Source organism: Planococcus donghaensis (genome assembly GCF_001687665.2).
GTDB lineage: Bacteria > Bacillota > Bacilli > Bacillales_A > Planococcaceae > Planococcus > Planococcus donghaensis.
The window spans coordinates 2,594,688-2,652,358 of sequence record NZ_CP016543.2; the positions used below are offsets into that span (position 1 = coordinate 2,594,688).

Consider the following 57,671-nt stretch of genomic DNA (forward strand, 5'->3'; position numbering starts at 1 on the left):
GTGCAGTTTCTGGGTTTAGCTTCATCATACGTGAAATGATGGTTGCCGCTTCCCAACGTGTCAAATCAGTTTTCGGTGTGAATTTAGTATCGCTTGTGCCATTCATGATTCCTCTATGGTACACATCTGTAATATATGTGTATGACCATCTGTCTTTCATGATATCTGTTAACGGTGTTTTAGGGTTGATGCGGTTTTCTAGCATTGGTTTTACTTTCCCTAACGATTTTGCGTGATCGATGAACATTTGGAAATCGATGTTTCCTGGTTCACTTACGCGGCCGTCGTTATACGCTTTTGCAAATACTTCGTAACCGTCTCCGCCTTTAGCCGTAAATGTGTTTGTAGCTACTTTGTATGTTTTGCTCGGATCAAGCGCTGTGCGAACATCTCCATTTTTCACGAAGACTTCTGTTACGCGTGAGCCAGCTGGTTGTGTCGGATCAAATGATACTTCTAGTCCTGCTACGTGCAAGAACCCACCATTTTCTTCTGGGAACTGACGAACGCTGTGTTCAAGTGCTGTTTTTAGTTCTGCACCTGTCAAGCTCATAATTGCCAATGCATTACCAAACGGCATTGTCGTTAATACTTCACCTACTGTAATGTCGCCTACATTGATCGATGCACGGATTCCGCCACCATTTTGTAAAGCAATTACTGTATCCGCATCGATTTTTTTAGCTGCAGCTAACATTCCATCGGTAATCAAGTTTCCTAGGTTTGTTTCAGCTGTACGTACGCCACCTGCATTACGTCCTCCGTTAAGGAAAACTTCAGCTGTTGCGCCTGTCGATTGATTTTTTACTTCTTTGATTTTGTCTGAGTATTTTACAAGAGCTTCAGCTGCTTCTGGATCTGCAGTGACACCTTCTGCACCCACTTCATGCAATTTACCTGTTTGCGAAGTAATTACACCATCTTCATCAAACGTTAAATCTAATTGACCAAGGAATTTATTGTATTCATTGGCTTGAACGATAACGGTTGGCTCTGCGTTACCTGTGAAGAAGAAAGGTTCGCTTAGTTTTTTGTGTGTATGTCCGCCCACAATTACGTCGATTCCTTCAACCGCTGCTGCTAGCAATTGATCGTTGTCGTATTCAGTTGAATCATCAAACCCTAAATGCGTCACAGCGATAATTTTATTAATGCCTTCTGCTTCAAATGCTGCTACAGCTTCTTCTGCTGCTGCGATATAGTCTGAGAATGTAATGTCTCCTGGGCTTGAAATCGACGTCGTTTCTTCAGTTGTTAAACCGAAAATCCCAATTTCTTCTCCGTCAACTTCTTTAATAATCCCGCTATAAATTTCACCGTTATTGTAATCTGCTGTGTACGTTTCATTTTGAAGATCAGCCATATTTGCATCACCGGAAAAATCAGTGTTTGCGGCTACAAGCGGAAATTCTGCTCCTTCGACAAATGCCTTAAGTGCAGCGTGTCCGTCTTCGCTTCCTCCTAAATCAAATTCGTGGTTCCCGAATGTCATGGCGTCATATTTCATCATATTCATGAATTCTAAATCTGCTTGCCCTTTAAACTCATTAAAGTAAAGCGTTCCGGAAAATACGTCTCCTCCATCAAGCAAAAGATTGTTTGGTTTTTCAGCGCGAATTTGCTTCACGAGTGATACACGGTTTGCTACTTTGTCCAAGTTGCCATGCGTGTCATTCGTGTGCATAATCGTTAGCTCAAAATCCCCTGTTGCTGCTTCTGTCGTGGTGGGTGACTGAATACCTACTACACTTGTAGTCAAAGCAATTGCAACTGCTGATTTAAACATTTTCCCCTTCATTCGACACCATCCTCTGATTTTTTTGAACTATCCGCTCAAACCTTGCGTGGATATTGTGTCCTAGATAAATTCACATAACAAAAATAGGAAAAACATCCAATTCCCGAGCGAAATCATTCATTTTCAGTGTAGCATGATGAAATTTATTCAACAATAGCATTATTCTAACTTCTTTGATTTCCATATATTTTCTTTACGATCTTTACAAAACCTTAATGTGCCTTAACGCATATAGCATGCTTAAATAGGGTAATATAAAATTGACCTTTTAAAAATAAATTATTGCCAAGAAAGCGCGGTACCGATATGAAACCATTAGCAAGAAAGCACCTGGATGAAGTTCAATATGCACGGGTTATTGCACTGTTAGGAGTATTCGCCGTTCATTCGTCTTCTACTGGTGTAGTTAGCAGCGATCCGGAATCTTTTTCTTTTCTCATTTATAATTTTTTTAATATTGCTGGGAAATTTGGAACTCCTGTATTTTTCTTTTTGAGCAGCTTTGTTTTGTTTTATACGTATTATCCACGAAAATTAACGGTTGGCTTATTCGGTAAATTTTATAAGAAACGGTTATTGTATATTTTGGTTCCTTATGTGGTTTTTTCTGCTTTTTATTTTCTTTTTAAAGCTTACTTTTATCAAATTTACACAGATCCAGTTCAAATGTGGCATGAATTTCTGATTGATATAGCAACTGGTAAAGCGCATAGCCATTTGTATTTCGTCTTTGTCAGTGTTCAATTTTACTTGATGTTTCCAATAATCCTCTACTTGTTCCAACGTTTTTCTGTTATTCGAAAATATGCGATTTTGATTGGTTTTATCATTCAATGGGCATGGGTCCTGATAAATGCATTTTATCTTCAAGTACCTGCTAAGGGATCGGTTGCTTTGTCGTATTTTCTGTTTTACTTTTTCGGAGCATTTCTTGGAGTCTATTATGAAAAAGTGGCCGCTTGGATTGGCAATTGGCGTAAAGTGTGGCCTTTTATCGTGTTGATTGTAGCGGGTTATTTGTACATGATGTATTTTTATGTGAACATCTATTATGAAATTCGAACAAATCAATGGACTGGCAGTACCCGCACTGTGGAATTTGCTTGGAGTACACATGCTTTCTTTGCAGCTGCGTTAATTTTCATCGTTGCTCATTTTATGGAATTTTGGAAGTCATCTCGTCTGAAGAAAGTGGTTATAGAAATCGGTGCTGTTTCTTTTGGCATGTACTTGATTCACCCCTTCTTCTTAATGACTTTGGAAAGAGTTATAACGGGTGGTACGCCGCTTATTTTCCATTCTTGGCAGCTAATGATACTTTTCATCACGTTTTTCAGCAGTTGGTTGATCGTTCGCTTGTTTTATGACTTTGTCCCATCAAGCTGGATTTTCTTTGGACAAGGCAATCGCGTGTGGAATAAACCCAAACTATAAAAATAGGCTTTCCAAAAGGTTAAGTTCCTTTTGGAAAGCCTATTTTTACTAGTAGTTTAACTTTGTGATAAGGTTGCCGCAGCTGATAATTTAATCGAATCAATGACTGCATGTGCTGTGTCGTTTGCACGTATTTGAAGAGGCTTGACTTCTTTTCTTACTTTTTCAAGCTCATCCGGATAATTTGAAAGAATCTTTTCTATGGCTTGCACTAAGCCGGTCGCGTTCCAATCTTTTGACTCAACATGACCAAGAACCGGCTGATTGACAATACCCGCAAACGAATCGATTTTCGGATCGTAAGACAACGCGACAAATGGCGTATATCCAACAGCCGCAAAAATTAGTGCATGCAAACGCATGCCAAACAGCACGTCTGATTCTTTAATGATGGCCATTTTTTCTTGAATGGTGCTATCGTGTGGCGCGATATGTGCACTGTTTTCCATCATTTCAGCTACTTTTTGAGACGTTTTGAAATCTTGCTTTCCGTGCATGGGAACAAAGACGATTTCTCTTCCTTTCGCAGCGAGTTGATCGAGCCCTCGTGCAATTTCTTGAAAAGCAAATTCATCATTCTCCCAATCACGAACCGAGACCGTTATGATTTTCCCTTGAAAAGCTTGCTGAGAAAGCCAGCTACTCTGAAAACTTCTCGCATCAATTCCCATCACTGGATCTGGGACTAACTGAATCGGTCGGGTAATGCCTATCTTCTTCAACAATTGTTCAGATTGTTGATCCCGGACCGTCAATATCTCTACTGAATTCAAGACATGCTTGACGATCATTTGATTGATCTTACTGTCGATAGGACCCATTCCTTGTGCGTAAACGAATACAGGCTTTTTCAATTGCTGAGCAATTTTCATAACGCCGGCATAGTAAGGAATACTTTTGCGCCCGGTTTTATCTTGCAGAAGACTGCCGCCGCCACTGATCAATCCATCTGAAGACTTGATCGCCGCGCGAACTTCTTTCAAACTCCAACGGTTCACTGCAAGAACGCGATACGTTTCGGCTGTTTTTTCTGGCTTATTGGATAACACAACAATCTCGATATTAGGATGGTACTCTTTTAACGAATGGATAATGGCGTAGAGAATTGCTTCATCTCCCACGTTGTCAAAACCATAATATCCAGATAAAACAACTCTCACGCTTGCCACCTCACTCTTATAATTGTCACTATTTTTTTCCACACATTTTCATATAGCCAAACCAACACAAGTCCGATTATAAATCCGAACACTATACTATAACCACTTCTAAGTAATGAAATCAATAGTGGTATATGAAGATGAGTAAATGTATTCACTAACGATAAGAAGCCTATAACTCCTGGAATGAGCAAGAAGTAATACCCTTTTGGATATGATTTGGCTATGTGAAGCGCCAAGACAAAGAATGGGAATCCAATAAGAAACTCTTTTGTTCTCGGTCTGACGTATAAAATTTGTTCTAATAATGCACGAATTTGAAGTTCAATTTCTGGAGCCTGTCCCTCGTTACCGGTCCGACTAAAATAGTATAAAGCGATGATACTAACTATCGCAACAACTATAATATGCCAATAAATGACACTAGCTTTTAATATAGACTCAATTAGAGTACGCCAATAACCCACCTCGGTTTTTGATAGTAAGTTAATATTCATCCAAATTGCATAAGCTGCAACAAAAATAATTGGTACGATATAAATTAATGATACCCCTCTAAACAAATCTATTCCAAGTATATATTGATTGCCGCTTAACAAAACGACAATCAACCAAATACCAATCGCAGATATACCGACTGCTTTTGCATAAGATTTTACCAAATAGCCTTTTTTCTCTGGCTCTTTTTTCAATAATACCGCCCAGATAGGCGCTGCAAGAGCAACAGCTAATGCTAGTGCTTTTAAAATAATGCTTTGTTGAAGAACCAAATACAACAGAGCAAGCAAGGCAACTCCGCTTAACGCCAAGAGCGTTAGTTTTTTGTTTTGGAAGATTGATTGAGCTACTAATGTCAAAAACGCTATTACACCAAGCAATGCCATCGCGGTTTGCCATAATGGAACGCTATAAGCTTCAAATGTCCGTGAATCTCCACGCGCAAAGCTCGCTGGCAAATCTAGGTCTATTTCTGCTTGTAAGTTTTGCAATACCGGCAATGCTTGTTCGTATTTCTTCTGATCTAAGTTTAGAAAAAACGCACGCAAATTACGCTCTTTTGCAGCGCGCACAACTTTTTGTGCGCTTTCTGTAATATTGTCTTCTGTAACACCAAGACTGTGAAGGCGTACGAGATTTAAATCATTCAAATAGGCCAGTTGATTGAGTCCATCTAAAGGATTAAATTCAATGCTTATTAACTCATAGCCAGCTGAATTTATTTGTTCGCCAAATTTTTTCAACCCAACTGGATCCGAAGAAAACGGAACTTCTTTACCACTGAATAATACTTTGTCGACACCATCTTGCTTTATAGCGAGTAAATCGTCTTTTACTCGTTCAAGTTGAGCTTCCTCAGTATAATTGCCGATCCGCGGAATTACCATCATCTCAGTATCTAAAACAGCTTTAATCACTTCTCGATCATAAGAGATCGGAGTTGACAGGATTGTATCGGCACTCCCCGGAATAAACAAATATTCATCGTCATTTAAGGTAAAGGTATGTTGTTCTTCAAAATAGCCTTCTATAACTTTTTCAAAATCATACGAATCGTTTGAATGAATAAATAAACCAGGCTTGGTAAAAGGTTCTTCTAATCGATCTTGTTGCGTCAGCAGAAGATATTCCTGCATACGAGAAGAACTTACTGCTGTAATCAGTCTTTTTCGTTCAAGAGAACTGACCGTATCTGGTTCTAAGCTGATACTTTGAACACCTGCGTTTTTAAAGTCCGCTAAAATTTCATCAAATGTAAGCTCTGGATCTTCAATCATCCAATTTGATGTGGTTTTATATGGAACGATGGTTTCGATGCTTTTATTTGCTTCTTCTATTTGTAAACGTTGAACAACTGTTGGAATGGTCAATAGCAATGCGGCCAGGAGGATTCCGATTAATACTTTTTTCACGTAAGTACACACCCTTAACTTTTCTTGGATTGGCCTGGATTGCAGGCGCTATTTCTTGGTGATGAATTTGTTGATGACAGGAATGCGTTGCAATACGCTTTGGTCTATCGCTTTTGTTACTAGCAACAAACTAAAGTAAATCAGTCCGCCAATTGCGACTGCTGCTCCCACATACAATAAAGCTGCCATTCTGGACAACTCTTCAAAATCCAATAGGTAACTTGGCAGCCAAATAACTACCCCCATGACAAGTGAAGCAAAAACGATGGTACCGGTCTTTTTCGGAAAAAAGCTAAATCCAGTATATTTCCGGATCGCTACGGCATTAAGTACGAAAAGAATCAAGTAAATAGCTGCGGTCGAAATAGCAGCGCCAACTAATCCGTATAAATTGACTAAGGTCAAATTCAAAAACAATTTAATCCCTACACCCACAATAATAATCCACGCACCAAGACGCGCTTTGTTGATTCCTTGTAAAACGCCCGTCCCTAGTACAGTTAATGACGTAAACAACGAACTAAACGACACGATTGCGAGCACTGTACTGCCTTGTAAATCTGTGAACAAGCCTAAATTTATCGGCAACGTCAAAACGACAAGTCCTACTGCAGCCGGAACGGATAATAAATATGTGAGAAAAAATGTATTGTTGATCAGCTTGGCTGAGCCGATTTTGTCATTTTGTGTTAGTTTTGCAGAAATTGACGGAATAAGGGGCAAAATAACCGAACTCGCAAAAACCGTTACGATTTGAACAAGCGCCAAGCCTCTTCCGTATATTCCGTAAAGAGAATTGATATCTTCCGTCGCTTCACCGTGCATCTTTAATGCTGTCGGAATGGTTACGGAATCGATTAAATTCAACAAAGCCATGGTGATGGCACCAATTGCAATGGGAATCGAGATTTTTAAAATCGTTTTAAAGGTTGAACGAAAATGGACTAATTTAAAAGGCAAACTTTTCGCTACTTTAACCGATGAACGATTGTACAAAATGCGCAAGTAAACAAAAGAACCCAACGCACCGATAATTGAACCAATCATAATGCCACCTGCTACTTGTTCATCGCTGTACAGACGCTCTACCATAAAAATAGCGACAAGAAGGATCAAGCCAACACGGATAAATTGTTCAATTACTTGCGACACAGCAGTTGGTGTCATATTTTGATGTCCTTGGAAATATCCTCTATACACTGCCATATAAGGGGCAACGAGTAATGTACACGACACAACGATGAGCGAAAGACGGGTCGTTTGGCCACCTAACACTGCTGCGATTTGATGAGAAAATCCGTAAAGAATAGAAAAACTGGTTATGCCAAAGAGTAAAGCTAAAATACCCGAAGTGAAAAAGATGTTTTTGACTTGTTGCTCATCCTTTTTCGCACGTGCTTCTGAAATGAGTTTTGAAATGGCGATGGGAATTCCGGCAACCGACAACGTTAAAGCGACCATATAAACCGGGTAGACGAGTGTGAAAATACCGAGCACTTCATCTCCCGCTATATTTTGAAGCGGAATCCGGAACAAACTGCCAAGTATTTTTGATAGCAACGCTGCAATTGATAAGATTAACGTACTTTTAACTAACGTGTTTTTCATCCTTTACGTAGAGCCTTTCGTCCAATCACAGTCGCTGCGAATTTTGGTAATACGAGCATACGCTTCCACCGAGAAGGTTGTTTTACCAAACGGTAAAACCATTCAAGGTTCATTTTTTGCCACATTTCGGGTGCGCGTTTGACCGAACCGGAAAAGACATCAAAACTTCCACCAATGCCGATAAACACACCTTTATCAAATTGATCGATATTCGCACCAATCCACTGTTCTTGTCTTGGGAATCCAAGTGCTACAAAAACAAAGTCAGGTGCTGTGTTTTTAATTTGTTGCGGTAATTTGTAGTCGTTCCAATCAAAAAAACCATTGTGGCTACCCACAACTTTGATGTTGGGATAGTCTTGGTTTGCTTTTTGAACCGTAGCTTGCAACACTTCTTCAGCTGCACCTAGAAAAAAGACGCTCGAGTGGTTTTTGTTTGCTGTTTCCAGCAAATCCAGCATAATGTCATACCCACTTACACGTTCTGGCAGTGGTTCACCCACAATTGCAGCAGCTTTGACGATGCCAATCCCGTCTGCTGTAATGTATGTAGCTTTTGCTAATGTTTGCTTATATGCTTCGTCATTCAACGAATGCATGACGATTTCAGGGTTGGCTGTCACTACAAATGCTTTTTCTTGCTTTGCCACATGTGTTTCTAGTGTTGCGATAAAGTCTTTTTGGGTTGTGTGAATAAACGGCACTCCCAATATATCAACGAATTTTAAAGTCATTATTAATCTCCTCTTCAGGGCAAAATATCTTAGGCTAGTATAACATAAAGAAGAACCCCATGTTCAAGCTATAATGGCTTGAATACGGGGTTCTTCTATTAAAAATTTGTAAATTATATTACTGTGCGACAGGCATCATCTTGATGTAATTGCCATGAACATAAGCCTTTGTATACGCTTTGTCTTCTGAAGCGACTTCATACCATAACGAACCTGAAGCGGCTGTTGTTTCTGTGCGAATCACAACTGGTACTTCTGACGTATCCAATTTGTAAAGCGGTGAAAATGTTGTACTTGGATCTTTTCTGAAGTTCAACGGACTTGTTGTTGTGTAACCTAACTTGTGTTGGTTAACATCTTTACTTCCTAGATACTGATCTGTACGGAACATATGCCCCGCAATTTTCTCTCCCCAGAATGCATCTGATGCATAACGAACATTCATGCCAATTCCTTTGTTTCCAAGAATCGATCCGTTGTAGTAGCTGCCTGTTGGTGATTGGTAACTTGTGTTGATTCGTTTAGCCGCATCTTCAATCGATTCTCTAAATGTAGCGTAAGAATAGGCTCCGTTGTATGCATTGCCATCTGCTGCTCCGTACCCAAACAGGTTGTTTTTATCTTGTGCGATTTTACTTGTTCCCCACTGGCTTTCGTGAATCGCGTGAGACATTAAATAAAGTGCGTTAACTTTATGCGTTGCTTCCATTTCCTTAAAGAATTTCCCAGCGCCGACAAGCGGACTTTCTGTCCATTTCTTATCGTATTGGACTTTATTGTAATAAGGGAATTGATCTTTCAAGTATTTGTCCAAATCTTCTGCTGTATAGTTTGTTGCGGTATGAAGCGGCAACACATTGAAGTATTGATAGCTTTCCGTTACTTTCGCGCCGGACGCGTTTGTAAACTTTGCTCCGTCCCAGCTATAGTATTTCATGCCGCTGACGAATTCTTTTGGTGCTTTTCCAATAACGCCTGTCGAAGCATAGCTTCCAGTCGAGTGATTGAAAATCTTGTGGACCAAGCTGCTACCAGACACTTCATAATACGACTGCCCTTTTAGCATTTCTTGCGGGATCACACGAACCACTTTTGAACTTACATAACCGACTTTGCCAGCCAACTCTATTTTAACTGTTGTCGCTGTAGAATCTAAAAATTTCATTTCAGTGTTTGAAGGTACATACGGACGGAATGTGCTCGTGCTTGCTTTCAAGCTGTCCGTTGGATAAATTTCCGTAAATGCGTTTGTTGTAACAATTCCTTGTTTCATCCAAAGAATTTGGTTGCTGCGCTCAACTACTTGAGCTTTAGACGTTTTTTGTGCATATTCTTTTGCTGCTGCAAAATCATCAAATTGCTTTAATACAGTCGTTTTATCTTCTGTAATTGAAGACACTTGAAACTCTAAATTTTTGGGCGGGACAAGTTGCGCTTTTGCTCTTAACATAACGACAGCCACCATCCATCTAGTTGAACCATCTTTTGGTTTAAATGTTTTGTCGTGATTTCCTGTAATAATCCCTAAATGCGAAAGGATGCGAACATCGTCTTTGTGATCATCTCTAATCGTAGCACCATCAGTAAAATCCAATGCTTTTGTTTCAGTAATATCGATAACGACACCTTTTGCTTTTAATGCACGAGCAACCATTGTCGACATTTGCTCACGATTGATCAACTCATTAGGTCTGAACGTATTATCATCATACCCTTTAATAATTCCAGCGTTTACAGCCGCTGCAACTGAATCGTAATACCAAGCCTCTAATGATACATCTTTAAAGCTTACCGCAATTTCTGTTGAAGCTGCGACAAATCCTGCGTTTTCCATAGAAGCGCTTTTTGTTACTGGGCCAAGTTCAAATGAATTCACGACCATTTTCGCGAACTCTGCACGTGTTACTTGTTGATTGGGACGAATTGTTCCGTCTTTGTATCCGACAATAACCCCTAATTTTATTAACTCTCTCATCTCTGCTTCATATGCATGACCTGTTAGATCATCTGCTGCTTTTGCCGTTTCTTGTGTAAAAGCCGATAAAGCTAGCAGTATTGCCAAAAAGCCCAGTAATAGTTTCTTCATATCCTCTTTTTTCCTCCTTTTGTTATTAAAAACAATATTCACCAATTTATCGAGATTTTTTGTTTAAAATCTCATAAACGTATTAACAAGATAAACCATTCCCGAAGGTTTCACTACCCTTCTTATTATCTATATTTACCATTTTTACATGGTTAAATAATTACTAGACAATTTTGAGTGTACCATTAATGCTGGTGTATTAGTAAAGACATTTTTGTATTATTTTTAATTTATTTTGTTTGATTATTTGATTCATGAGATTTAGATACTACTTTAATAGTTATAAAGTACTGGGTCGAAACATACCGAACAAAAATAATCTTTTTAAACCATACTTTATTCTTATTTATTAAAAAAACCCATTAATTTGAATAAATATCTGCTATTATCACTATCAGATAGAAATTAATAGGAGGAAATGACAATTTTATGAAAAAAGTATTCTCGAAAATTGCCCTGTTTCTTGTTGCTGCTGTTTTTGTGATTTCAAGTTTTGGTGTACAACCGGTTTCTGCTGCAAGTAATCCATTTAAGGATGTTTCATCATCAGATGAAGAGATTTTGTATTTATGGAACAAAGGTTTGATAAATGGTGTTGATAAAAATTCGTTTGGACCATCTCAGTCAGTCACGCGCGAACAGGCTGCTACATTGATTGGTCGAGCATTAGGCCTAAACGGCACATTGCGTAAAACATCGTTCCCTGATGTTGATCCAAAACGTTATAGTTCAGGTTATATTCAATCAGCTTACGAAAAAGGCATTATTACAGGAAATTCTAATGGTACTTTCCGTCCTCAAGATACAATGACTCGTGGAGAAATGGCTTACTTACTAAGTCGTGCTTTTAAATATTCAAATACGGGCAACGTTTTCTTTACAGACATTCAAGTAGATACAAGCTCAACTAGTCTCTACACTGCAGTTAGTAAACTAGCTACTGCTGGTATTTCAAACGGTACTGGTACTGGAACGTACTCACCGAGCAACAAACTAATCCGTGAAGAGTTTGCTATTTTCTTAGCTCGCGCATTAAACTCAAGCTACCGAGTAACTTATAAAAACGTCACAATTGATAATTTACGTGTCACAGTAAACAGCTTAAACATTCGTACTGGCCCAAGCACAGGTTACTACGCGCTTGGCAAACTAAACTCAGGTGACGCATTCGCAGTTTATGGTTATAAAGGTGAATGGGCATATGGGAAAAGCGGCAGCTACACAGGCTATGTTCACTCTGATTATTTAGCAGAAGCTGTACCAGCTACTGCTAGCAGTCGTTATATCACACTTGATCCTGGCCACGGTGGTCACGACGGTGGTGCTACAGCAAACGGGTTATTAGAAAAAGATATTAACCTTGACGTTGCAAAACGTGTCGAAGCAAAATTAAAAGCAAAAGGCATTAAAGTTTATATGACAAGAACAACGGATGTATTCCATTCATTGGGTGCTCGTGTTGATAAAGGTGTGGCTAGTGGATCAGATACATTCCTTAGTATTCACACGAATTCAGCTGGAGCGCACGGCGCAAGCGGTTCTGAAACGTACTATTCTGCTTCAGTAGGAAGCGATAGCAAGGAATTAGCAACGTTTGTTCAAAACAGACTTTACAAAGCAATGGACCATCCGAATCGCGGCGTTAAAAACTACGGTTTCCAAGTGCTTCGCACGAATCCACTTCCAGCTGCGTTAGTAGAATTAGGATTTATTACGAACACTTATGATGCTTCGAAATTAGGTTCTAGCACGTACAAAGATCGTGCTGCTACAGCGATTGCTGCAGGAATCGAAGATTATTACAACTGGAAAGCAAAAAATTAATTTTAAAAACGGACTTTTAAGTCCGTTTTTTTGTTGTATACTACATGAAAGTGTAATCTTTCAGGAGGGATTCTATTGAAAAAATTATCAATTTTGGCACTCTCTGTGCTACTTATCAGTGGATGGGCCAGTAGCAATGCCTCCGCTGAAGCCAATGACGCTTCAGATCGCGTGATTATTTCATTTAAAGAAGACATTGACTATGACTTGCTCGAAGAAATGGGCGCAGAAATTCACGAGGAATTTGATGCTATTTCAGCCGTATCCGTTACCTTGCCAACCGAGCAATTGGTTCAAACCGCAAGCAACGATTCTTCTATTGAATACGTAGAAGAAAATTCAATTGTTACCGCAGCTGGTCAAACAACTACTTGGGGTTACCGGGCAGTTAAAGCGAATACCGCAACTAGTCTTGGCTACACAGGCAAAGGCGTAAAAATCGCCATCATCGATTCAGGTATTAATTCCAAGCATCCAGACTTGAAAGTCGCAGGTGGCGTTTCCAAAGTTGAAAATTCAAGTGCGTTTACAGACGGAAACGGACACGGCACTCATGTTGCTGGCGTAATTGGCGCACAAAACAATTCCATCGGTACAGTTGGTGTTGCACCGGATTCATTGATATACTCCGTTAAAGTTTTGTCAGCTAATGGTGTTGGCACTTTAGAGGGTGTTGTGGCCGGTATTCAATGGGCCATTGACCAAAAAGTCGACATTATCAATATGAGTTTGACGACAATAAACGAAGACCAAGCTTTACGAGATATTACCCAAAAAGCATATGACGCTGGCATTGTGGTCATTGCCGCTTCTGGAAACGAACGAGAAAAAGGATTGTATAAAGACGTTCTTTACCCAGCACGCTTTTCTTCTGTTATCGCTGTTGGATCTGTATCCAAGCTCAACAAACTGTCTTACTTCTCAAATTACGGTGCTTCACAAGAACTCGTGGCACCTGGCGAAGGCATTTTAAGCAGTTTTACAGACTCTAAAACAACTTCTAACGAAGATTACGCGGTTTCTGAAGGAACCTCTGTCGCTTCTCCTTTTGTTGCCGGTACGTTCGCGCAATATATGGAAGCTTATCCGCATCTCTCGAATAAACAATTACGCGAAACGGTGAAACGAGCAGCAGTCGATCTCGGCGTCAAAGGTCGTGACAATACGTACGGCAATGGCCTAGTACAATCACTCCAGACCAAAGCAGCATTGTTCCCAGATTTAAAAAATGACGTATGGTACACGTTACCGATTCAAAAGAACTTTGAACGCGGCATTATTACTGGACTCACTGACGGCACATACCGTCCTGATGCAACTATTACACGTGCCGAAGCCATTACGATGATTGGCCGTGCATTAAAGTTGAATAAAACCAATACCAATCACCATTTTAGTGACGTACCAAAAGACTCTTTTGCAGCTGGCTATATCAATAGCGCATATGAGTTAGGCTATATTAAAGGAGTTAACGCCAGCGAATTCCGACCAAACGATCCTATTAAACGTGGCGACATGGCAATGATTATGCAATCTGCGTTTAAACTTGCCGGTACTCAACAAGCTGCCTTTAAAGATGTTCCAAAAACTATGTATTATTACGATGCGATTCAAGCCGCTTATTCAACGAAAGTTGTGAAAGGTTACTCGGACAACACATTCCGTCCGAAAAACCCAATCACCCGTGCAGAAAGCGCTGAAATCATTAACAATGTGTTGAAATAGTGATGTAGGCCCAACCGGTTATGCCGGTTGGGTTTTTTTGTGGGGTAGGCGTGGTGAATGTGCTGAGGTGTGAGGGTGGGTGTTTGCTCCGCATTCACGTGCATTTTTTATGTGGATTTACAAGCTTACGTTCTTCTTACGTGAAGTTTCCGGTTTTTTACATGAATTTTTGGTTCTTACATGAACTTTTCACTCTCTTACATGAACTTTTAATCTCTTTACATGAATCCACAAGCTCACGAGTTTCTTACACGAACTTTTTACTTCTTTATATGAACTTTTGGTGCTCTTACCTTAACTTTTCGCGTTCTTATATGAATTCACCCGATTTTGATTTCTTTACATGAATTGTTCGCTTCTTTACATGAACTTTTTATCTCTTTACACGAACTTTTCAATCTCTTACATTAACTTTTGATGCTCTTATGTGAATCCACTCTATTTTGACCTCTTTACATGAACTTTTCGCTTCTTTACCTGAACTTTTTATCTCTTTACATGAACTTTTGATGCTCTTACATGAATCCACAAGCTCATGAGTTTCTTACACGAACTTTTTGCTTCTTTACATGAACTTTTTGTTCTCTTACATGAACTTTTGATGCTTTTACCTTAACTTTTCGCGTTCTTATATGAATTCACCCGATTTTGATTTCTTTACATGAACTTTTCGCTCTCTTACATGAACTTTTTATCTCTTTACATGAACTTTTCAATCTCTTACATGAATTCACCCATTTTGATCTCCTTACCTGAAATTTTCACACGCTCGCCCCGCTCCACCCGCCTCTCAAACCCCACTCTTCTAAACTCCTTCACAGCCTTCTACCCTTTCACAATAACGTGACCAATAAAACAACACTTCGTCTCTCCTAGACACGTTCATGAGCGTTTTAACTACACCCTAACAATAACTACCTAAAAATATTATATATTTACAATATTTCACACATTTTTCCCCATAAAAAAACTGCAAGTCTGCTCGATTAGCTCGAGGAGACTTGCAGTTTTGGATGACATTTATTTGTTTGTAATAGCTCTATGGACAAATGCTGTATATTCTGCACGTTTGGCATTTGCATTCGGCTTAAATGAACCGTCGCTGTGGCCAGTCGCTAAACTGTGTGCAGCAATTGTGTTGATTGAGTTTTCAGCCCAGTGACCTTTAATATCTGTAAACGATGTTGATGGTGTTGATGCTGATAAGGCAAATGCTTTAGTTAGCAATTTGCTGATTTCTGCACGCGTGATGTTTTCATTTGGTGCAAAGTAACCTGGTGAACGTCCGTTAACGATTCCAGCTTTCATGACAGCGTTAATGTTGCCAGCTGCCCAGTGTGATGCGGGTACGTCTTTGAACGCAGAGCTTTTAACCGGAGCTAGTTTTAATGCACGCGCAATGATTGTCGCTGCTTCTGCTCTTGATACATTATCATTTGGCTTGAAAGTGCCATCACCTTTACCGGTGATGATTCCTGCTACGCTTAAGTCTTTAATTTCTGTAGCTGCCCAATATTTTGAAGATACATCGTAATATTGTCCAACTGAAAGAGCTGGTTTCGAGACAGTAGTTGTTTCGTTTTTAACTTCACTAAGTCGACGAGCGCCTGTGTATTTTGGTCCCCAATATGGGTTTGTGTTTAAGTTCGCGATTGTTATCCCGCCGCTAGTTGCAGAAATGAAATCGCCGTTACCTATGTAAATTCCAGCGTGTGAAATTCCAGGCTTGTACGTATTTGAAAAGAAAACCATATCGCCTTCTTTTAAATTGCTTTTGCTAACTGCTGTTCCATTGTTGTACTGCTCAACAGAAGTACGTGGAATCGAAATATCAAATTCGTTAAAAACATATCGTAAGTATCCAGAACAATCAAATCCTGAAGGAGTTGTTCCTCCAAATTTGTATGGTGTTCCTAAAAATTTCTTAGCGTATGTAGTTAATTCGTTTGGTGTAGCTGCACTGGCCTGTGTCGTGTTGAATGGGCTAACTGATATTAATAAAATAGCAATTATCATGAGTATTAGACGTTTCTTCACTTGGCACCTCTTTAGTTGAATTTCGGGATGGTGATCAGGCATCAACCGTTAATTACTTATTTAATATATTTTTGATTGTAACAGTGAAAACTCGAAATCGAGGTTACATTTATGTTACAAATGTGTAACAAAGCATATTTTTATGTTTAATTTTAGGAAAAAAAGGGGATACAGTACTTAAAAATTTTCCAAGCTGCGATGTTCCCACCTAACTTTTTTTATGAAAAATTACACGTATTACACCAAAAAAAAGACCCTTTTGCGCGTGCGCAAAAAGGTCTTCTGATGGGATTATTTGTGGCGGGTTTCGCCTTCACCCCAACATTCCGTGTTTTTCAAACCGGGGATGTTTTTCGCAAAGAACTCTGGGTTTTTCCCAGCTTTGCGCTGGCTTGTGTAATCTTCCAGTACTTTAAAGGCTGTTTTCCCGAGTAACGCAATAACGACTAAGTTAAGAACAGCCATAAAGCCCATAAACAGATCGGCCATATTCCAAACCAATTGAACTTGAGCAAGTGCACCAAACATAACCATGGCTAGTACGCCAAAACGGTAAGCCGTTAACCAAGCACTATGAGCGTTAATAAATTCGATGTTCGTTTCACCGTAATAATAGTTACCGATGATCGAACTAAAGGCAAAGAACAAAATAGCAATTGCTAAAAAGTACGGTGCCCAGCTGCCCAGGTGAACATTCAACGAATCTTGCGTCAGCAAAATTCCAATTTGTTCACTCGTCGTATACAGACCTGCCAAAATGATAATAAAAGCAGTTGCCGAACAAATCACAATTGTGTCAAAGAATACGCCTAAACTTTGCACAAGGCCTTGTTTTGCAGGATGCGATACGTTAGCAGATGCTGCAGCATTCGGTACAGAACCCATACCCGCTTCGTTTGAGAACAATCCTCGACGAACACCTTGCATAATGGCAGCACCAATACCTCCACCGATTGCTTCTTCTAAACCGAAAGCACTTTTCACAATAAGTGTGAACACGGCTGGAATTTCCGTAATATTCATGATGATGATGTAAATCGCTACGATGATGTAAATTGTGGCCATAACCGGCACGACTACTTGCGTTACTCTAGCAATTCGTTTAACGCCACCGAAAATAACGATTGCCGTTAATAATACAAGCCCTAATCCAATTGTCCAATCTGGAATATTAAAGACGTCCTCAAATGATTGAGCAATCGTGTTTGATTGAACCGAGTTAAAGATAAAACCAAATGCCAGTGTTAACAAAATAGCAAAGACAATTCCGAGTTTGCGGTTGCCGAGTGCTTTTTCCATGTAATAAGCAGGACCACCACGGAATTGTTCGCCGTCGCGGATTTTGTAAACTTGAGCTAATGTACTTTCAACAAAAGCGGTAGCCATCCCGATAATCGCGACCATCCACATCCAAAAAACCGCTCCCGGTCCACCAATGGCAATGGCTAAAGCAACACCTGTGATATTGCCTGTTCCTACGCGTGAAGCAGTAGAAATTGTGAAAGCTTGGAATGCTGAGATCCCGCTATCCCCATCTTTTTTCTCCATGATTACACGGAACATCTCACCAAACAAACGAACTTGAACGAATTTAGTGCGAACCGTAAAGTAAAGGCCAAGGCCCATAAGAAGTGCAATTAATATGTATGTCCAAAGCAACGTATTGGCGTTATCAACGAACCATGTGATTCCATTTAAAATAGCATCCATTTTTCTTTCTCTCCCTTTCAATTAACTCGTAATCAATACCCTTTTTTAAAGGGGGAAAAACGTTCTTTTCCAATTCCTATAAAAATGAGACCCTCTTGTAAAAGAGGGTCTCGGATGTCGGCTCTGTTATTTTATCATGTGTTTTTATACCTTTAGAATTTTTAGTGTTTTAAGATATTTTTAGTTAAGTAGCTTTTAACGTATTGGCTAACACACGGGCACCGATATCAAGCGCTTTGTGGTTAAAGTTCATATATGGATGATGAAGTCCTGGTGTCAAGTCTGCTCCGATGCCAATCATTGCCGCGTGCAATGCAGGTTTTTTGATCGTATAAAAATGAAAATCGTCAGCACCTGTCGTATGAACCGGCGCAGCTGTTGCAGCGTCTCCTAGTGTTTCTCGAATTGCGGCGTCCGCAATTTGCATCGCGGTTTCCGACACTTCAGCAGCAGGTGTGTAATCGGTCCATTCGAATGTGATTTCGACACTATGTAGTTTTGCAATACTTGCTAATCCTTCCCCAATTCTTTGCTGAAGTTCTTTCATCAAGTCGTTTGACTGTGAACGGACATCCATCGCAAAGTTGGCACTTCCCGGAATGATGTTCAAGCTATCACCACCTGTTTGAATGTGTGTTAGCTTTGCCGAATACGATTCAAACGGAGAAAAGTAAATCGACTTGACGAATTGATGGATGGCCGCAATGACATCAATAGCATTTTTGCCTTGATGCGGACGTGCTCCGTGCGCATCGACTCCCGTAATTTTTCCTCTTAAGAAAATTCCCGAGCCGTGATGCAAGGCTGGCGTTACTTGCCCAAACGGTAATTCTTCAATGGGACGCAAATGGACGCCGTATAAATGCGACACGTCGTCAATTGCCCCACGCTCAATCATCGAAAGCGATCCATTCCCCACCTCTTCTGCTGGTTGGAAAATAAAACGCACACGTTTCGTTAGTGTTTCATCTTTCAAATACAGCAACGCACCAAGTACCATCGACATATTGGCATCGTGTCCACAGGAATGGTTGGCTTGTAGCTTGCCATCAACTTCTTGCCACAGGGCATCAATATCCGCACGCACCGCAACTACGTCCGATCCTTGACCAATCTCAGCAATCAACCCGGTCACATCTGCAAACGTATGATGTTTTACACCTAGTTCCGTCATAATGGCCGCAAGTTTTTTTGTGGTTTCAACTTCTTTCCAGCTCACTTCTGGATGTGTATGAAAATGGGTAAAATACTCAAGTATTTGCTGTTCGATGTTCATAGGCTGGTCTCCTTTGGTTTAATGATTATCCTTTAATAGTTTGATTGTACAGGAGTGGTGTGCAGAATAAAATGGGGTGAGTTTGAGTGGTTGCACTTTCAAGAGCTAATTTCCTGATTGTCTAAGCAGTTGGTTTTATTTGTGAAATGATTGCTGCATGTATTTGCGATACTTTCTTCCTCCAACTGGCTGGCAATTGTTGTTGAGCAGAAATCGTTTGGCCGTGTCTAAGTTTTTAAGTCCGATAAAATCACGGCACTCAGCTGTATTGATGGTGGGTTTTATTAGCATAAACCATTCGTACAGTGTATGGATGTGAGCATCCTTACTAATAAGTCGGCACATTTCGCATTCCCAAGCGACTTTGGTTGTCGTCATTTTTCCGAAATGGCAACGTGGACAAAAAACGCCCCCTTCGATTTCGGATGGTTCAATTTGAAATTTTGGAGCGAGCGGAAAGGGTTGATAGTTTTGATGAGCCGCGAGAAATGCGTGGCCCAGCTGGTAAAGTTCATCCGTAGAAAGAATTGGCTTTGGCATGTGTAAGTTCGACAGATAAAAGTTTAGTTCGCCTACTGCTAAAATGCGCGCGTTTGACGGTGCGTCTTGGACAATTTGTGAAGGATGGGCAATGACAATTAGGCTAGAAATCGGCAAATTACAGCCAAGAGTTTTTAAAAACTTGCCCATTCGGATCGCTGTTTCATTCATTTGCGTGACGGGACTTTTGTAGCTCTTTATTTCGCCATCGGCCAAAATCGAATAGAGTGCGCTCGGGTTTTGTTTGAATTGCAGTTTCCCCGTAATGTTTTTGACTTCAAGTAAAATCACGCAGCTTTGCGTAATCAAAACGGTATCGACTTGAATTTTGTATGGTGCCGGCAATGAAAAATCTTGGATAAGTTGATAGGCATAAGGTGGATCAAAAAAATCGAGCGCTTCGTCCAAACGCTCTTCCCCAGCAAAACCTGCTCTTGCATTATTGAGACTGTTTTTGATGGCGGCACGTTTTGGGTGAGTTGGTGAAATTCTTTTTAATAACGCTTCGTAGCCTGCAATTTTTATTGGCTTTTCTCGGTATTTGATAATCATAAACTCCCTCCTTTTTTATTAGTTTAGCAGGGTTTTCGGATTTTTACCATTTATATCCAAATATGATTTTTGAAGAGGCTATATGGGGCAAATATGAGATTTGGAGGGGGTGTGTGGGTATTTCTATATGAAGTTTCTATTACCCGAACTTTCGAGCTCTTTACCTGAACTTTTTTCACTCTTACATGAACTTTTCACTTCTTTACATGAATCCACGCTTTTACATGAACTTTTCCTCTCCTTACCCGAACTTTTGAGCTCTTTACATGAACTTTTTTCACTCTTACCTGAACTTTTCGCTTCTTTACATGAATCCATGCTTTTACACGAACTCTTCCTCCCCTTACCCGAACTTTCGAGCTCTTTACCTGAACTTTTTCCACTCTTACCTGAACTTTTCACTTCTTTACACGAATCGCACTTTTTACAGCAACTCTTCCTCCCCTTACCCGAACTTTCGAGCTCTTTACCTGAACTTTTTCCACTCTTACACGAACTTTTCACTTCTTTACACGAATCGCTCCTTCCACACAACAATCCTCAAAAAAAAAAAGCCGCCTTAGTGGCGACTTTTTACGGGTATTGAGAGGATCATGTCTTCTAACAGGACCGGCATTTCTTCGAATGTGTTTTTGATGTGTAGACGTTCTGTGCGTTTGTGTGCATCTTTGCCGTAAGGACCGACGTTTAAGACGGGTGCTTTTAGCTCTTTCATTGCTTGGAATGGGATGCTGTACGAATCGCCGTAAACGGGTGTGTTGTTTTCGTACGCGACCCAGCCGTCGCTTTGGTCGTTGTAGCTGACGTAGCTCAAGTCTGAGATGCCGTTGAAGAAATGACCTTGTTTGACTTCGAGGTCGAATTTTTCTTTGGCGTTTGTTGTGACTTGTTCGACGCAGCGTTTGACCAATTCGTTTTCAGATGAATTAACGGACGGGTAATACGGTGGTGCGAACATCAGCACCATTGCCGGCGTTAGTTCTTGGCAGTTAATGAGCAAAATATCTGTAACGTGCATAGATTTTTCACGTATGTCTAAGTCGGGCATCATTAATGTTTCGTGTAACAAGTCTGTGATGTAGTCGTGGCCGAATTTATTGCGCGCGTATTCGATTAGTTTTTCGTAGCGCATGACGTTAATGCCGCCGACAGGTTCGATGTTTTCACGTTCACACATGGCGTGGTAATCGCGTTCGCAATGGGCAGCTGCTTCGATGGCGATGTTCTCGAAAATATCGAATACTTCTCCTGCGTTGCGTTCCATTGTGAAGACGTTGTACATCGCTGACGTGCGATAAGGAGTCTGCGCTGAGTATTCTAATTTCATATCCCGTTGCGTTAACGTTACCGGTAGAGGTGTTGTTTCGCCGTAGACCACTTCTTTAAAGCTGGTGTTCCATTCCATGCGATGTGTTAAGTATGTTGAAATATAACTTGAGGTAATACCTGATAAAGGTTCTCCAACATGGGTTTCTTTTCCATAAAATAAAGCGGAGGGCATAATTTTTCCAATAGATCCCGTATATAAATAATGGGACGTATCTCCAGGTTTCATTCCAAAAACAGGTTCACCGTTTAAAAAGAGAATATATTCTAAGCCGTGCTTACGCTCAAGGTCGAGCAATCTCGAAACACCATAGCGCATGCCTGCTGAGTTTACTTCTTCATCTGGAACTGTAAGGAGCAGTAAATTGATCGGCCAATTTTCAATAGCAGCTTTTTCGATCAATGCCATGTGAAGCGCAAGTCCAGCTTTCATGTCCATCGTGCCGCGGCCGAATAAGTATTCTCCAGAATCAAGATCTTTTAATGTGTCGACATCTAATTCGTCGCGAATAAGTTTAAAGGCTTCGCCTAATTCTACCGGGCTACAAGCTAAAGGTTCCAAGTCGCCATATTCGCCAGTATGAACAGTATCGAAATGACTAAGTAAAACGATGGTATCGACTGCTTCTGGGTGCTTGTAAAGAGCGGTAATGCTTTGGCGTTCCCAATTGACTTCTCCTGCACTAATATAGTCAGGATTTTCCTGAAAATATGGAAGCTCCATTAATTTATCTTTTAGCTTGTAAGCAAATTCCACTTCTCCATCTGTTAAAGTCATACTTTTCCAGCTGACAAGTTCACATAGTAATTGTTGCAGTTTTTCTGGCGTTCCCCATAACGTAGCCACGGCTCTTCACTCCTCTAGTTGCTTAAAGCTATTTATCTATCTACTCTCCATTATAGATACTTGTATCACAAATAAAAAGAGGGCTGCAAAAAAACGGCTCAAGGTGCGAGCCGTTTCTTGCGTTTTTTCAATAAATCTTCAGCTGCACCTGATCCAAATAGCACACCAATGACAATAAGCACCAATCCATATATATGCCCTAACGTGATTTTTTCATTTAACAACACGCTGGCGCCGACTAATGAAAACAAGGTATTTAAGTTCATAAAGATTGCCGCTTTTGTTGGTCCTGCTTGGCCAATTGAGTAATTGTAAAGCATATGACCAACTGCTGTTCCAAGCATCGCGGAAAACACAAACGCAACCCAAAACGAAATAGGTGCCGCAGCGAACGCTTTGATTTCTCCTGGTTCTTGTAGGAGTGAAATGATGAACAATACGAGAGAGCCTGTTATAAACATATACCCTGTTAAGATGCGCGGATCGAGTGTACGCGCTGCATTGGCAATGACAATATAGCTCAATACTTGCGCCAATATGGAGATAAACACAAAAATATCTCCCACGTTTAACCCTGTTGTCGCCCCACTTCCAACCATTACTGTCGCAGCGACTCCTGCAAAGCCCACCACAACGCCGAACCATTGCAACTTAGACGGATAATTGCGCATAATGAGCGACACGAGCACCGCCGTTAACATCGGACCCGTTCCTAAAATTAACCCCGCATTCGAACCTGTCGTAATTGATAAACCATTTGATAAGAAATAATGGTGTGCTACTACATTTAGTAACGAGCCGAGAAAAATAAATTTCCATTCGCTTTTAGCTGGCCAGCGGAACATTTTAAAGCTCGCGAGTATGGCCATTACCGATAATCCCGCTAACAATATACGAAAAGCCGTTAATGTGACAGGCTCGACATAGCCCAACATGTATTTGACGGCCGATAAATTAAAGCCCCACACAATCATGACAGCCGTTAAGATGCCGTAGATTTTCCATTTATTCAATCGCCAAGACCTCTTTTCGACCCTCCAGAGAGAAGTCTTTATTTTATTGTATTGTATCGATACGCTTTTCTGTCGATCAACAAACTAAACGTGATAAAAGCTGCAAGTGACAACAATACTGGCACCGTTACCGTATGTACACCGAACAAATTGCCGTTTTCGATGTTGTAAAAATGAATGACGATATAGCTGAAAATTCCCGTCGCCATAGAAGCCATCGCTCCGTATTTATTGCCCCATTTCCAATACAAACCAAGAACAATCGGCCAAATAAACGCGGCTTCTAACCCGCCAAATGCGAATAAATTCAAGAAAATGAGCAGCTCTGGTGGATTTAAAGCAAGTAAGAAAACAATAATTCCAAGTATGCCTGTTACACCAAACGAAATCTGTTTAATGGTTTTCATCGTGGCATCAGGTTTTATGTAATTCAAGTAAACGTCTTTAACAATCGACGAACTGACAAGTAACAACAGCGAATCGACGGTCGACATAATCGCAGCCATTGGAGCCGCGAGCACGATTCCTGCAACCCACGGCGGCAACGTTTCTAGCGCAATAAGCGGAATGACTTTGTCTCCAATTTCGATTCCTGGCATAACCGGACGGGCAAAAACACCGATCAAATGCATGTTGAGCATAATAAACCCCGTAACAATTGTGCCGATAATTAATGCCCGGTGCATCGAACGCGAGTTTTTATAAGACATGGCGCGCACCGCAATTTGTGGCAAGCCGACAACACCGACTCCCACGAGTATCCAAAATGACGATACGTAAGCGGCCGTCAAATTGCCATCTGCGCCGTATGGCGTAACCAAGTTCGGGTTTTCATTGATCAAATCGTTGACGATATTCGGAATCCCGCCACCCGCGATAATAACCGCGATCAATAGGACAAGGGTTCCGACGAGCATTACCGCCCCTTGCACAGCATCGGTCAAGGCAACGGCTCGGAACCCACCGATCGTGACATACACCAACACGCTAATAGCAAACAAAAACAAAGCCGAGTTATACGACAAGCCGGTTAATGATTCAACAAGTCGTGCGCCGCCAATCCATTGAGCTGCCATAGCAGAAAACAAGAAAACGATAATGCTAAAAGCCGATAACAATACCACAATTGTGCTATTGTAACGCGCTTTTAAAAAATCGATCATCGTTACTGCTTTGTAGCGACGTGCCATAATGGCGTATTTTTTCCCGAGAATCATCAAAACGAAATAACCGGTTACAACTTGCGCCATGGCGAGCAGTACCCAGCCAAAGCCCATCGTATAAGCTGTGCCGGGACCACCAAGAAAACTTGAGGCACTGCCGTATGTCGCAACCATTGTCATCGCGAGAACAAAGCCGCCAAGTTCTCGGCCGCCTAGAAAATAATCACTAATAAAGTTAGAAGACGCTGATAATTTCCGGCTAGACCAATAGCCAATAAAAAAGATAATTACTAAAAAGGCAAGCATCGGGACCAATACTGCGTAATTCATCAAAGCTCCTCCTCTTCATCAAATGGGACTGCCGTGAAAAAGAATTTTACGATGACGATCACCAACACGCAGATCAGTAAAAATCCAACAATACAGCTATAAAAAAACCAATCCGGCAAACCAAAAATATAACTATATTCTTCAACGGGGCGCGAGCCTAAACCGTAAGCAAAACCAAACCACCAAATAAAATTAAATAAGGCTAATCCTACGCCAATCAACGCTTCGCGGTGAGCTATTTTAAAACGCCAATCCGTTTCTTCCATGCCATCCACTCCCGTCCATTTTCTTTTGTTTCATCTATCGTACACTATTGCCCAGTCCAAATTAACCCAGTTGTCTCGCACTTAAATCAGCTAAAAACCCGAAAGCAGCGGCTTTCGGGTTGAGGGTTTGATTAGCGTGCCAGTAAATATTCAACATACGCACGCCAATATGTGTTTTTGGCTACTTCAAAATCAGGTTGGCGAGTCGGGAAAGGCATAAAGACTTTTGGCGGCGCAACAAAATGTTCAAGCTTCTCTTCGTGAATCACGATGGTGCCAGCTTCAGGACCTTCTGCCAGTACTGCTTTCGCACCTTTTTCAAACTCCGCCGTGACTGGTACCGTTTTTGGTCGACCGTCGATGTTCAAGGTATGCGTTTTTCCAACTTCTCCGTCATAATCGAACAGCCATGGTGTCCGAAGAGCAACTGCATCTTCAGCTGTTTCTAATGTAATGGCCGTGTTGACGTTGCTGCCAAAAGGAAATTTGCTTTCAATTGGCAAATTCACAGCAATTCGTATTTCATAATACGCCAGTGGATTGTTTTGTTCATGAGGCTCTAATTGATGATAAGCTTCTAGCCACTTTGACTCTTCAGCAGGCATTTCTGAAACACTTTGAACTGTCCCTTTGGCAATGCCCTCTATGCCTTCTCCTTGAATGTTGACTGGATCTGACGCTTGCACTAACGGCCATTCGTCTTCAAGTACATAGCTAAGGAATATTTTTTCATTCGAATAAATTTCAATGCTCAGTGGTTCGGTTTCTCGGTTGATTTTGGATACCACGCCGTCTACCGGACTGATAAGGGATGGATTTGAAAGACTTTGCGATAGCTGTGCTTCTAACACCGCTAATTGCGTTTCGATCGAAGCGAGTTCTTGTTCCGCTTGAGCGATACCGGCATCGTATGAGCCATCTTGTGGCACTGCGACACCAACTGAAACATTTACATCAAAATCAATGACGTCCTCATCTTCATTTGTTATTTGCGAATTATTAGAAGCATCACGTGAGACCACTCCACCTTGAGCGGCTTTCGCTTGTTGAAGAGACGTCAACGAACTTTGGACTTCGTTGCGCTGACCTTCAAGCGCCGTTTTCTGCGTTTCCCATACGGATCGCTGATCAGCCGTTTCTGCTTCATTTAATACAGCGAGCTCTGATCCAGCCGTTACACTGTCGCCTTCTTGAACCGTCCATTGCTGAAGTGCTTCATGGTCCTGAACATAAATTTCTACCGTTTCTTGTGGTGCCGTTAATGCTTCTTTAAACAAGTCGATGGTGTATGTACCGGTATAAGCTTGTTCATATTCGCTAACATAAACACTTTTTGGCAAAATGCTTTTTTCGCCAAACATTAACAGTCCGTTAGCCGTTAAAAAAGCTACCACCGCGACAGATAACCCAACAAAATAAAATCTATTCAAAGAGACTCCCTCCATCCATAAAACCGCTCAGCATATCATCCGTCGGAATCAAACTAAACGATGCGACAAATAACGCCGCCAACATGTGGAGCATGATCAAGCCAAATAAAATCAGTTTCGGGTTAATCGTTGTAAAACTGCGGATAAATCGGTATTGCACCGCAATGATGAGTGACGTGAAAAGCGTCAATTGATTAAAGAAATAAATCAAAAAATCATGTTCTAAAAAAGTAGCCGCGATTGGACCAAACGAGAAAAGTGAGACGGACATCGTATAGCCGGTCAACGCAAACAATAAAAAAAGCAATCCTTTTTCAATAATTAGCAACGCCACCACGTATAGTTGCATAATGAGTGCGGCACGCCAAGCTATTTTGACAAATTTATTGAACAAAAAAGCCGCTCCATACAGGTGGAAAGCCAAATAAAAACCTGCCCACAGGAGTGTTCCTACAAGTGAGGTCCAGCGAGCTAACGTGTAGGCATCCCACATTCCTGCTGCTAAAATTGGCGTCAATGAATCAGTGTTCATCCCCCAGATTTCGCTCATTGCGAATACCAATAGGCCAATCGCAAAGATCCAGGCAATGCGCTTGTTCACATCACGCATTTCTGTCGTTTTTATATTATGTATAAGTTGTCCTTGTCTCGGGAAAAAGTGCCAGAATTTGAAGTCTGATATCATGCGTTTAGTTCCTTTCAAGGCAATTGACGTTCTGCTTCACTATACTTTACCAAAAAAGTGTCATCTTTGGAACGCATTAGCTGGCACATTCTTCAATATTTCAATCGTTTGAGTCAAAAGGCATAGCAGCCTGGTTGAGGTGTTGTGATGAGGATGATGAATTTTTGTTTTAGTTGAACTTTTTTGGCTTTTACATGGATTTTTCATGTTGTTACATGAATTTTTCTGGCTCTTACATGAATTTTTAACTCTTTTACATGAATCCAAGCTTTTACAGCAACTTTTCCTGCTCTTACATGAACTTTTCAGCTCTTTACCTGAACTTTTCACTTCTTTACCTGAATCCAAGCTCTTACAGCAACTTTTCCTCCTGTTACCCGAACTTTTCAGTTCTTTACCTTAACTTTTTTCACTCTTACCTAAACTTTTCACTTCTTTACATGAATCCAGGCTCTTACAGCAACTTTTCTTGCTGTTACCTGAACTTTTGAGCTCTTTACATGAACTTTTCACGTCTTTACCCGAACTTTTCAGCTTTTTACCTGAATCACCCACCAATCCAAACAAGCTCACATAAATTTTCCACTCCGTAACAGCAACATCCCCTAAAAAATCCAAACAAAAAAGACTACTCACGAGGAGTAGTCTTTTCATCATCGAATTATGATTCGATAATGCGGTATTTCTTATGTGAAATTACGGTCATGTTGGATGCCGCACCAATTTCTTTTGCGTCTTCTGGTGAAATTTCAACAATCACCGAGTTGTCCATAATTTTAAAGATGGTGCCGTTAACATCGACGCCGTTACGAGTGAATGAAATCCATTCGCCTATGTAGCGCGCTGCTACAAATTCTGATACTTCTTTTTCATGGGGTTGGAAAGCCATTAATACCACGCCTCTCTTTTTAAAACGCTATCTGTCTATTATAGCACAAATTGGCTTCTATTTCACCTTTAAAGAAAGGCGGGTTCGCCGCGATTTCATTTCAGTCTTCGATTTCTGTAAATCGACGAACCGCATATAACTCGACTTCATGCTTTGTTCCTGCGAGTTCGATGATTTCGACTGACTTTCCAGGTTTTGGCGAATGAAGCATGAGCCCATTGCCATAATACACCCCAACGTGATGGATTTTCCCTTTGCCTTCATCGTGAGCAAAAAATAATAAATCCCCGATCTGCCAATTCTCAGCATTTTGTGAATCAATCCCGTTTCCTTCTAACACTTGGTCCACCGCATCACGCGAAATAATTACACCATTTGCTTTCATTAAATTATACGTAAGCCCGGAACAATCAAAACCGTAACTCGACATTCCCGCCCATAAATAAGGCAAATCTAAAAATCTCACCCCGTGAGTAGCGATATCTACTCCGCTTCCTTTTGGACGTTGATTATAAGCGCTAACGATTTCCACAGCATCCGTCATCACTAATGCATCCCCATCTGGTGTTTGCAATCGAATAAATTCACCAATCTCTTTCACTGGCAGCATTGTATTAAATGATACGACTTTTAATGGCTTGAAATTTTCTGTCCAAAGCTGGGCTTTGTTTTGCGTTACACGAGCATAGCCAAGTTCGGTTAAGGTTTCGACTTCTTTTAATTGAGTGATAGGCACCCACCCCGGATAGCCGCGTTCGTCTTTTTGACACGGTTGCCATAGGGCGATGATTTTTGCCCAGTCCTCCACTACTTCCTCGATCAATACAGGTTCGCCGTATAGAAGTTGCGTTTGGATTCGGTTGCTATTAACCAAGTCTTGATTGTCTTCCTGATTCATACTTTGGAGCCAGTGATTCAAATTCGGATACTCCGCAATTCCTGCTGCATCGACGGGACGCACTTTTTCTGGGGCGGTCCAAACGGTTGCAACGGGAACACTGCATACCCATGCCGTGGATTCTGTCTGTAACAAACGATTCACTCCGTTTCGGTTTTGTTATTCGACGCCTGGAAGAATGGTTAAGGTTTTAGCATCCGCATCTAGTCTAGCAAGCGCACCCAATGGCACTGAAAAATGCGGTTCACAATGGCCGATTTTAAAGCCTTTTACGACTGGGATGTTCAAATCGCTAAAATAATGGTCGAATACTTGCTCTAATGTCAATGATGGCTTGCGCTTTTTAGGCTCAGCATTTTTGAAATCACCAATAATAATACCTGCAGCTTCATCAAACTTTCGTGCCATGCGCAAGTGGTTGAGAATTTCGTCCACTTCAGCCGGTTCTTCATCCACATCTTCAATCAATAAAATTTTTCCTTTTACACCCAAATCAAACTTCGTGCCAATTGCACTGCGAATCAACGACAGATTGCCTCCGACCAACTCCCCTTGAGCAACTCCCCCCACCATTGTTTCAAGTGGCGATACTTCTTCTGTGTAATGCAATTCAAATGGTCCAAATAATTGGCCAAACATGCGTCTGCTGCGTTCGTGAAATTCCGGTTTTCCTACGTCTGACGCCAACATCGATCCATGGAACGTCACCAAATTTGCGTATTCGCCGATGGCTGTATGTAAAAAGGTAATATCCGAATAGCCCCAAAACACTTTTGGATTTTCTTTGATCATGGCGTAATCGATTTGGTCTGCGTAGCGTGCTGCTCCGTAGCCGCCGCCTGCACAAAAAATGCCAGCCACTTCTTGGTCTTCAAACATAGCATGCAAATCAGCCAAACGTTCTTCATCTGTCCCAGCCAAATAGCCATTTACTTCGGCAACGGATTTACCAAGCTTTACGTTTAAGCCGAGCTCTTCTAAAAACGGCAATGCTTTTTTTAAGTTTTCTTGATTTGGTGGACTGGAAGGTGAAATAATCCCCACCGTATCCCCTTTTTTTAATCGTTTTGGCAAAGTTCTCACACCATCTACTCCTTTACTGATTTTCGTCTTTTTTCATTACTATGACTCAATGTACCAATACCGCCTTCAGAGTTCAATCGAACCGCTGTCTTTAGTTTTCAAAAGGATAAAGAGAGTGCTTTTTTATTTCATTTTTTAGAATTTTTAGTTATTTTGTACGATGTTTATTATAAATCAATCATTTATACTAAAAACAAGTTAGCAACCAGCTTAACTTACCGTAAGATCTTCCAAAAAAATTTTTTATTAAAAGGAGCGGATGAAGATGATGAATTTCGATAAAGTACTAGAACTAGGTTGGGGAGATCTTGCAATCGGAGTCGCTGGCTCTACAGCAGTTATGCTGTTTATCAATTTTTACACTTTGATGTGAGGGGTGACCTATGAATCACGCAGATACGTAAAAGCTCTTTTCTGAATCTATCGGAAAAGGGCTTTTAACATGGATTTTTTCGCATTTAAAAACGCCTCTCCTATTAATCTGGAAAGACGTTTTTATCCATAGGCTGCTATATTCACTTTACAAACCTCCATATAATTGTTCTGATTCGCGCTGCTGTGCTAATAACTCATCAAACATCGCCCGGTCTCCTGAACTTAAAGCTTCATCAATCATACGACTGTAGTTTGCCTGTTCTAGAAAATGAATGGCATCCGTCGCTTCTTTTCTCGTTTGATCGTTTACCTCAATAACTTCTTCTCTTTCTTCCTGCAGTATAGCTTGGAGATGTTTGTGTATATCAGATACGAGCAACAACTGGTATAGAGGCAAGCGAATAAAGCGATTGCCTTTTTGGAAGACGAACACTTCAGAAAGATTCTCTACTTGAAATGTATTGAGGTTGACGATAATTTCTTTACCTTCCACCGGAATAAAGTGGAACAACTCGTCATCTTTCATGATTGAGAAATACTGATAAGCGAACACAAACTTCACCAGATGCCCTTCTTTTTTCGTATAGAACGGCTTCATAAGTTTTACATGCAACATTATAATCACCCCTCTTTTTATTTTCTTAATATTCTAACTACATTAATTATAGCATAAAACCCGCTTTTCGAAAATAGAAACGCATAAGAATTATCTTATATAGTAGACGTTTTAGAAACCATTTCGTCACATTTTTTAACAAAAAAAGTGTTTTTTTATGAAAAAAACTTATATAACTGACGTTTAGCACATCTCAAGAACTAGATAACCAAAACCATAAAAATTTAAACCACTTACCTAATTAAATTAACCTATACATCTCCAAAAGCGAAACATCGCAATAAAACGATTGGTTTTCAACTTATTTCAAAGAACTTAACGTTTTTTCGAATAAAAAAAAGCCCATCAGCTACCTCATACGGCTAGCTCATAAGCTATAGTAAACGGTTACATTATTTTCGTATTCGCATTCGTTGATGGCGGTGCCGTGGAGGAGTAACCATAAAATGCATTTCGTTCGGTTTGATGTAAATGGACACTTTCTCCATAATATATGCTACTAGATTGTGAAACTCTTCGTCTGACATCTCACGTTTATAAAAAACGATTCGATTCATTTTGAAATCAACTTGCACCTGCTCTAAATAATTTGGGAATAGACGTGGGTCTTGAATGCTGTAACAATAACCATCGGATGAAATTTGCCAACCGATCTTACCAAATACTAACTCAGCTCTCGCATAGACTACTTCCCAAGCCCCGACGTCCTTAGGATGCAAAACAGAACGCAAGTCAGGGATTTCTAAAATAAACGAATTGAACAACGATCATTCTCCTATCCAAAACAATATATTTAGGTCTTTATAACTTTAATAATACCATTTAACTTACATAAAACAATATTTCAACAAAAATAATTGCATGGATTTTAATCAGTTTAGCCGCTTACTATTCTTCATCATTTACGGAGCAGTCTGAAAGACGTATAATAGAAGGAAAGTTTTATTTTGGGGCGATGCATATGGCTACGGTTCAATCCCTGGCGAAAAGATTCGAAGATACAATACACAATTATATGGCTGCTATCGACAAATCACTTCTACCGACTCGTGCGTTGGATGAAGAAATGGTTCGAAAAGCAGTCTTTTTAGTGCGACACGATGGGGTTCAAATTCAGTCGTTCAATGAAGAACGATTATTGCTTGAAGCCATCGTAAAAGATGCACATTCTGTTAAGGTGATTCTTAACTTTGACAAGCTAACAGCAATTTGCGCGTGTCCACAAGAACCCACATGTCGTCATCGATTGGCGGTCATTTTCGCACTTTATCAAAAAATTGGTTCTCTTTCAGAATGGGTGACTGCTTGGCGCGAGCCTGAAAACAAGCAACTCGCTTTATTGTCCGAAAAACGCTCTCCTGAGCAGTGGACAAAGCTGATTCGCAGCATATGGCGCGACGCCATTCCTGATTATACGACACGCAATTATTTTTATTATGAACAAATGTTTGAAGGACGTTTGAAAAACGCTTTGTCCTACGTCCCGTTAGAGCGCGAGTGGAAAGTACTTTATCGTACTTATGCTCATTTCATCTCGTTAACCGAAGTTTGGTCGACGTTTATCTCCGGCACTCAAGAAGTGCATCATTCGTTTTTTAAAACATGGTTTGATGATGAATTACATGAATTGCGTGATTTACTTGGACAGTTGCGTGTGCAGCACCGCACATTCGAAGCAGATGCTTTTTTTGAACATTTAAAAGTATTGGTCCGGGAATTTATCGAAGTGAAAGACTCTTCGTTTTCACAACGCTTTTCGCTTTATCAGCTTTTTTGGACCAATTTGTTTACCACAAACAAATTACGCGAAGATGAACTTGTCGCTTTAAAAAATCCGGATGAACGATTAAAAGCCTTTTTTAATATTTTACTGAAAAACGATCTTGATATTAAAAAAATATCACCAAACGAAACACATGACTGGGTGGCTCTTGCTGTTCTTGCTGAAGACGAAAATCACCTGCAAGCATTAACAAATGTGTTGTTGGCGATCAAACCACATGTGAAAACCTTCCTATTTGAAGGGCTGTATACGCAATACCGCCATCAGTATGTTCGAACACTTAGCCGCTTGTTTTCACAAATTGAATTAAGTGAATTGGATTGGGAAGATTTGTTTAAGCAATTTGGCCATTATGGCTTGCCTGCGTATTCGGCTTATTTAATCGAAAAACAAATGTACAAACAATGGGCAGAACTGCATCATCTTCACAATTCTCCTTTGTATTTTGCGGAGGAATGTGGACTTAAAGAAGTACAGAACGAAGCACCGGATTACGTCCTTCCTCTTTTCCATCGATATGCATTATCGTATCTAGAAGAGCGTAACCGTCCAAGCTATAAACAAGCAGTACGCATCTGGAAAAAAATGAAAGCTGCCTGCAAAAAAAGCGGTCAAATGGAGTTTTGGACTGCGTATATTACTGAAATCCGCACACAGAACAAACGTTTACGTGCACTCCAGGAAGAGATCGAGAAAGGAAATCTTATATGAATCAATTCCAAACTGAAGGAAGCCGTCTCTACTATTTAACCATCAATCGTGGAGAACTTTTCCGCATTCAGGCCGCCAATGAAGCTGGCAATCGGATTCCACCAGAAATCTGGAAGTCGTATTTGTATTTTCTGGATAAAGATAGCTTTTACGGCTTGACGGCACAAACTGATGGGTTGGATCTCGTCTTAACGCCAGCGGATTTTGTGCGATTGTTTCAAAACGAACCTCATCACTACGTAACATTTGCTGGGCAACGTGCAGAAGATGAAAGTTGGCTTAAGCTTGCTGAAAAAGTTGCTGACTCGTTAAGTGACCCTGATTTATGGGACCATGTATCGGTTGAAGCAGACAATATTGTGATTAGTGACAAGTATGGAGACAAGGAAATACGAACATTTCTTGCAGATACGATTCACCATCAATTGCGTCAAAAAGGCTTAACAGTTGCTCAACTTCCTTATATTCAAGGCTTTGTGCAACAAGCTGGATGGCAAGGTTTGCCGGATGTCGATGATTATGTGGTTGCCGTGCAATTGAGCGAACCTGATGAAGATGAATTTTGGTCTTTTAAATTCGTTATGCGTTCAAAACGTGGCAGTGTTTATTGGTCTCCTTCTAAACGTCGTGCAAATGAACCGATACCTAAAGCGTTACCAGAGAAATGGCGTTCGTTTGCGTCAGATATTAAAGAGCGCCAAGCGCTAATATTGAGTTTATGTCCTTCTATTGAAAGCTTTGATGAAGATCGTTTTTATCATGTGGAATGGACAGATGCAGAAATTCTTGAATTTTTGCGGAATGACGCCGAAATCTTACAAGCTTTTGGAGTTGAAGTGTCTATCCCTTCATGGTTAAAAGCTGTTCAAGAATCAAAAATTCGGGTTAAAGCCAATGTCAATTCAACGATTAAAAAAGCATCGGTTGTTGGCCTTGACCAAATCATTAATTTTGACTGGCAGTTCTCATTAAATGGTCACGATCTCAGCATGCAAGATTTTCAGCGCTTAGTTTCGGAGAACAAAGAATTTATCCGCATCGGAAACGAATGGGTACGTGTAGATTCAAATTTGCTGATGCAGTTGCGAAAAATGATTGAAGAAGCAGAAGATGCCGATTGGACCATTAAAGATATGTTGTTCCAAAACGTTCCGGAAATCATGCTTGAAGAAACAACTGAGGAAGACGATCCGCTCGTTGAATTCCATTTGAATAGATCACTTAAAACGCTGCTCGACAAACTTCTTGATAAACGTGATTTACCAGAAACAGCGTTGCCAAAAAACTTATTAACTGAGCTCCGGCCTTACCAGAAAATCGGCTTTGATTATTTAGTATTTATGCGCCAAGAAGGGTTTGGGTTGTGTTTAGCAGATGATATGGGTCTTGGAAAAACGGTTCAACTTATTACGTATTTGCTACATGTTCATGGAAAAAATCCTGATCAGCCATCGTTAATTGTTTGTCCAACTTCCGTTCTTGGGAACTGGCAAAAAGAGTTAGAGCGCTTTGCACCTGATTTAAAAGTGGTCACGCATTATGGCAGTGTTCGTCCAAAAGGCGACGATTTCAATGCCTTTTTGGCTGAAGAAAAACCTGATGTTGTGTTATCAACTTATGGCATCGCCTCTTCCGATGGAGAAGAAATGCAAAGTTTGCATTGGTCGAGTATTACACTTGATGAAGCGCAAAACATCAAAAACATGTACACGAAACAATCGCGGACAATTCGTAAATTCAAAGGCGATCACCATATTGCGTTGACAGGCACGCCGATTGAAAACCGTTTGTCTGAATTATGGTCGATATTCGACTTTATCAATAAAGGTTACCTTTATCGCATCAAGCAATTCCAAGAAAATTTCATGATTCCAATCGAACGTGACAATTCTGAAGAGCATAAAGAAAAATTGCGTCAGCGCATTCAGCCATTCTTGCTTCGCCGGACGAAAAAAGATCCCGACTTGCAATTAAACTTGCCTGAAAAACAAGAACAACTGGAATATTGCCCACTGACACCAGAACAAGCCGCTTTATATGAAGGCTTGGTCCAGGATACGGTGCAGAAAATGGAGACGCTCACAGGTTTCGAGAAAAAAGGATTAGTATTGAAAATGCTGAGCAAATTAAAGCAGCTATGTAATCATCCGTCTCTTTACTTAAAAGAGCCGTATACGAACGCCGCTGAAATTCTGCCTCGTTCTCAAAAACTAGAGCGCATTGTGACCTTAGCCGGGGAAATTGCAGAACGCGGGGAACAATGTTTGATATTTACACAATACATCGGTATGGGGCATATCCTACAACAAGCGATAAACGAGTTGTATGGTCATGAAGTGCCATTCTTAACCGGTAGCATGCCAAAACAACAACGTGATTCATTGGTAGCTCAGTTCCAAGCGGGGAAATTCCCGATTTTCATCTTATCTCTAAAAGCAGGCGGTACCGGTCTTAACTTAACGGCTGCTACACATGTTTTACATGCGGATAGATGGTGGAATCCTGCAGTAGAAAACCAGGCAACCGACCGTGCTTACCGTATTGGTCAAACTCAATTTGTTCATGTCCATAAATTTGTGACGATTGGAACGATTGAAGAAAAAATCGATTCTTTACTGGTTCAAAAGCAATCGATGTCCGAAGAATTTATCCAATCTAGCCAATGGATGACCGACCTTTCAGATAATGACTTGAAAGAACTGTTTACTTATTCACTATAACTAGCGTTAAATAATCCGGCCAGGTCCCCACCTGGCCGGATTTCCCCTTTTAGACATGAAACCTTACCCTTTTTGAACAGTACAAAAAATTGTTTTCAATTCACTTAGTTCCCGTTCCGCTTCTGCCAATCGTTGATGCAGCAAAGCGGTTAATTTAATGAGTTGCTCCATATGCACTTCCAGTTGCAGCTGCACATCTTTTGGCATTGCTACGTGCCTCCTTTTATACGTTTACTTGTTCAGTTTCTGGCGGTTGGAAATCGAAGTCTGCATCGTTGTGTGGTGTTTCTTGCTGAGATGTGGTTTCTTCATGTGTTTTTCTTTTATCGAGGAACCGGATTTGGTCGCCGAGCACTTCTGTAACATAAATACGTGTGCCATCTTCTTTGTCATAGGAACGCGATTGCAAACGACCGGTAACCGCTACTAAAGATCCTTTTACACAGTATTTGGAGACATTGTGAGCGGGCCTGCCCCAGGTGGAACAAAGAACGAAATCTGTTTCGGTTTCTCCTTTCTGATTTTTGTAATTTCTAGAAACTGCTACGACGAAGGAAGTATGTATACGTCCTTCATTCATGACTCGCATCGATGGATCTTTTGTTAAGCGACCTACAATTCCAACTTGATTCATTTTCTCACCTCCTTTTGCTTATTTAGAGCATACTAAGAAGATTGAATTCTTTGCAAAACCGAAAAAATAATTTTTCATCGATTTTTTGCTTTCATATTTCATTTTTGAATCTTTCTAAAAGATTTCTTGAGGTTGCTTTTCTTGATTTTGTTCAGTTTTTGCAAAATCTTAGCTCTGAATAAAAATCACTTTTGGCAAAAATCTGTAATTTTAAATTGGCCGTTTTGATTCGTCGATTAAATCTTCTATGTGCTATGCTATACTGAAACAAAGCTAGTATTGGAGGCATCGCCACATGAAAACATTTAAAATGCTATCATTAGGTATTGAAAAAGAAGATCAAGTAACTGACTATCCGGTACATGATGGCATCATTATTAACCAGGAGAATAAAGAACGTTCATGGATTCTTGAAATGCTCGTCGATTTGCCACACCAAGAAACTTTTGATCGCTTAAAAGAAAGCAATGAACTAATCGCAGTACAAGTTGTCATTTCCTATCCTAAAAACGAACCTGCACCTTTTGAAGTTATCGTTAAAGATGTAAAAGTTATGGGTGACCATGTTTCGGTATTGATGAAAGGTACGTTAAAACGGGCTCGCCGAAAATACGCAGAAACGCTTCTTTCTGAACTTTTAGAGGATGGACTCGAAGGACAAGAGTTGCTTGAACGTTTTGAAACAGATATGCGCACTCGTCCAGGACTTCGTAAAGACGAAGCATAATATCATTTAAAATTGCACATATAAAAAAGCTGTTGTTGAAAGTCCTAAAACTTTCAACAACAGCTTTTTCGTAAGTATTTTTTATTCAGAAGCGACTGGTCCTAACGCAAAAAGAATATCACATTCACAAGCAAGCTCTCCGTCTACTGTAGCGATGGCATGACCTTTGCCCATTGACCCACGCAGTTTTGTCAATACAACTTCTAAACGCAACTGATCGCCCGGTACAACTTGTCGCTTAAAGCGACAGTTATCGATTCCTGTAAAGAATGCTAAACGCCCTTTGTTGGCATCTAACTGTAACACAGCCGCTGCACCAACTTGTGCCAATGCTTCAACGATTAACACACCTGGCATAACGGGGTAGCCTGGGAAATGACCATTAAAGAAATCTTCGTTCGCCGAGACATTTTTTAAGCCTACAGCTTTCTTGCCAGCTTCAATTTCTAAAATACGATCTACCATCAAAAATGGGTAGCGATGTGGTAAAATTGCTTGAATTTGTTCAGTTGTCAACAAACGATCCATCTCCTTTTATCCTACATTAACATAATTCACACTACAAACTGCTTGATGCAACGCTTTATTTGCCGCTCATAATATCTAATATGTGCTGCCATGTTTCCCATTTTAGCGCATCGCTAGGACTACCGTCTCCAATTACGCCGTAACCAATCATAACGCCCAAAACAGCTGCTAAGACGATTAAAGCGACCACTATGACGATACGTAGCCAGATTGGAAATAGGCGGATTTGAACCCACCATGTCTTTTTAGAACTTTTTGATTCTGCCACATCTTTTGTAGTTTTTTTTCGAAAAGAAAAGTTTTTCTTCAGTTCAGCCATTCACTTTGTCAACCTTTCCATCTACTGAATTCTCAAATTTCACACGAAATTCAAATCTTTAAACTCTAGTTATTATAACCAGAAAGTGCGATTTTTGCTATCTGTTGTTTGGCCTTGTTTTTTTCGCATGAAAAACATTTTCTTTTGCTTCTAACATTAAACCCGTACCTTGCACAACACATTCCATCGGGTTGTCAGCAATTGAAATTGGAATTTCTAGTTTTTCCGATAAGTATTGATCTAGACCATTTAACATTGCACCTCCACCTGTTAAAACCGCACCACTTTCAATAATATCTGAAGCAAGTTCGGGTGGTGTTTTTTCAAGGACTGCACGGGCAGCTTCTACAATAGCTTCTACGGATTCTCTTATTGCTTCTTCGATTTCAAAAGAACTGAGGGTCAACGTTTTGGGATATCCCGTTAATATATCGCGTCCCCGGACTTCCATCTTTTTTTCTTCAAGATGTTTACCTGCCGTACCCAATTTAATTTTTAATTTTTCTGCAGTTTTTTCACCAATCAATAACTTATGCTGATGTTTCACATATTTCATGATTTGCTGATCAAAGCGATCACCCGCTACTTTAATCGTTTCACTCGACACAATGTCTCCTAATGATAAGACAGCTACATCTGTAGTTCCGCCTCCGATATCTATAACCATGCTAGCATTTGGCTGATAAATATTCAGTCCTGCACCTATTGCAGCTACTTTAGGCTCGACTTCGACATATACTTTTTTAGCTCCTGCTTTTTGTGCAACTTCACGAATGGCATTTTGTTCGATGCTAGTTATGTTTGTTGGACAGCAAATCAAAATACGTGGTTTGGACATAAAACCTTTTAGTTTTAAAATATGCACGAAATGTTTCAACATGGTTTCAGTCACATCAAAATCGTAGATGACTCCGTCTTTTAGCGGACGAATCGATTCAATGTGTTTTGGTGTTCTACCCAGCATTTTACTTGCTTCTTTTCCCACTGCTAGAACTTCTTCAGTTTTTCTATCCCTGGCTACTATAGAGGGTTCGTTTAAAATAATTCCTTTACCTTTAACATATATTAATACATTCGCCGTTCCAAGATCGATTCCAATGTCTTTAGAAAACATTCAGCCCACGCCCCTTTTAAGCCATTTAGTATGCTTTAACAGTTAAGTAAGTCGTTATTTTCTAAGTTGCCGGTACGAAGGCCTCTAATAGGACTCAACACCTTCTCTTAACTGAATATTTTATCATAGTGAGGATTGCATTGACAAAATATCCTCGAATCCTTTTATTCCATTAAAAAAGCTTGCGGAACTGGTAACCAGCCCCGCAAGCTTATAATAAATGGTATTAGACCAATTGCTCGACTTTTACTTCAGCTTGTTCAACAGTTACACGCTCAATATCAGCGCCTAAAGCAGCAAGTTTTGTATGGAAGCCTACATATCCACGATCTAAATGGTAAAGCTCGTTAACTCGTGTGATTCCATCTGCAGCAAGACCCGCAAGAATCAACGCAGCAGCAGCTCGTAAGTCTGTAGCAGCAACTTCAGCCCCTTGTAGTTTCGACGGACCTTCCATAATAACAGAGCGTCCTTCAATTTTTACAGAAGCATTCATACGACGGAATTCTTCTACGTGCATAAAGCGATTTTCAAACACAGTTTCGGTCAATACTCCATTGCCTGTTGCAGTAAGCATTAAAGACATCATTTGTGATTGCATGTCCGTTGGGAAACCTGGGTGTGGCATAGTTTTGATATCAATTGAACGAAGTGGAAGACTAGCACGAATGCGTAATCCTTCTTCAGTTTCCTGAATATCAACACCCATTTCACCCATTTTAGAAATTAGCGCAGTCATGTGTTCAGGTACTGCGTTTTCGATAATTACATCACCTTCAGTGATTGCCGCAGCAACCATAAACGTTCCAGCTTCTACACGATCCGGAATAATATAGTGCGTAGCGCCATGCATTTCTTTTACACCTTCGATGCGCATTGTATCTGTACCTGCACCGATAACGCGACCACCCATTTCATTGATGTAATTCGCGACATCAACAATTTCCGGTTCTTTAGCAGCATTTTCAATAATAGTTGTACCGTCTGCTAAAGCAGCAGCCATCATAATGTTTTCCGTTGCCCCAACACTTGGGAAATCTAAATAGATTTTCGCACCGCGTAAGCGGCCATTTGTTTTAGCTTCAACGAAACCATTACCAAAGGTAATACTCGCGCCCATTGCTTCAAATCCTTTTAAATGTTGATCAATTGGACGTGATCCAATTGCACAACCACCAGGTAAAGCTACACGTGCAAAACCGTTACGTGCAAGAACTGGTCCCATAACTAAAATAGAAGCACGCATTTTACGAACGTATTCAAATTGAGCTTCACTTGATAAAGTTGCTGAAGAATCAATAATCATTTCATTTTTTTCTGGGAAATATTCAACAGCTACGTTCAAGCTTCTCAATACTTCTTGAATTGTATAAACATCTGCTAAATTTGGTACTTCTTTAATAATACTTTTGCCATTTGAAGCTAATAATGCTCCAGCCAATACAGGTAAAACTGCGTTTTTAGCCCCTTCTACCCGTACCTTTCCTTTTAACTTTTGGCCGCCTTTTACGATAATCTGATCCACTAATATGCCCTCCATGTGTTTAATATTCATCTATATATTCCTATTTACGCTTAAAAGTCCAATGTCATTCTTAAGAAACAAAACCTTACTCATATTACCTTCTTTTTTAGTAAAAATCAAGCAAATTTACTCTCATTTTGTGCTAAATTTTAATCAGGACTCCATGTTATTCGAATAGCATGTTGTTTTTGTGTCCGTCAGGGAAGAAAGTCACATTTTATTAACAAGCTATTAAACCTTTTCCCCTCTATATAGCTATTAAACCTTATACACGAAATTATTTCCCCGGAAATAAAAATTTTGCCGTTTTGCCATAGCCATGAGTTTCAAAGACATGGCAAAACGGCAATGCTAAAACAGATAAGGCAATTGCCTTGACCAAGATGAAATATTTAGGAAAAAAGTAGATACCATTGTCCCTATCGAAATGCTGAGAAAAATATATAGAATTTGTGCTTGTAATATATGGTGTTTGTGAATCAATTTCTCAATCATTAAGGCACGCATTGCATAAAAAGCAACCCCGGTAAAGAAAATATGACTAAATATCGATATTAAAGCGTTCTGGCCAATCATGGTTTCCATTTAACTCATCCCCTCACCGCTAAAATTTAATTATTCAAATTAGAAAAAGCGGACAAAAGTCAATTGCCCTTCTGTCCGCTTTTACTTTTTTATTGGTTAGCTTCAGTGCCCAAACATAACGGGCTCTTACGCTTTTCTTACTGTCTAGTTCCAACGGCCAACTCCTCGGGTCATAAGTCAACCCAACTGTGTGGAAAAGAGCGCCACACTGTTGGTCTGTCTTATGCCTGTCGGAGCTGAACGGCCGTTTTCACTTTTCTTGTCTAGCTTCAGTGCCCAGATTCTAGGGTCATAAGCCACTCTGACTGTGCGGCAAAGAACGCCGCTTCGTCAGTGCGTCTTATGCCCGTCGAATCTACACGGGCTCCTACGCTTTTCTTTAAATGTTACCCTCATAAACGTTGATACGATTCATCGCACGCTTTAACGCCAATTCTGCACGTTTAAAGTCGATTTCATCTTTATTTGCCTGTAAGAGTGCTTCTGCACGTTTAGCGGATTCTTGAGCACGTGATAGATCAATGTCTGTCGCGCGTTCAGCCGATTGTGCAAGGATAGTCACTTTTTCAGGGCGGATTTCTAGAAACCCACCATTTACAGCAACTAATTCTGTAGAGTTCTCTTTCTTCAATCGGACTGCACCGATTCCAAGAGGAGCAACTGTTGGAATGTGACCTGGTAAAATACCCATCTCACCTGTTGATGTAACTGCAATAACCATAGATACTTCTGAATCGTATACCGGGCCGTCGGGAGTGACAATATTGACTGTAATGGTCTTCATTTTTTTCCCTCCTGGTCCCTGGTTTTAGACTTCTACGCCCATGCTTTTAGCTTTTGCAATAACTTCTTCAATGCGGCCAACTAAACGGAAAGCATCTTCTGGCAAGTGGTCATATTTCCCATCAAGAATTCCGCGGAATCCTTTGATCGTTTCTTGAACTGGAACATAAGAACCTTTTTGTCCTGTGAACTGTTCAGCAACGTGGAAGTTTTGAGATAAGAAGTTTTGAACACGGCGTGCACGGTTAACCGTCAGCTTGTCTTCATCACTTAACTCATCCATACCAAGGATAGCAAAGATATCTTGTAATTCTCTGTAACGTTGTAAAGTTTCTTGAACTTCACGTGAGATTGCGTAATGTTCTGCACCAACAATTTCAGGTGACAATGCACGAGAAGTTGAAGCTAAAGGATCTACCGCTGGGTAAATACCCATCTCAGAAAGTTTACGCTCAAGGTTAGTTGTTGCATCTAAGTGAGCGAAAGTTGTAGCCGGAGCCGGATCCGTATAGTCATCGGCTGGTACATAAATTGCTTGGATAGATGTTACTGAACCTGCGCTTGTTGTTGTAATACGCTCTTGTAATTGACCCATTTCTGTAGCAAGTGTTGGTTGGTAACCAACTGCTGATGGCATGCGGCCAAGTAATGCCGATACTTCAGATCCTGCTTGTGTGAAACGGAAGATATTGTCGATGAAAAGAAGAACGTCCGCGCCTTGTTCGTCACGGAAGTATTCAGCCATAGTTAAACCAGACAAAGCAACACGCATACGTGCGCCTGGTGGCTCGTTCATTTGACCGAAAACCATTGCCGTTTTCTTAATAACGCCAGAATCGCTCATCTCGTGGAATAAGTCATTTCCTTCACGTGTACGTTCACCAACACCAGCGAATACGGATAAACCACCGTGTTCTTGTGCGATGTTGTTGATCAATTCTTGAATAAGAACTGTTTTACCTACACCGGCACCACCGAAGAGACCGATTTTACCACCTTTAATGTAAGGGGCAAGCAAGTCAACAACTTTAATACCTGTTTCAAGAATTTCAACTTCTGTGGATAAATGCTCGAATGTAGGTGCAGAACGGTGAATCGGGTCACGGCGCTCTGTTAACGGAATTTCTTCCCCTAAATCGATAATTTCACCAAGTACGTTGAATACACGACCTAATGTTACATCTCCAACTGGAACAGAAATTGCTCTGCCCAAGTCAGTTACTACTGAACCACGTTGTAATCCATCAGTAGATTCCATCGCGATTGTACGGACTGAATCGTCACCAAGGTGAAGAGCCACTTCAAGTGTCAAAACAACTTGAGCTTGTCCGGGACGATCAATATTTACAGTTAGGGCATTATAAATAGCTGGAAGTTGGCCGTTAGCAAACTTAACATCTACAACTGGTCCCATAACCTGAAGAACGTGTCCTGTGTTCATGCTGTTCCCTCCTGTCTTACGTTTTTAAAAACTTCTATTTAAAGAAGTTCGCAGTTTTATTATTAGCAGAATATAGTGCCCATCTACATGGGCACCTTTGCATTTCTTATTCTAAAGCAGATGCTCCGCCGACAATCTCAGTGATTTCCTGAGTGATTGCCGCTTGGCGTGCACGGTTGTATTGTAGTGTCAGTCCATTAATCAAATCAGACGCATTATCGGTCGCGCTCTTCATTGCTGTCATGGAAGCAGCATGTTCACTCGCTTTGCCGTCAAGAACAGCCCCAAAGATTAAGCTTTCTGCATATTGAGGAAGAAGAACTTCCAAAATCGCTTCTGCTGAAGGATCAAATTCATAAGATGCAGTTGATCCTGTCGGTTGAATATCCGTCAGCGGCAAGACTTTTTTCTCTGTGACTTCTTGTTGAATTGCTGAAACAAAGTGATTGTAGTACATATAAACTTCGTCATACGTACCATCTGAGAACATACCAACAGCTTTGCGCGTTATTTCTTTAATATCCGCAAACGTCGGATGATCCGGAAGTGCAATTGCACTTTCAAGAATTGTCATTCCTTGTTTTGTAAAGAATTCTTTTCCTTTCCGGCCAACGCTTAGGATAACAAAGTCGTCATTAGACGTGTGTCGTTCACGGATTCTACTCATAACAGTACGAAGAATATTACTGTTGTATCCTCCTACTAAACCACGATCTGATGTAATCACTAAATAAGCGGTTTTCTTTACAGGTCGAGCGACCATCATCGGATTGCTCGTGTCCGAAGACCCGGCTGCGATGGATGCTACTACGTCCTGAATTTTATGCATATATGGAACGAATGCTTTCGCGTTCACTTCCGCACGGCTTAGTTTAGATGCAGAAACCATTTGCATGGCTCTTGTGATCTGACTTGTTTTCTTTGTTGACGTAATTCGGTTTTTTATATCGCGTAATGATGCCACTGGTATTTCACCACCTTATTATTTTTTCTTCGTATTCGAACTCTGTTTTACTCAGATTTAGCAAATGTGCGTTTGAATTCATTAATCGCTGCAGCAAATGCGTCATCAGCAGGTAAGCCTTGAGTTGTGCGAATAGTATCCAAAATTTCTGTGTGGTTTGAATCCAACCAGCTTGTCAATTCAGCTTCAAAGCGAGAAATGTCGTTAATTGCGATATCGTCAAGGAATCCACGAGTTAACGCATAGAAGATAACAACTTGTTTTTCAACTTTGATTGGGTTGTTCAAGTCTTGTTTCAAGACTTCAACTGTACGTTTCCCACGCTCAAGTTTCGCAGCAGTTGCAGCATCAAGGTCTGAACCGAACTGAGAGAATGACTCAAGTTCACGGAAAGCCGCTAAGTCAAGACGCAATGTACCGGCAACTTTTTTCATTGCTTTAATCTGAGCTGAACCACCAACACGTGATACAGAAAGACCTGCGTTGATTGCTGGGCGTACACCCGAGAAGAATAGATCCGACTGAAGGAAAATCTGACCATCTGTAATCGAGATAACGTTTGTAGGAATATATGCAGCGATATCGCCAGCTTGCGTTTCTACGAACGGCAATGCTGTGATTGATCCTGCTCCAAGAGTTTCGTTTAATTTCGCAGCACGCTCAAGTAAGCGTGAGTGCAAGTAGAAAACGTCACCTGGATAAGCTTCACGGCCTGGTGGACGACGAAGCAATAGTGAAAGTTCGCGGTAAGCAGATGCTTGTTTTGTTAAATCATCATAGACGATCAACACATGTTTGCCTTCAAACATGAATTCCTCAGCCATTGTGATACCTGCATAAGGAGCCAAGTATAATAATGGAGCTGGTTGTGAAGCTGAAGCTGTTACAACGATTGTGTAATCTAGAGCTCCATTTTTACGGAAAGTTTCTACTACGTTACGTACAGTAGATTCTTTTTGTCCGATTGCAACATAGATACAAATCATATCTTGGTCAGCTTGGTTTAAGATCGTGTCGATCGCTACAGACGTTTTACCTGTCTGACGGTCACCGATGATCAATTCGCGCTGTCCACGACCGATTGGCACAAGTGCGTCAATCGCTTTAATACCTGTTTGAAGTGGCTCATGAACCGATTTACGGGCCATAACGCCTTGTGCAGGGCTTTCAATTGGACGAGATTTTGTTGTGTTGATTGGTCCTAGACCGTCAACAGGTTGTCCAAGTGGATTTACTACACGTCCAATAAGTTCATTTCCTACTGGTACTTCCATAATACGGCCAGTACGACGAACTTCATCGCCTTCTTTGATGTCTTTGTATGGGCCAAGGATGATGATACCAACGTTGTTAGCTTCCAAGTTTTGCGCCATACCAATAGCACCAGTTGAGAACTCTACAAGTTCTCCAGCCATGATGTTGTCGAGACCATGAGCGCGTGCGATACCATCACCAATGGTGATTACTGTACCAACGTCGTCAACTTTCATCTCTGATTGATAATTTTCAATCTGTTGTTTAATCAGACCGCTGATTTCTTCAGCTTTGATGCTCATGTATGTCACCCTCTCATTATTTCATAATTAACCGATTAATTGACGCTTCAAGCGAGCCAATTTCGTGCTCACGCTGCTATCGTAAATGCGGTTTCCGATTTGAATACGCAATCCGCCAAGTAATGATGGATCGATAATGTTTTCAATTCGTAAAGATTGTTTACCAATTTTTTTAGCGAATACAGAAGAGATCGATGCACTTTCTTCTTCAGTCAAAGGACGTGTAGAGTAAACTTCTGCATCTTCAATTCCTTGTGCATCATTAGACAATGCAACGAATTCGTCTACCATTGAGCTAACTTCATTTAAACGTTTGCGTTGTGCCATCAATTGTAGTGTGTTTACAACAAACGGGTTTGCTCCATTAAACACTTCATTGATCAAGTTTGTTCTTTTATCAGCCGAAAGTTTTGGAGATACAATCAAATCGTAAAGTTCTGGAGTCATTTCAAAAACTTTTTTCACTTCACGTAAATCATGCTCGATATCCAAAGACGATTCATGCTTTTGAGCGACTTGGAACAATGCTAAAGCGTAGCGTTCTGCAACTTGACTCACTGAACTTCGCCTGCCTTCGCAATCGTTTCGTTAATCAACTGACGGTTGTCTTCCTCAGAGATTTCTTTTTCAAGCACTTTCGTAGCAGCAAGTAGTGACAATGCCACAACTTCTTCACGAACAGCTGAAATAGCTTTATCTCTTTCGTTAGCAATTTCTTGAACTGCTGCTTCTTTCATACGGCTAGACTCAGCACGCGCTGTTGTAATAATTTCCTCACGCGAAACTTCGCCTTGCTTTTTAGCGTTTTCAACGATCTCTTGTGCTTGCGTACGTGCGTCTTTAAGTAGACCACGTTGTTCTTCAAGCATTTTTTGAGATTCTAAACGGCTGTTTTCAGCTGTTTCGATTTCGCTCTTGATCAGATCTTCACGTTGCTGCATTACGCCCATTAAAGGACCCCATGCGAATTTCTTTAAAAGCAACATTAACCCAATGAAGATGACAAGTGTAGCGAGAATGTCTCCAATATTCAAAAACTCCCCGGTTGCACCGAGTACGAGGTGATCAAAAAACACGATTGTTTCACTCCCTTCAAGAGCCTAAAATGCAATTTCTTCTATAGTAAGATCTTTATTTAGTACAAGATGAACTTTCAAATGCAAATGTTGCATACAAGTTTAAATGGCGAAAACCATATAGTAGCATCCCCACCATTTAAATTTTGTATAAAAATACTAGCGGTTCATTACGATGAACGCGATAACTACAGCGATGATTGGCAATGCTTCAACCAATGCAACCCCGATAAACATTGTTGTTTGTAATACGCCACGAGCTTCTGGCTGACGAGCGATACCTTCAACTGTTTTTGAAACGATAAGACCGTTACCAATACCTGCACCTAGTGCTGCTAAACCTACTGCAATTGCTGCTGCTAATAAACCCATTTTAAAATGTCCTCCTCAGGATAATTGTTTTTTTTTGCTCAAATGAGCAGTTTTATACTCAATGGTCATCGGCAACTTTATGCGATAAATAAACCATTGTCAACATAACAAAAATGAACGCTTGAATTGCCCCGATAAAGATCGAGAAGCCTTGCCATAACATCATTGGCAGGATAGCTGCTGCAAATCCAAAAATACTTGCTGATGCGAGACCTGCTAACAAAGTTAACAAGATTTCCCCCGCATAGATGTTCCCGTAAAGACGAAGACCGAGTGTCAACGTATTTGCGAATTCTTCAATGACTTTTAGTGGGAATAAAAATGGCATTGGCTTAATGTAGCCTCCGGCATATCCTTTTAACCCTTTCAACTTGATGCCATAATAATGACTCAAGATGAGTACCGTAGCGGCTAATGTCATTGTTACTGTTGGATCAGCTGTTGGTGATTTCCACCAAAGATCTCCGTCGACAACTATTGCAAATGGAAGACCTAACATGTTCGCAACAAAAATGAACATGATTAAGGTGATTCCAAGAACATGGAATCGGCCACCATCTTTCCAATCCATATTGCTGTTAATAATCCCTTTCACGAAATCCATGATCCATTCCATGAAGTTTTGCATGCCCGTTGGTTTGAGCTGCAAATTCCGCGTAGCGACAAAAGCAATAAGGAAGACGATAAGAGCGGCTACAAGTAGCATCATAACGTTCGATAGGTTGAACCAGATCCCGAACACCTCGAGCATAGGAGCGCCATGTTCCACGATAGTTTCACCTCTCTTTCCACATTGTTAATGGTGTTTCACGTGATAAACAATCCGCTCTGTTAACAACAGAGCATAAGGGACCATCAACCCTATTACCGTACTGACCAAGTGAATATGCTCTGCGAACAAAATAGCAATCGCCACAGCAGCAACACCTGATGCAAACCGTAATGCCGTTCCAAGCGAACGAACTTTCGAGCCTTCAGCCACCGCACGGTCAAATTTCTCCATCCGCCGAACAAGAATCCACATGTTATAAATGCCGAACAAAGTTCCGATTATGAGACCCGCGAACACTTCTTGATAAGAGGTAAACCCCCAACCAATAACGTAGAACGCTAAAATGAAAATAATCATCTTTTTTAGTCTTGTATATATCTCCCTTAGTCCATCCATTTTCTACTTGTCTCCTGATTCGAATTTGCGGACGGTCTGAAGCATTGCCCAAACACCGGCAGTGATGCCTATGAATAGGCAGATGATCATGAAAAATGGTGCGGTTCCTACCTTTTCATCAAGCCACATACCCGTGAACACCCCGATGAGTACGGACCCAACAAGTTGTGACAGAATGGCGCTGTAAATCGCCATCGCTTGTAAGGGCTTTTTTGTTGGGCGCATGACAACCCCCTCGAACCTCGTTGATTTGACATTATACCCTCAAAAAGAGCAGTCGCATCAGGCTTCCACCTACATAATCTATGTAAGAAAACCATCTCATGCATACCCTTTGTAAGCATACATTAGGGGTAAAATCATGTCAATTAGTAGAAGTGAAAAACTTCACAAGCGATTTTCCTCTGACATATTGTGGACAAATTTCAACAAGAAAAGTAGGCTCGGCCACTTTAGCTCTGACGGACTTAAGACAGAATGGCATCGTGGCGCTTTTTGTCACAAAGCCAGGCTGACTTAAGACCCCTAAGAGCTGACCGGTGCAACTAGCCAACAAAAAAAGTGAAGTCGGCCGATTTACTTACAGTTTTGAAAAATACGTATGCAACGCTTCTACGATTCGCGCAGATGCTTTTCCATCTCCATAAGGATTAGATGCGTGAGACATTGCTTTATACGCAGCTTCGTCCGTTAACAATTCTTTCGCCAATCCATAGATCGTTTCTTCATCAGTACCAGCTAGCTTCAACGTTCCTGCACTAATGCCTTCAGGCCGTTCAGTCGTATCACGCAACACCAAAACTGGTTTACCAAGCGATGGCGCTTCTTCTTGAATCCCACCAGAATCGGTCAAAATAAAGAATGAGCGAGCTGCAAAGTTGTGGAAATCCAAAACTTCGAGTGGTTCGATCAAGTGAATGCGTGAATCGCGACCTAATACTTCGTCTGCTACTTCACGAACAGCCGGGTTCATATGTACTGGATACACCACTTGAATATCGTCATGCTCTTCAATCAAGCGCTTAATCGCACGAAACATATTGCGCATCGGCTGACCTAGATTTTCACGTCGATGTGCGGTTAGCAAAATCATCCGATCGCTCCCGATTTTCTCTAAAATTGGGTGCGAATACGTTTCACGTACTGTCGTTTGAAGAGCATCGATTGCTGTATTGCCCGTAACATAAATTGTTTCTGGTTTTTTGTTCTCATCAAGCAAGTTTTGAGCTGATTTTTCAGTTGGTGAAAAATGAATGTCTGCCATGACTCCCGTCAATTGACGGTTCATCTCCTCAGGAAACGGCGAGTATTTGTTATGCGTACGTAAACCCGCTTCTACGTGACCGACCGCTACTTGGTTGTAAAAAGCAGCAAGACTAGCGGCAAAAGTTGTCGTCGTATCGCCATGCACTAACACGATATCTGGCTTTGCTTCTTTCATGATCGTATCAAGGCCTTGCATTGCGCGCATCGTAACGTCAGTCAATGTTTGGCGATCTTTCATGATGTTCAGATCAAAGTCAGGCGTGATTTTGAATGTCTCTAATACTTGATCAAGCATTTCTCTATGCTGTGCGGTTACCGTTACAAGTGGTTCAATAGTTTCCGGATGTTTTTGAAGTTCTAAAACAAGCGGCGCCATTTTAATTGCTTCTGGTCGCGTACCAAATATCGTCATTACTTTCCACTTTTTCGTCAAGCTGATTTACCCCGCTCTCTTACTTTGTTCCGAATAAACGGTCGCCAGCATCTCCAAGACCTGGGACAATATATCCTTTTTCATTTAATTTTTCATCTAAAGCCGCGATGAAGATGTCTACATCCGGATGCGCTTCTTGTAAAGCTTCTACGCCTTCAGGAGCTGCAATGATACACATAAAGCGAATTTTTACAGCGCCTCGTTTTTTCATCGAGTTAACTGCTTCAATTGCAGATCCACCTGTAGCAAGCATTGGGTCAACAACGATGAATTCACGTTCTTGAACATCGGAAGGTAGTTTCAAGTAATATTCGACTGGTTGTAAAGTAACCGGGTCACGGTATAAACCGATATGGCCAACTTTAGCAGCTGGAATCAATTTCAAAATACCATCTACCATACCAATTCCTGCACGCAAAATAGGAACTACCCCTAATTTTTTCCCTGCAAGAACATTTGATTTAGCCATTTGAACCGGTGTTTCCACATCGATTTCTTGTAATGGCAAGTCACGTGTGATTTCAAATGCCATCAACGTAGCAATTTCATCTACCAATTCACGAAACTCTTTTGTACCTGTCGACTTATCACGGATGTAAGTCACTTTATGCTGGATCAATGGATGATCAAAAACATATACTTTTCCCACGGCCTATCTCTCCTTTTCAAACATTATCTTAAATAGTATAACAGAAAATCTTTCGTTCAAGTTGTCAGTTTCTGCTTTGGGACTATTCAGTTATTTTCACCTATATAATTTTCAGCAAAATAAAAAGACCAGAGAATACACCTCTGGTCTTTATCATTATTTCTTCTTATAGTAGAAAAGCTTCGTTCAATGGCATCGGTTTATAAAACAAATAACCTTGCCCTTCTTTACATCCGAGATACAACAGGATCTTTCGTTCTTTTTCTGTCTCTATGCCTTCCGCAACTGCATGCATATTTAAATTATTCGCAAGTTGGATAATCGTTCGGATGATCGCCAAAGTTCCTGGCTCATCCATGTTCGAAATAAACGAACGATCAATTTTCAATTCTTCAATCGGCAACTTCTGGAGATAGCTCAGCGACGAATACCCTGTGCCAAAATCATCAATAGATGCTGTAAAGCCACAATATTTTAAATGCTTGAAAACTTTATTGGCCGTTTCAATGTCTACAAAGCCAATTCGCTCTGTAATTTCTAATCGAATCCACTTTGGTTCAATTCCATACTCAGTTGTCATCTCTAGTAAGTTTGGAACAAAAGAATGATGAAAAAAATGATCAGCTGATATGTTAATGGCTACTTGACGCAACTTCAGACCTTGATCTACTCTTTTCTTCATCCATTCCAACACTTGCCTCAAAATACTTTTTTCCAACAATCGTATTTTCCCATTTTTTTCAGCAGCCGGAATAAAAATATCCGGAGGAATAACGCCTAAGTCTGGAGATGTCCAGCGCGCCAAAGCTTCAAAACTTAAAACTTCACCCGTTTTCAAATCGACTTTGGGTTGTAGGTGAACGCCAATTTCATTGCGGTTTAATGCCGCCGTCAATTCATTAGCAACTCGCAAGTCTCTCATTAGAAACTCATCTAGCTCACTTTCAAAATAACAAATTGCTTCGCCTGTGCGCAGCTTCGCCTGGGACAAGGCACTGTCCGAGCAACGAATTAGCTCTTCCGAATTTTTTTGATGTGGCATTACGATTGCGACGCCTATTTTCAAAGTTAAAAATAATTCCATGTCCCCCACTTGAATAGGGTCAGTAAATCCACGCATCAATTGTTCTAGGTATTCTGGTATTTTAGTAAATGGCGTAATGCTATACAACGATAACGTAGAGTCTGAAAATCGTGCAATCAAATTATCCGAGGAATTTTGATGCAACGTTAATCGTCTTCCGATTTCGTACATAAGTGTATCTCCAGCCCGATGGCCATACTGATCTACTACTTTTGTGTATTCATCTGTTGAAATAAAAGCGACAAAACCTTCTTTGCCTTTTTTCAGCAATTGATCAATTTCGTTTCTAAAGTAATTCCGATTAGGTAAATCTGTATCTCCGTCACTATAAGCGAGTCTTAAAATTTCCTCATGTTGGTGTGAATACTTGAGCGCCACGGAGACAATCGAAGCCACACTTTCCATGAATTTTAAATCTTGTTCACCAGGCGTTACTGGTGCTGGAAAATAAATTCCGAACGTCCCGATAGTGACATTTTCTATATTCAAAATTGGAATTGACCAACTTGAAACCAACCCATATTTCCCTACTAAATCCTGATGATTTCTCCATAAATAATCTGTGGTCATATCTTCAACTACTACCGGCTGCCCTTGGTAAAATGCAGCTCCACACGTACCTATATCTTCCTCTACTTTTAAACCAATAATCGCGTTTTCAAAGCTTTTGGGCATTGATTGAGTGGCGCCAACTGTGTATATTTTTTCTTCACTGTCAATTAACAGCACGGTACATTTTGCCCCATCAATAAAGAATAATTCACACGTATGGCATATATTTTGCAAGATCGAACTAAGTTTGTGACCACTTTCAATTTTTTTATAGGTTTGCTTTTGAAGCTTAATTAAAGCTTCAGTACGCTTGCGTTCGGTAATATCTCGTTGGAGCAACAACGTAAATTTCAGGTTTTTTTCTGGAAACGTTAACGGCTGGATAGATAATTCATTCCAAAAAGGTGTGCCGTTTTTCCGGTAATTGATGATTTCAAAAACTCCAGTTTCCCCTGAAGCGATGCACTCATGAATTTTTTCACCCGCTTTTCGAGATGTTTTCTCTCCATGTAAAAAACGTCCATTACGTCCTAGTGTCTCTTCTTCACTATAGCCAATCATTTTAAAGAAGGCATCATTTGCATAGACAATGGGCTGATCTTCTATTTCCGAGTTGATGACTAAGAACGATGTATGAAATTTAACACCGAGACGGCGTAGCCACTCCATGATTACTTTGTTGTCATTCATTACCTCATGCGTGTGCATACGACGCGCCCCCTTTTAAAAATATGTATAGTCGGTTTTGGATGATTAGGTCCGCCTTTAATTTCTTGATGATGGTTCTATTATAGTATAAAAATACAGCTGCCAACATATATAATTGGCAGCTGTGTGAACTTATTTATATAACGGGTGCGCAGCAGTTAACTTTGCAACACGTTCTGCAGCTTCTTTTTTGCTATTTTCATCTTCTGGATTTTTCAGAAGCATTGCCATGATTGCAGCAATTTCTTTCATATCTTCTTCTTTAAATCCACGAGATGTAACGGCAGCAGTTCCTAGACGAATACCAGAAGTAACAAATGGACTTTCCGGATCGAAAGGAATGGTATTTTTATTTGTCGTAATACCAACTTCATCAAGAACATGTTCTGCAACTTTCCCCGTCAAGTTTAACGAGCGAAGGTCAAGCAACAGCAAGTGATTGTCTGTGCCGCCAGAGACGATATTTACACCTTCTGCGATTAGCTCTTTTGCCAATGCGTCAGCATTTTTCACGACTTGTTCAATATACGTTTTGAATTCTGGCTTTTGCGCTTCACCGAATGCAACAGCTTTTGCTGCAATTACGTGCATTAGCGGGCCGCCTTGAATTCCAGGGAAAATTGTTTTATCGATTTTTTTCGCAAATTCCTCTTTGCAGAGAATCAATCCACCGCGTGGGCCACGAAGCGTTTTATGCGTAGTCGATGTAACAAAATGAGCATGTGGAACTGGGTTTGGATGAGCACCAGTAGCAACTAGACCGGCGATATGAGCCATATCCACCATCAAATATGCACCGACTTCATCAGCAATTTCACGGAATTTAGCAAAATCTAATTGACGAGAATATGCGCTTGCTCCAGCTACAACCATTTTTGGCTTATGTTCCAATGCCGCTTGACGAACCGCCTCGTAATCAACCAATTGCTCTTCTTCAGTCACGCCATACTCAACGAAATTATATTGCATCCCACTAAAATTCACTTTACTACCATGCGTCAAATGTCCACCATGGTTCAAGTTCATTCCAAGAATCGTATCCCCTTTATCTAGAACTGCTGTATAAACAGCCATGTTGGCCTGTGATCCAGAATGGGGTTGAACGTTCGCATGTTCCGCACCAAAAATTTCTTTCAGACGGTCGCGAGCGATGTTTTCCACAACGTCTACATGTTCACAGCCTCCGTAATAGCGTTTGCCCGGATAGCCTTCTGCATATTTGTTTGTTAACACCGATCCTTGTGCATCCATTACCGCTTGTGAAACAAAGTTTTCCGAAGCGATCAATTCGATGTTCGCTTCCTGTCTTTCTTTCTCTGCATTCATCGCTTCATATACTGCTGGGTCTTGCGCCTTAATCAATTCCATCCGTATATCCCTCCCGTGATTGAACAAGCTCACGATTGTAGGTTGCACGTTCACCGCCAATTAGTTTCGGCCGTGTAGTTGCAGATGCTACGATCGCTTCACCTACTAGTTTAACAGAAGTACGCAAGGGAACGGCAACTCTTTTTAAATGCATTCCGATCATTGTTTGTCCGATATCTATTCCCGCATGTGCCTGAATTTCTTCTACCACTACCGGATCGACCATATTGCTGAATGCATATGCACTCATTGAGCCGCCCGCTTTTGGTGCCGGAACAACAGAGACTGGCTCCCAGCCATATTTTTCAGCTGCTCGACGTTCGACTGTCAAAGCACGGTTAATGTGTTCACAACCTTGAAATGCTAAAAAAATATGGTGACGAGCTGCGAATTTTTCCAAAGGTTCAAACAAACTTTCTGCAATATCAAGTCCGCCGCCTGTTCCGATGCGTTTTCCTGCTACTTCTGATGTTGAACAGCCGACTACAAACACTTGGCCTTTCCTGAACTCGATCTGCTGCTCTAATTCGCTTAAAACCTCTTCAAGTTGCAACTGCCATAAAGTTTGCATATCGACTCCTCCTTATTTTTCGAGGTCCGTGATTTTTTGGATGCGTTTTTCGTGTCTGCCGCCTTCGAATTCTTCAGTCAACCAAGTTTGAGCTATTTCACGCGCAAGGCCAGGGCCAATAACACGCTCACCCATTGCTAAAATATTTGAATCATTATGTCCTCTTGTTGCTTTTGCGCTGAAGACATCATGAACAAGTGCACAACGAATTCCTTTGACTTTATTCGCAGAAATGGACATGCCAATACCTGTCCCACAAATCAAAATCCCACGATCAAATTCTCCACTTGCTACGCGATCTGCAACCGGTGTTGCATAATCCGGATAGTCTACTGAATCGTCTGTATGTGGACCAAAATCCTGATATTCAATTCCGATTTCGTTCATTAAATTGACGATTTCTTTACGCAGATTATTGCCGCCGTGATCTGATGAGATTGCTACTTTCATAATAAACCCTCTTTTCTTGAAATCAAATTTATAGATCCGCAAAAGTGTTCTTGTCGAATTATGCCGAAACGCTTTTACGCTTTAAATCAATTCTACCATTTTCACACAAAAAAGACAGACAAGCCTCTCGGATTGTCTGTCTTTTCATTCACGTGATTTTCATAATTAATTTGTCGATTAATAATTTTAATTCGTGAAATGTTTTTTCATAAAGTGTGATTGGTCCGCCGTAGGGATCCCTAACATCCTCTGTTGAATCAGCTGCAAATTCTTTTAACGTAAAAAGCTTTGTCGCTGTTTCAGGATACGCTTGCAATATCGCCATTTTATGCGAATTGGTCATCGTTAAGACCAGTTCTGCCCAGTCCAAATCTTCTTTATCTAATGGTTTTGAAGTATGACTAAATGAAATTTGTTGTTGGCTTAATACTAACTGTGCGTTTTCAGAAAGAGGTGCTTCTCCTGCAAATATTCCTGCAGAACGAGCTTCTACTTCTTTCAGATTTTTAGTTGTCACAATGGCTTCGGCCATTGGGCTGCGACATGTATTACCTGTACAAACAAAAAGAATCTTCATCATCTATCTCCCTTCACCCGATTAACTAAACCACTTATGATCTGCTGCTTTTTCAAGTCTGTTCATCAATGCGTCCTGATCTTGATCACTTGATTTCACTGGCGCTAATATTAAATCCGCATCAGTTAAATCACATTCTCGCAAACTGGCATATAAATTCTCCATGGATAACGGAAAATTAAAATCAGCAAGCGGATAATCCGTTTCACTAATAACAGCTACCCGCTTCCCTTTTTCTTGAACATATTGAATCGCTTTTTCGATCAAACCTTTTTCATCTTCAATCAAATACAAAGGTGCAGTTGGTGCATAATGCATATATTTCATCCCTGGTGATTTGGGCACATTATCTTTGTTTCCAGATGATGTGCGAACTGTTCCAATCACATGCTCGATTTGCTCTTTTGTTATTTTTCCAGGACGTAATATGACTGGCGGTTCACAAGTTGTATCCAAAACCGTTGACTCTATACCGATTTCTGTAGCCCCACCATCTAAAATTAGCGGAATTTTGCCATCCATGTCGTGACGTACATGATGCGCTAAGGTTGGACTTGGTTTTCCACTAGTATTTGCACTCGGTGCAGCTAAAGGTAACTGAACTTCTTGCAATAGCTTTAACGCTACAGGATGGTTTGGAACTCGCACTCCGACCGTTTGAAGATTTGCTGTTACATTGCTAGCAAACGTTT

Annotated in this window: 52 protein-coding genes (2 of these 52 cut by a window edge); 6 read left to right on the top strand and 46 right to left on the bottom strand. The window is 40.7% G+C overall.

What is annotated here, in order from left to right; genetic code table 11:
* On the bottom strand, positions 1-1,798 hold the 5' portion of the coding sequence (locus tag BCM40_RS12795; protein WP_065525566.1) for a 5'-nucleotidase C-terminal domain-containing protein. Its footprint begins 374 nt before the window's first position; only the first 1,798 of its 2,172 coding nucleotides appear in the window; its start codon is at positions 1,796-1,798; its stop codon lies beyond the left edge, outside the window.
* A 306-nt stretch (positions 1,799-2,104) separates the two neighbouring features.
* Here BCM40_RS12795 and BCM40_RS12800 point away from each other — a divergent pair, with 306 nt between their 5' ends.
* Positions 2,105-3,232, top strand: coding sequence for an acyltransferase (locus tag BCM40_RS12800; protein WP_065525565.1), 1,128 nt, complete (start codon positions 2,105-2,107; stop codon positions 3,230-3,232).
* Positions 3,233-3,288: 56 nt separating this feature from the next.
* Here BCM40_RS12800 and csaB read toward each other — a convergent pair whose 3' ends face one another.
* The 5 genes from csaB to BCM40_RS12825 all read right to left on the bottom strand — a co-directional run bounded on the left by csaB (position 3,289) and on the right by BCM40_RS12825 (position 10,730).
* Positions 3,289-4,392 (bottom strand): polysaccharide pyruvyl transferase CsaB, encoded by a 1,104-nt coding sequence (gene csaB, locus BCM40_RS12805; protein ID WP_065525564.1) that lies wholly within the window; start codon positions 4,390-4,392, stop codon positions 3,289-3,291.
* Positions 4,389-6,302 (bottom strand): DUF5693 family protein, encoded by a 1,914-nt coding sequence (locus tag BCM40_RS12810; protein WP_065525563.1) that lies wholly within the window; start codon positions 6,300-6,302, stop codon positions 4,389-4,391. Before BCM40_RS12810 ends, csaB begins: the two co-directional genes overlap by 4 nt.
* Positions 6,303-6,350: 48 nt before the next feature.
* A complete protein-coding gene (locus tag BCM40_RS12815) occupies positions 6,351-7,910 on the bottom strand; it encodes a putative polysaccharide biosynthesis protein (RefSeq protein ID WP_065525562.1) in 1,560 nt (519 codons plus the stop codon).
* Positions 7,907-8,644 carry a WecB/TagA/CpsF family glycosyltransferase gene (locus tag BCM40_RS12820; protein WP_065525561.1) on the bottom strand — a complete coding sequence of 246 codons (738 nt, stop codon included), beginning with the start codon at positions 8,642-8,644 and terminating at the stop codon, positions 7,907-7,909. The genes BCM40_RS12815 and BCM40_RS12820 overlap by 4 nt, the downstream gene beginning before the upstream one ends.
* Before the next feature lie 118 nt (positions 8,645-8,762).
* Complete coding sequence (locus BCM40_RS12825) at positions 8,763-10,730, bottom strand: S-layer homology domain-containing protein (RefSeq protein WP_065525560.1); 1,968 nt, start codon at positions 10,728-10,730, stop codon at positions 8,763-8,765.
* A gap of 429 nt (positions 10,731-11,159) precedes the next feature.
* On the opposite strand from BCM40_RS12825, the gene BCM40_RS12830 reads away from it, so the two are divergent.
* Complete coding sequence (locus BCM40_RS12830; protein ID WP_065525559.1) at positions 11,160-12,554, top strand: N-acetylmuramoyl-L-alanine amidase; 1,395 nt, start codon at positions 11,160-11,162, stop codon at positions 12,552-12,554.
* Between the two features lie 75 nt (positions 12,555-12,629).
* Positions 12,630-14,279: a S8 family peptidase gene (locus tag BCM40_RS12835; RefSeq protein ID WP_065525558.1), complete on the top strand. Its 1,650-nt coding sequence runs from the start codon at positions 12,630-12,632 to the stop codon at positions 14,277-14,279.
* A gap of 1,020 nt (positions 14,280-15,299) precedes the next feature.
* On the opposite strand, the gene BCM40_RS12840 is transcribed toward BCM40_RS12835, so the two are convergent.
* The 15 genes from BCM40_RS12840 to BCM40_RS12915 form a co-directional block, all read right to left on the bottom strand.
* Positions 15,300-16,316 carry a C40 family peptidase gene (locus tag BCM40_RS12840; protein ID WP_065525557.1) on the bottom strand — a complete coding sequence of 339 codons (1,017 nt, stop codon included), beginning with the start codon at positions 16,314-16,316 and terminating at the stop codon, positions 15,300-15,302.
* A gap of 291 nt (positions 16,317-16,607) precedes the next feature.
* Entirely contained in the window at positions 16,608-18,026 is a 1,419-nt protein-coding gene (locus tag BCM40_RS12845) for an alanine/glycine:cation symporter family protein (RefSeq protein ID WP_065525556.1), read from the bottom strand.
* Positions 18,027-18,210: 184 nt separating this feature from the next.
* A complete protein-coding gene (locus BCM40_RS12850) occupies positions 18,211-19,302 on the bottom strand; it encodes an amidohydrolase (RefSeq protein ID WP_065525555.1) in 1,092 nt (363 codons plus the stop codon).
* A gap of 135 nt (positions 19,303-19,437) precedes the next feature.
* Positions 19,438-20,394 (bottom strand): nuclease-related domain-containing protein, encoded by a 957-nt coding sequence (locus tag BCM40_RS12855; protein ID WP_065525554.1) that lies wholly within the window; start codon positions 20,392-20,394, stop codon positions 19,438-19,440.
* Between the two features lie 559 nt (positions 20,395-20,953).
* Complete coding sequence (locus BCM40_RS12865) at positions 20,954-22,567, bottom strand: M20/M25/M40 family metallo-hydrolase (RefSeq protein WP_065525552.1); 1,614 nt, start codon at positions 22,565-22,567, stop codon at positions 20,954-20,956.
* 98 nt (positions 22,568-22,665) lie between these two features.
* Positions 22,666-23,580 (bottom strand): DMT family transporter, encoded by a 915-nt coding sequence (locus BCM40_RS12870; RefSeq protein WP_065525551.1) that lies wholly within the window; start codon positions 23,578-23,580, stop codon positions 22,666-22,668.
* Positions 23,581-23,618: 38 nt separating this feature from the next.
* Positions 23,619-25,073 carry a sodium/pantothenate symporter gene (gene panF / locus BCM40_RS12875; RefSeq protein ID WP_065525550.1) on the bottom strand — a complete coding sequence of 485 codons (1,455 nt, stop codon included), beginning with the start codon at positions 25,071-25,073 and terminating at the stop codon, positions 23,619-23,621.
* Entirely contained in the window at positions 25,073-25,339 is a 267-nt protein-coding gene (locus tag BCM40_RS12880; RefSeq protein ID WP_065525549.1) for a YhdT family protein, read from the bottom strand. Before BCM40_RS12880 ends, panF begins: the two co-directional genes overlap by 1 nt.
* Positions 25,340-25,470: 131 nt before the next feature.
* Complete coding sequence (locus BCM40_RS12885) at positions 25,471-26,769, bottom strand: HlyD family secretion protein (RefSeq protein WP_065525548.1); 1,299 nt, start codon at positions 26,767-26,769, stop codon at positions 25,471-25,473.
* Positions 26,762-27,454 carry a hypothetical protein gene (locus tag BCM40_RS12890; protein ID WP_065525547.1) on the bottom strand — a complete coding sequence of 231 codons (693 nt, stop codon included), beginning with the start codon at positions 27,452-27,454 and terminating at the stop codon, positions 26,762-26,764. The genes BCM40_RS12885 and BCM40_RS12890 overlap by 8 nt, the downstream gene beginning before the upstream one ends.
* Positions 27,455-28,115: 661 nt before the next feature.
* A complete protein-coding gene (locus BCM40_RS12895; RefSeq protein ID WP_065525546.1) occupies positions 28,116-28,343 on the bottom strand; it encodes a DUF2187 family protein in 228 nt (75 codons plus the stop codon).
* 100 nt (positions 28,344-28,443) lie between these two features.
* Positions 28,444-29,385 (bottom strand): C40 family peptidase, encoded by a 942-nt coding sequence (locus tag BCM40_RS12900; protein ID WP_337590157.1) that lies wholly within the window; start codon positions 29,383-29,385, stop codon positions 28,444-28,446.
* A gap of 15 nt (positions 29,386-29,400) precedes the next feature.
* Positions 29,401-30,324 (bottom strand): S66 peptidase family protein, encoded by a 924-nt coding sequence (locus tag BCM40_RS12905; protein WP_065525544.1) that lies wholly within the window; start codon positions 30,322-30,324, stop codon positions 29,401-29,403.
* Between the two features lie 520 nt (positions 30,325-30,844).
* Positions 30,845-31,315: a transcriptional regulator gene (locus BCM40_RS12910; RefSeq protein WP_065525543.1), complete on the bottom strand. Its 471-nt coding sequence runs from the start codon at positions 31,313-31,315 to the stop codon at positions 30,845-30,847.
* A 392-nt stretch (positions 31,316-31,707) separates the two neighbouring features.
* Positions 31,708-32,079 (bottom strand): hypothetical protein, encoded by a 372-nt coding sequence (locus tag BCM40_RS12915; RefSeq protein ID WP_065525542.1) that lies wholly within the window; start codon positions 32,077-32,079, stop codon positions 31,708-31,710.
* A gap of 197 nt (positions 32,080-32,276) precedes the next feature.
* Between BCM40_RS12915 and BCM40_RS12920 the strand changes: the two genes are divergently transcribed.
* On the top strand, positions 32,277-33,809 hold the full coding sequence (locus BCM40_RS12920; RefSeq protein ID WP_065525541.1) for a hypothetical protein: 1,533 nt from the start codon (positions 32,277-32,279) through the stop codon (positions 33,807-33,809).
* Positions 33,806-36,529, top strand: a complete 2,724-nt coding sequence (locus tag BCM40_RS12925; RefSeq protein ID WP_065525540.1) for a DEAD/DEAH box helicase — start codon at positions 33,806-33,808, stop codon at positions 36,527-36,529. Before BCM40_RS12920 ends, BCM40_RS12925 begins: the two co-directional genes overlap by 4 nt.
* Positions 36,530-36,592: 63 nt before the next feature.
* On the opposite strand, the gene BCM40_RS16505 is transcribed toward BCM40_RS12925, so the two are convergent.
* The gene (locus BCM40_RS16505; protein WP_169818724.1) at positions 36,593-36,736 is read right to left on the bottom strand and encodes a hypothetical protein; all 144 of its coding nucleotides are present in this window, start codon (positions 36,734-36,736) and stop codon (positions 36,593-36,595) included.
* A gap of 16 nt (positions 36,737-36,752) precedes the next feature.
* A complete protein-coding gene (locus tag BCM40_RS12930) occupies positions 36,753-37,163 on the bottom strand; it encodes a single-stranded DNA-binding protein (RefSeq protein ID WP_065525539.1) in 411 nt (136 codons plus the stop codon).
* Between the two features lie 295 nt (positions 37,164-37,458).
* Here BCM40_RS12930 and BCM40_RS12935 point away from each other — a divergent pair, with 295 nt between their 5' ends.
* Entirely contained in the window at positions 37,459-37,890 is a 432-nt protein-coding gene (locus tag BCM40_RS12935) for a YwpF family protein (RefSeq protein ID WP_065525538.1), read from the top strand.
* 81 nt (positions 37,891-37,971) lie between these two features.
* Here the strand turns inward: BCM40_RS12935 and fabZ are convergent, their stop codons facing one another.
* The 23 genes from fabZ to BCM40_RS13050 form a co-directional block, all read right to left on the bottom strand.
* The gene (gene fabZ / locus BCM40_RS12940; protein ID WP_065525537.1) at positions 37,972-38,409 is read right to left on the bottom strand and encodes a 3-hydroxyacyl-ACP dehydratase FabZ; all 438 of its coding nucleotides are present in this window, start codon (positions 38,407-38,409) and stop codon (positions 37,972-37,974) included.
* A 64-nt stretch (positions 38,410-38,473) separates the two neighbouring features.
* On the bottom strand, positions 38,474-38,737 hold the full coding sequence (locus BCM40_RS12945) for a DNA-directed RNA polymerase subunit beta (protein ID WP_065525536.1): 264 nt from the start codon (positions 38,735-38,737) through the stop codon (positions 38,474-38,476).
* Positions 38,738-38,834: 97 nt separating this feature from the next.
* The gene (gene mreB, locus BCM40_RS12950) at positions 38,835-39,851 is read right to left on the bottom strand and encodes a rod shape-determining protein (RefSeq protein WP_065525535.1); all 1,017 of its coding nucleotides are present in this window, start codon (positions 39,849-39,851) and stop codon (positions 38,835-38,837) included.
* A 226-nt stretch (positions 39,852-40,077) separates the two neighbouring features.
* Positions 40,078-41,376 (bottom strand): UDP-N-acetylglucosamine 1-carboxyvinyltransferase, encoded by a 1,299-nt coding sequence (gene murA, locus BCM40_RS12955; RefSeq protein WP_065525534.1) that lies wholly within the window; start codon positions 41,374-41,376, stop codon positions 40,078-40,080.
* A 351-nt stretch (positions 41,377-41,727) separates the two neighbouring features.
* Positions 41,728-41,961 (bottom strand): DUF1146 family protein, encoded by a 234-nt coding sequence (locus BCM40_RS12960; RefSeq protein ID WP_065525533.1) that lies wholly within the window; start codon positions 41,959-41,961, stop codon positions 41,728-41,730.
* A 379-nt stretch (positions 41,962-42,340) separates the two neighbouring features.
* Positions 42,341-42,745, bottom strand: a complete 405-nt coding sequence (locus BCM40_RS12965; protein WP_008433014.1) for a F0F1 ATP synthase subunit epsilon — start codon at positions 42,743-42,745, stop codon at positions 42,341-42,343.
* A 24-nt stretch (positions 42,746-42,769) separates the two neighbouring features.
* Positions 42,770-44,185 carry a F0F1 ATP synthase subunit beta gene (gene atpD, locus BCM40_RS12970; RefSeq protein WP_065525532.1) on the bottom strand — a complete coding sequence of 472 codons (1,416 nt, stop codon included), beginning with the start codon at positions 44,183-44,185 and terminating at the stop codon, positions 42,770-42,772.
* Positions 44,186-44,291: 106 nt separating this feature from the next.
* Positions 44,292-45,149: an ATP synthase F1 subunit gamma gene (gene atpG, locus BCM40_RS12975; protein ID WP_008433011.1), complete on the bottom strand. Its 858-nt coding sequence runs from the start codon at positions 45,147-45,149 to the stop codon at positions 44,292-44,294.
* A gap of 47 nt (positions 45,150-45,196) precedes the next feature.
* The gene (gene atpA, locus BCM40_RS12980) at positions 45,197-46,705 is read right to left on the bottom strand and encodes a F0F1 ATP synthase subunit alpha (protein WP_065525531.1); all 1,509 of its coding nucleotides are present in this window, start codon (positions 46,703-46,705) and stop codon (positions 45,197-45,199) included.
* A gap of 27 nt (positions 46,706-46,732) precedes the next feature.
* Positions 46,733-47,263, bottom strand: coding sequence for a F0F1 ATP synthase subunit delta (locus tag BCM40_RS12985; protein WP_065525530.1), 531 nt, complete (start codon positions 47,261-47,263; stop codon positions 46,733-46,735).
* Positions 47,260-47,781, bottom strand: a complete 522-nt coding sequence (atpF, locus tag BCM40_RS12990; protein ID WP_008433005.1) for a F0F1 ATP synthase subunit B — start codon at positions 47,779-47,781, stop codon at positions 47,260-47,262. The genes BCM40_RS12985 and atpF overlap by 4 nt, the downstream gene beginning before the upstream one ends.
* Before the next feature lie 159 nt (positions 47,782-47,940).
* Complete coding sequence (gene atpE, locus BCM40_RS12995) at positions 47,941-48,153, bottom strand: F0F1 ATP synthase subunit C (RefSeq protein WP_008433003.1); 213 nt, start codon at positions 48,151-48,153, stop codon at positions 47,941-47,943.
* Between the two features lie 58 nt (positions 48,154-48,211).
* Positions 48,212-48,922 carry a F0F1 ATP synthase subunit A gene (gene atpB / locus BCM40_RS13000; protein WP_065525529.1) on the bottom strand — a complete coding sequence of 237 codons (711 nt, stop codon included), beginning with the start codon at positions 48,920-48,922 and terminating at the stop codon, positions 48,212-48,214.
* Between the two features lie 27 nt (positions 48,923-48,949).
* Positions 48,950-49,321, bottom strand: a complete 372-nt coding sequence (locus BCM40_RS13005; RefSeq protein ID WP_065525528.1) for an ATP synthase subunit I — start codon at positions 49,319-49,321, stop codon at positions 48,950-48,952.
* Between the two features lie 3 nt (positions 49,322-49,324).
* Complete coding sequence (locus BCM40_RS13010) at positions 49,325-49,546, bottom strand: AtpZ/AtpI family protein (RefSeq protein WP_008496899.1); 222 nt, start codon at positions 49,544-49,546, stop codon at positions 49,325-49,327.
* Between the two features lie 355 nt (positions 49,547-49,901).
* Positions 49,902-51,020: a non-hydrolyzing UDP-N-acetylglucosamine 2-epimerase gene (wecB, locus tag BCM40_RS13015; RefSeq protein WP_065525527.1), complete on the bottom strand. Its 1,119-nt coding sequence runs from the start codon at positions 51,018-51,020 to the stop codon at positions 49,902-49,904.
* 19 nt (positions 51,021-51,039) lie between these two features.
* Complete coding sequence (upp, locus tag BCM40_RS13020) at positions 51,040-51,669, bottom strand: uracil phosphoribosyltransferase (protein WP_008432996.1); 630 nt, start codon at positions 51,667-51,669, stop codon at positions 51,040-51,042.
* 166 nt (positions 51,670-51,835) lie between these two features.
* Positions 51,836-54,013 carry a bifunctional diguanylate cyclase/phosphodiesterase gene (locus tag BCM40_RS13025; protein WP_065525526.1) on the bottom strand — a complete coding sequence of 726 codons (2,178 nt, stop codon included), beginning with the start codon at positions 54,011-54,013 and terminating at the stop codon, positions 51,836-51,838.
* A 132-nt stretch (positions 54,014-54,145) separates the two neighbouring features.
* Complete coding sequence (glyA, locus tag BCM40_RS13030; RefSeq protein ID WP_065525525.1) at positions 54,146-55,381, bottom strand: serine hydroxymethyltransferase; 1,236 nt, start codon at positions 55,379-55,381, stop codon at positions 54,146-54,148.
* Positions 55,368-55,952: a TIGR01440 family protein gene (locus BCM40_RS13035; RefSeq protein ID WP_065525524.1), complete on the bottom strand. Its 585-nt coding sequence runs from the start codon at positions 55,950-55,952 to the stop codon at positions 55,368-55,370. Before BCM40_RS13035 ends, glyA begins: the two co-directional genes overlap by 14 nt.
* Positions 55,953-55,964: 12 nt before the next feature.
* On the bottom strand, positions 55,965-56,402 hold the full coding sequence (gene rpiB, locus BCM40_RS13040) for a ribose 5-phosphate isomerase B (protein WP_065525523.1): 438 nt from the start codon (positions 56,400-56,402) through the stop codon (positions 55,965-55,967).
* Positions 56,403-56,550: 148 nt separating this feature from the next.
* Complete coding sequence (locus BCM40_RS13045) at positions 56,551-56,979, bottom strand: low molecular weight protein arginine phosphatase (protein WP_065525522.1); 429 nt, start codon at positions 56,977-56,979, stop codon at positions 56,551-56,553.
* A gap of 21 nt (positions 56,980-57,000) precedes the next feature.
* Positions 57,001-57,671, bottom strand: partial view of an L-threonylcarbamoyladenylate synthase gene (locus BCM40_RS13050; RefSeq protein WP_065525521.1) — the 3' portion only. Its footprint extends 322 nt past the window's final position; 671 of the gene's 993 nt are visible here — the last part of the coding sequence; its start codon lies off the right edge, out of view — the gene reads right to left on this strand; the stop codon is at positions 57,001-57,003.

What these genes read in the sequence shown, in the direction of transcription:
- panF (WP_065525550.1), bottom strand. Translation starts at nt 25,073, where the DNA reads ATGAATTACGCAGTATTGGTCCCGATGCTTGCCTTTTTAGTAATTATC.
- BCM40_RS12855 (WP_065525554.1), bottom strand. Translation starts at nt 20,394, where the DNA reads ATGATTATCAAATACCGAGAAAAGCCAATAAAAATTGCAGGCTACGAA.
- BCM40_RS12890 (WP_065525547.1), bottom strand. Translation starts at nt 27,454, where the DNA reads ATGATATCAGACTTCAAATTCTGGCACTTTTTCCCGAGACAAGGACAA.
- BCM40_RS13025 (WP_065525526.1), bottom strand. Translation starts at nt 54,013, where the DNA reads ATGCACACGCATGAGGTAATGAATGACAACAAAGTAATCATGGAGTGG.
- atpA (WP_065525531.1), bottom strand. Translation starts at nt 46,705, where the DNA reads ATGAGCATCAAAGCTGAAGAAATCAGCGGTCTGATTAAACAACAGATT.
- BCM40_RS12920 (WP_065525541.1), top strand. Translation starts at nt 32,277, where the DNA reads ATGGCTACGGTTCAATCCCTGGCGAAAAGATTCGAAGATACAATACAC.
- BCM40_RS12850 (WP_065525555.1), bottom strand. Translation starts at nt 19,302, where the DNA reads ATGAACATCGAACAGCAAATACTTGAGTATTTTACCCATTTTCATACA.
- BCM40_RS12800 (WP_065525565.1), top strand. Translation starts at nt 2,105, where the DNA reads ATGAAACCATTAGCAAGAAAGCACCTGGATGAAGTTCAATATGCACGG.
- glyA (WP_065525525.1), bottom strand. Translation starts at nt 55,381, where the DNA reads ATGGAATTGATTAAGGCGCAAGACCCAGCAGTATATGAAGCGATGAAT.
- BCM40_RS12925 (WP_065525540.1), top strand. Translation starts at nt 33,806, where the DNA reads ATGAATCAATTCCAAACTGAAGGAAGCCGTCTCTACTATTTAACCATC.
- BCM40_RS13005 (WP_065525528.1), bottom strand. Translation starts at nt 49,321, where the DNA reads ATGGATGGACTAAGGGAGATATATACAAGACTAAAAAAGATGATTATT.
- BCM40_RS12935 (WP_065525538.1), top strand. Translation starts at nt 37,459, where the DNA reads ATGAAAACATTTAAAATGCTATCATTAGGTATTGAAAAAGAAGATCAA.
- atpE (WP_008433003.1), bottom strand. Translation starts at nt 48,153, where the DNA reads ATGGGTTTATTAGCAGCAGCAATTGCAGTAGGTTTAGCAGCACTAGGT.
- BCM40_RS13035 (WP_065525524.1), bottom strand. Translation starts at nt 55,952, where the DNA reads ATGCAAACTTTATGGCAGTTGCAACTTGAAGAGGTTTTAAGCGAATTA.
- BCM40_RS13010 (WP_008496899.1), bottom strand. Translation starts at nt 49,546, where the DNA reads ATGCGCCCAACAAAAAAGCCCTTACAAGCGATGGCGATTTACAGCGCC.
- atpD (WP_065525532.1), bottom strand. Translation starts at nt 44,185, where the DNA reads ATGAACACAGGACACGTTCTTCAGGTTATGGGACCAGTTGTAGATGTT.
- BCM40_RS12830 (WP_065525559.1), top strand. Translation starts at nt 11,160, where the DNA reads ATGAAAAAAGTATTCTCGAAAATTGCCCTGTTTCTTGTTGCTGCTGTT.
- BCM40_RS13045 (WP_065525522.1), bottom strand. Translation starts at nt 56,979, where the DNA reads ATGAAGATTCTTTTTGTTTGTACAGGTAATACATGTCGCAGCCCAATG.
- BCM40_RS16505 (WP_169818724.1), bottom strand. Translation starts at nt 36,736, where the DNA reads ATGCCAAAAGATGTGCAGCTGCAACTGGAAGTGCATATGGAGCAACTC.
- BCM40_RS12965 (WP_008433014.1), bottom strand. Translation starts at nt 42,745, where the DNA reads ATGAAGACCATTACAGTCAATATTGTCACTCCCGACGGCCCGGTATAC.
- BCM40_RS12930 (WP_065525539.1), bottom strand. Translation starts at nt 37,163, where the DNA reads ATGAATCAAGTTGGAATTGTAGGTCGCTTAACAAAAGATCCATCGATG.
- BCM40_RS12820 (WP_065525561.1), bottom strand. Translation starts at nt 8,644, where the DNA reads ATGACTTTAAAATTCGTTGATATATTGGGAGTGCCGTTTATTCACACA.
- BCM40_RS12825 (WP_065525560.1), bottom strand. Translation starts at nt 10,730, where the DNA reads ATGAAGAAACTATTACTGGGCTTTTTGGCAATACTGCTAGCTTTATCG.
- BCM40_RS12845 (WP_065525556.1), bottom strand. Translation starts at nt 18,026, where the DNA reads ATGGATGCTATTTTAAATGGAATCACATGGTTCGTTGATAACGCCAAT.
- BCM40_RS12880 (WP_065525549.1), bottom strand. Translation starts at nt 25,339, where the DNA reads ATGGAAGAAACGGATTGGCGTTTTAAAATAGCTCACCGCGAAGCGTTG.
- BCM40_RS12960 (WP_065525533.1), bottom strand. Translation starts at nt 41,961, where the DNA reads ATGGAAACCATGATTGGCCAGAACGCTTTAATATCGATATTTAGTCAT.
- BCM40_RS12910 (WP_065525543.1), bottom strand. Translation starts at nt 31,315, where the DNA reads ATGTTGCATGTAAAACTTATGAAGCCGTTCTATACGAAAAAAGAAGGG.
- mreB (WP_065525535.1), bottom strand. Translation starts at nt 39,851, where the DNA reads ATGTTTTCTAAAGACATTGGAATCGATCTTGGAACGGCGAATGTATTA.
- rpiB (WP_065525523.1), bottom strand. Translation starts at nt 56,402, where the DNA reads ATGAAAGTAGCAATCTCATCAGATCACGGCGGCAATAATCTGCGTAAA.
- BCM40_RS12945 (WP_065525536.1), bottom strand. Translation starts at nt 38,737, where the DNA reads ATGGCTGAACTGAAGAAAAACTTTTCTTTTCGAAAAAAAACTACAAAA.
- BCM40_RS12895 (WP_065525546.1), bottom strand. Translation starts at nt 28,343, where the DNA reads ATGGCTTTCCAACCCCATGAAAAAGAAGTATCAGAATTTGTAGCAGCG.
- BCM40_RS12815 (WP_065525562.1), bottom strand. Translation starts at nt 7,910, where the DNA reads ATGAAAAACACGTTAGTTAAAAGTACGTTAATCTTATCAATTGCAGCG.